This window comes from Wolbachia endosymbiont of Drosophila aff. chauvacae BK-2020 (assembly GCF_032848195.1).
In the GTDB taxonomy this organism is placed as follows: domain Bacteria; phylum Pseudomonadota; class Alphaproteobacteria; order Rickettsiales; family Anaplasmataceae; genus Wolbachia; species Wolbachia pipientis.
On the sequence record NZ_CP136586.1, the window covers coordinates 519,042 to 576,712 of the forward strand.

The 57,671-nt window shown below is 35.5% G+C and carries 44 protein-coding genes and 17 pseudogenes (2 of these 61 cut by a window edge); 29 read left to right on the forward strand and 32 right to left on the reverse strand.

Annotated elements, in window-relative coordinates; all coding sequences use genetic code 11:
* Positions 1-256, forward strand: partial view of a quinone oxidoreductase family protein gene (locus R0F62_RS02730; RefSeq protein WP_038199239.1) — the final stretch only. It extends 722 nt beyond the left edge of the window; the window shows 256 of its 978 coding nt (coding positions 723-978); the start codon falls outside the window, past its left edge; its stop codon occupies positions 254-256.
* 348 nt (positions 257-604) lie between these two features.
* Here the strand turns inward: R0F62_RS02730 and R0F62_RS06755 are convergent.
* Positions 605-1,455 (reverse strand): annotated as a pseudogene (locus tag R0F62_RS06755) (IS5 family transposase).
* On the opposite strand from R0F62_RS06755, the gene R0F62_RS02745 reads away from it, so the two are divergent.
* Entirely contained in the window at positions 1,351-1,740 is a 390-nt protein-coding gene (locus R0F62_RS02745; RefSeq protein ID WP_179943772.1) for a hypothetical protein, read from the forward strand. The pseudogene R0F62_RS06755 and the gene R0F62_RS02745 sit on opposite strands and share 105 nt — an antisense overlap.
* A 25-nt stretch (positions 1,741-1,765) precedes the next feature.
* Positions 1,766-2,748 (forward strand): annotated as a pseudogene (locus tag R0F62_RS02750) (IS4 family transposase); the annotation flags it as partial.
* 193 nt (positions 2,749-2,941) lie between these two features.
* On the opposite strand, the pseudogene R0F62_RS02755 reads toward R0F62_RS02750, so the two are convergent.
* A pseudogene (locus R0F62_RS02755) lies at positions 2,942-3,873 on the reverse strand (IS110 family RNA-guided transposase).
* 216 nt (positions 3,874-4,089) lie between these two features.
* Here R0F62_RS02755 and R0F62_RS02760 point away from each other — a divergent pair.
* From R0F62_RS02760 to R0F62_RS02775, 4 genes and pseudogenes are all read left to right on the forward strand, one after another.
* Positions 4,090-4,497 (forward strand): annotated as a pseudogene (locus R0F62_RS02760) (IS4 family transposase); the annotation flags it as partial.
* A 157-nt stretch (positions 4,498-4,654) separates the two neighbouring features.
* Positions 4,655-6,268, forward strand: a complete 1,614-nt coding sequence (locus R0F62_RS02765; RefSeq protein WP_274979004.1) for a hypothetical protein — start codon at positions 4,655-4,657, stop codon at positions 6,266-6,268.
* 177 nt (positions 6,269-6,445) lie between these two features.
* Positions 6,446-6,793 carry an IS630 transposase-related protein gene (locus tag R0F62_RS02770; RefSeq protein ID WP_022626382.1) on the forward strand — a complete coding sequence of 116 codons (348 nt, stop codon included), beginning with the start codon at positions 6,446-6,448 and terminating at the stop codon, positions 6,791-6,793.
* A gap of 167 nt (positions 6,794-6,960) precedes the next feature.
* Entirely contained in the window at positions 6,961-7,296 is a 336-nt protein-coding gene (locus R0F62_RS02775; RefSeq protein ID WP_049973597.1) for a transposase, read from the forward strand.
* 416 nt (positions 7,297-7,712) lie between these two features.
* Here R0F62_RS02775 and ubiB read toward each other — a convergent pair whose 3' ends face one another.
* Positions 7,713-9,143, reverse strand: coding sequence for a 2-polyprenylphenol 6-hydroxylase (gene ubiB / locus R0F62_RS02780; protein ID WP_274979005.1), 1,431 nt, complete (start codon positions 9,141-9,143; stop codon positions 7,713-7,715).
* Entirely contained in the window at positions 9,140-9,880 is a 741-nt protein-coding gene (locus tag R0F62_RS02785; protein WP_038199232.1) for a metal ABC transporter ATP-binding protein, read from the reverse strand. Before R0F62_RS02785 ends, ubiB begins: the two co-directional genes overlap by 4 nt.
* Between R0F62_RS02785 and R0F62_RS02790 the strand changes: the two genes are divergently transcribed.
* Positions 9,872-10,753, forward strand: a complete 882-nt coding sequence (locus R0F62_RS02790) for a zinc ABC transporter substrate-binding protein (protein WP_274979006.1) — start codon at positions 9,872-9,874, stop codon at positions 10,751-10,753. The genes R0F62_RS02785 and R0F62_RS02790 overlap by 9 nt on opposite strands.
* A gap of 224 nt (positions 10,754-10,977) precedes the next feature.
* Here R0F62_RS02790 and R0F62_RS06760 read toward each other — a convergent pair.
* Positions 10,978-11,821: pseudogene (locus R0F62_RS06760) on the reverse strand (IS5 family transposase).
* Here R0F62_RS06760 and R0F62_RS02805 point away from each other — a divergent pair.
* On the forward strand, positions 11,717-12,007 hold the full coding sequence (locus tag R0F62_RS02805) for a hypothetical protein (RefSeq protein ID WP_233641017.1): 291 nt from the start codon (positions 11,717-11,719) through the stop codon (positions 12,005-12,007). The pseudogene R0F62_RS06760 and the gene R0F62_RS02805 overlap by 105 nt on opposite strands.
* A 188-nt stretch (positions 12,008-12,195) precedes the next feature.
* Here R0F62_RS02805 and R0F62_RS02810 read toward each other — a convergent pair whose 3' ends face one another.
* Together R0F62_RS02810 and rpmG are read right to left on the reverse strand one after the other, a co-directional pair.
* Positions 12,196-12,471 carry a helix-turn-helix domain-containing protein gene (locus tag R0F62_RS02810; protein WP_274979058.1) on the reverse strand — a complete coding sequence of 92 codons (276 nt, stop codon included), beginning with the start codon at positions 12,469-12,471 and terminating at the stop codon, positions 12,196-12,198.
* 25 nt (positions 12,472-12,496) lie between these two features.
* Positions 12,497-12,697, reverse strand: a complete 201-nt coding sequence (gene rpmG / locus R0F62_RS02815) for a 50S ribosomal protein L33 (protein ID WP_010082633.1) — start codon at positions 12,695-12,697, stop codon at positions 12,497-12,499.
* Between the two features lie 149 nt (positions 12,698-12,846).
* Between rpmG and R0F62_RS02820 the strand changes: the two genes are divergently transcribed.
* From R0F62_RS02820 to murE, 5 genes and pseudogenes are all read left to right on the forward strand, one after another.
* On the forward strand, positions 12,847-14,610 hold the full coding sequence (locus R0F62_RS02820) for an Rne/Rng family ribonuclease (RefSeq protein WP_274979057.1): 1,764 nt from the start codon (positions 12,847-12,849) through the stop codon (positions 14,608-14,610).
* An 86-nt stretch (positions 14,611-14,696) separates the two neighbouring features.
* Entirely contained in the window at positions 14,697-16,619 is a 1,923-nt protein-coding gene (dnaK, locus tag R0F62_RS02825; RefSeq protein WP_010962930.1) for a molecular chaperone DnaK, read from the forward strand.
* A gap of 79 nt (positions 16,620-16,698) precedes the next feature.
* On the forward strand, positions 16,699-16,983 hold the full coding sequence (locus R0F62_RS02830) for a BolA family protein (protein ID WP_010962929.1): 285 nt from the start codon (positions 16,699-16,701) through the stop codon (positions 16,981-16,983).
* A gap of 7 nt (positions 16,984-16,990) precedes the next feature.
* Positions 16,991-18,224: pseudogene (gene metC / locus R0F62_RS02835) on the forward strand (cystathionine beta-lyase).
* On the forward strand, positions 18,199-19,773 hold the full coding sequence (murE, locus tag R0F62_RS02840; RefSeq protein ID WP_070356941.1) for a UDP-N-acetylmuramoyl-L-alanyl-D-glutamate--2,6-diaminopimelate ligase: 1,575 nt from the start codon (positions 18,199-18,201) through the stop codon (positions 19,771-19,773). Before metC ends, murE begins: the two are co-directional and overlap by 26 nt.
* A 1-nt stretch (position 19,774) precedes the next feature.
* Here murE and R0F62_RS02845 read toward each other — a convergent pair whose 3' ends face one another.
* Both R0F62_RS02845 and R0F62_RS02850 read right to left on the reverse strand, forming a co-directional pair.
* Positions 19,775-20,629, reverse strand: coding sequence for an ankyrin repeat domain-containing protein (locus tag R0F62_RS02845; RefSeq protein ID WP_316659893.1), 855 nt, complete (start codon positions 20,627-20,629; stop codon positions 19,775-19,777).
* Positions 20,630-20,696: 67 nt separating this feature from the next.
* Positions 20,697-21,164 (reverse strand): annotated as a pseudogene (locus R0F62_RS02850) (ComF family protein); the annotation flags it as partial.
* Between the two features lie 58 nt (positions 21,165-21,222).
* Between R0F62_RS02850 and R0F62_RS02855 the strand changes: the two are divergent.
* Positions 21,223-22,056, forward strand: a pseudogene (locus tag R0F62_RS02855) (IS5-like element ISWpi1 family transposase).
* Positions 22,057-22,142: 86 nt separating this feature from the next.
* Positions 22,143-22,975, forward strand: a protein-coding gene (locus tag R0F62_RS02860) for an IS5-like element ISWpi1 family transposase (RefSeq protein WP_317051323.1) whose coding sequence is annotated in 2 segments (ribosomal slippage) — positions 22,143-22,512 and positions 22,512-22,975 — 834 coding nt in all. Because the reading frame shifts where the segments join, the coding sequence is not laid out codon by codon here.
* A 25-nt stretch (positions 22,976-23,000) separates the two neighbouring features.
* Here the strand turns inward: R0F62_RS02860 and R0F62_RS02865 are convergent.
* From R0F62_RS02865 to R0F62_RS02890, 6 genes and pseudogenes are all read right to left on the reverse strand, one after another.
* A pseudogene (locus R0F62_RS02865) lies at positions 23,001-23,261 on the reverse strand (double zinc ribbon domain-containing protein); the annotation flags it as partial.
* A 227-nt stretch (positions 23,262-23,488) separates the two neighbouring features.
* A complete protein-coding gene (locus R0F62_RS02870; RefSeq protein WP_274978953.1) occupies positions 23,489-23,803 on the reverse strand; it encodes a hypothetical protein in 315 nt (104 codons plus the stop codon).
* 54 nt (positions 23,804-23,857) lie between these two features.
* Complete coding sequence (gene uvrA / locus R0F62_RS02875; RefSeq protein ID WP_274978954.1) at positions 23,858-26,653, reverse strand: excinuclease ABC subunit UvrA; 2,796 nt, start codon at positions 26,651-26,653, stop codon at positions 23,858-23,860.
* A 425-nt stretch (positions 26,654-27,078) separates the two neighbouring features.
* Positions 27,079-27,219 carry a hypothetical protein gene (locus tag R0F62_RS02880; protein WP_010962923.1) on the reverse strand — a complete coding sequence of 47 codons (141 nt, stop codon included), beginning with the start codon at positions 27,217-27,219 and terminating at the stop codon, positions 27,079-27,081.
* Positions 27,220-27,269: 50 nt separating this feature from the next.
* Positions 27,270-27,782, reverse strand: a complete 513-nt coding sequence (locus tag R0F62_RS02885; protein ID WP_022626376.1) for a hypothetical protein — start codon at positions 27,780-27,782, stop codon at positions 27,270-27,272.
* A 95-nt stretch (positions 27,783-27,877) separates the two neighbouring features.
* A complete protein-coding gene (locus R0F62_RS02890; RefSeq protein WP_316659841.1) occupies positions 27,878-30,976 on the reverse strand; it encodes a phosphoribosylformylglycinamidine synthase subunit PurL in 3,099 nt (1,032 codons plus the stop codon).
* Between the two features lie 99 nt (positions 30,977-31,075).
* On the opposite strand from R0F62_RS02890, the gene R0F62_RS02895 reads away from it, so the two are divergent.
* Both R0F62_RS02895 and R0F62_RS02900 read left to right on the forward strand, forming a co-directional pair.
* The gene (locus R0F62_RS02895) at positions 31,076-33,874 is read left to right on the forward strand and encodes a WPE palindromic element domain-containing protein (RefSeq protein ID WP_274978956.1); all 2,799 of its coding nucleotides are present in this window, start codon (positions 31,076-31,078) and stop codon (positions 33,872-33,874) included.
* A complete protein-coding gene (locus tag R0F62_RS02900) occupies positions 33,865-33,999 on the forward strand; it encodes a hypothetical protein (protein ID WP_256437677.1) in 135 nt (44 codons plus the stop codon). Before R0F62_RS02895 ends, R0F62_RS02900 begins: the two co-directional genes overlap by 10 nt.
* Here the strand turns inward: R0F62_RS02900 and R0F62_RS06765 are convergent.
* A pseudogene (locus R0F62_RS06765) lies at positions 33,992-34,591 on the reverse strand (transposase); the annotation flags it as partial. The gene R0F62_RS02900 and the pseudogene R0F62_RS06765 sit on opposite strands and share 8 nt — an antisense overlap.
* Positions 34,592-34,648: 57 nt before the next feature.
* Here R0F62_RS06765 and R0F62_RS02915 point away from each other — a divergent pair.
* Both R0F62_RS02915 and R0F62_RS02920 read left to right on the forward strand, forming a co-directional pair.
* A protein-coding gene (locus tag R0F62_RS02915; RefSeq protein ID WP_317051336.1) for an IS5 family transposase occupies positions 34,649-35,481 on the forward strand; the annotation gives its coding sequence in 2 pieces (ribosomal slippage) (positions 34,649-34,994 and positions 34,994-35,481; 834 coding nt in all).
* A gap of 89 nt (positions 35,482-35,570) precedes the next feature.
* Positions 35,571-36,422: pseudogene (locus R0F62_RS02920) on the forward strand (IS630 family transposase).
* 28 nt (positions 36,423-36,450) lie between these two features.
* Here R0F62_RS02920 and R0F62_RS02925 read toward each other — a convergent pair.
* The 5 genes and pseudogenes from R0F62_RS02925 to R0F62_RS06770 all read right to left on the reverse strand — a co-directional run.
* Positions 36,451-36,834, reverse strand: a pseudogene (locus R0F62_RS02925) (IS66 family transposase); the annotation flags it as partial.
* A 205-nt stretch (positions 36,835-37,039) separates the two neighbouring features.
* Entirely contained in the window at positions 37,040-39,307 is a 2,268-nt protein-coding gene (gene pnp, locus R0F62_RS02930) for a polyribonucleotide nucleotidyltransferase (RefSeq protein ID WP_274979217.1), read from the reverse strand.
* Positions 39,308-39,321: 14 nt separating this feature from the next.
* Positions 39,322-39,594: a 30S ribosomal protein S15 gene (rpsO, locus tag R0F62_RS02935; protein WP_006279944.1), complete on the reverse strand. Its 273-nt coding sequence runs from the start codon at positions 39,592-39,594 to the stop codon at positions 39,322-39,324.
* A 12-nt stretch (positions 39,595-39,606) separates the two neighbouring features.
* Positions 39,607-39,945: a hypothetical protein gene (locus tag R0F62_RS02940; RefSeq protein WP_274979216.1), complete on the reverse strand. Its 339-nt coding sequence runs from the start codon at positions 39,943-39,945 to the stop codon at positions 39,607-39,609.
* Positions 39,946-39,952: 7 nt separating this feature from the next.
* Positions 39,953-40,803 (reverse strand): annotated as a pseudogene (locus R0F62_RS06770) (IS5 family transposase).
* On the opposite strand from R0F62_RS06770, the gene R0F62_RS02955 reads away from it, so the two are divergent.
* Positions 40,699-41,088: a hypothetical protein gene (locus tag R0F62_RS02955; protein ID WP_179943772.1), complete on the forward strand. Its 390-nt coding sequence runs from the start codon at positions 40,699-40,701 to the stop codon at positions 41,086-41,088. The pseudogene R0F62_RS06770 and the gene R0F62_RS02955 sit on opposite strands and share 105 nt — an antisense overlap.
* Positions 41,089-41,113: 25 nt before the next feature.
* Positions 41,114-42,096 (forward strand): annotated as a pseudogene (locus R0F62_RS02960) (IS4 family transposase); the annotation flags it as partial.
* A gap of 193 nt (positions 42,097-42,289) precedes the next feature.
* Here the strand turns inward: R0F62_RS02960 and R0F62_RS02965 are convergent.
* Positions 42,290-43,220 (reverse strand): annotated as a pseudogene (locus R0F62_RS02965) (IS110 family transposase).
* A 216-nt stretch (positions 43,221-43,436) separates the two neighbouring features.
* On the opposite strand from R0F62_RS02965, the pseudogene R0F62_RS02970 reads away from it, so the two are divergent.
* Positions 43,437-43,844: pseudogene (locus tag R0F62_RS02970) on the forward strand (IS4 family transposase); the annotation flags it as partial.
* A gap of 7 nt (positions 43,845-43,851) precedes the next feature.
* Here the strand turns inward: R0F62_RS02970 and R0F62_RS02975 are convergent.
* Positions 43,852-44,395 (reverse strand): annotated as a pseudogene (locus R0F62_RS02975) (IS66 family transposase); the annotation flags it as partial.
* 497 nt (positions 44,396-44,892) lie between these two features.
* On the opposite strand from R0F62_RS02975, the gene R0F62_RS02980 reads away from it, so the two are divergent.
* The 5 genes from R0F62_RS02980 (at position 44,893) to lepB (ending at position 48,705) form a co-directional block, all read left to right on the forward strand.
* Positions 44,893-45,918, forward strand: coding sequence for an extracellular solute-binding protein (locus tag R0F62_RS02980; RefSeq protein WP_274979263.1), 1,026 nt, complete (start codon positions 44,893-44,895; stop codon positions 45,916-45,918).
* Between the two features lie 203 nt (positions 45,919-46,121).
* Positions 46,122-47,009 (forward strand): aspartate carbamoyltransferase catalytic subunit, encoded by an 888-nt coding sequence (locus tag R0F62_RS02985; protein WP_006280416.1) that lies wholly within the window; start codon positions 46,122-46,124, stop codon positions 47,007-47,009.
* Between the two features lie 45 nt (positions 47,010-47,054).
* Positions 47,055-47,186 (forward strand): hypothetical protein, encoded by a 132-nt coding sequence (locus R0F62_RS02990; RefSeq protein ID WP_255317428.1) that lies wholly within the window; start codon positions 47,055-47,057, stop codon positions 47,184-47,186.
* Positions 47,187-47,730: 544 nt separating this feature from the next.
* Positions 47,731-47,922, forward strand: coding sequence for a hypothetical protein (locus R0F62_RS02995; RefSeq protein ID WP_156518101.1), 192 nt, complete (start codon positions 47,731-47,733; stop codon positions 47,920-47,922).
* A gap of 36 nt (positions 47,923-47,958) precedes the next feature.
* Entirely contained in the window at positions 47,959-48,705 is a 747-nt protein-coding gene (lepB, locus tag R0F62_RS03000; RefSeq protein ID WP_010962911.1) for a signal peptidase I, read from the forward strand.
* Between the two features lie 7 nt (positions 48,706-48,712).
* Here lepB and hscA read toward each other — a convergent pair whose 3' ends face one another.
* From hscA to iscU, 4 genes are read right to left on the reverse strand one after another with little or no spacing between them, the layout of a single operon-like run.
* Positions 48,713-50,461, reverse strand: a complete 1,749-nt coding sequence (hscA, locus tag R0F62_RS03005) for a Fe-S protein assembly chaperone HscA (protein ID WP_010082333.1) — start codon at positions 50,459-50,461, stop codon at positions 48,713-48,715.
* Entirely contained in the window at positions 50,439-50,897 is a 459-nt protein-coding gene (locus tag R0F62_RS03010) for an iron-sulfur cluster co-chaperone HscB C-terminal domain-containing protein (protein WP_010962909.1), read from the reverse strand. The genes hscA and R0F62_RS03010 overlap by 23 nt, the downstream gene beginning before the upstream one ends.
* Positions 50,890-51,303: a HesB/IscA family protein gene (locus R0F62_RS03015; protein ID WP_038199190.1), complete on the reverse strand. Its 414-nt coding sequence runs from the start codon at positions 51,301-51,303 to the stop codon at positions 50,890-50,892. The genes R0F62_RS03010 and R0F62_RS03015 overlap by 8 nt, the downstream gene beginning before the upstream one ends.
* A gap of 12 nt (positions 51,304-51,315) precedes the next feature.
* Entirely contained in the window at positions 51,316-51,699 is a 384-nt protein-coding gene (gene iscU / locus R0F62_RS03020; RefSeq protein WP_007548853.1) for a Fe-S cluster assembly scaffold IscU, read from the reverse strand.
* Between the two features lie 191 nt (positions 51,700-51,890).
* Here iscU and ftsY point away from each other — a divergent pair, with 191 nt between their 5' ends.
* Complete coding sequence (gene ftsY / locus R0F62_RS03025; RefSeq protein ID WP_010962907.1) at positions 51,891-52,802, forward strand: signal recognition particle-docking protein FtsY; 912 nt, start codon at positions 51,891-51,893, stop codon at positions 52,800-52,802.
* On the opposite strand, the gene radA is transcribed toward ftsY, so the two are convergent.
* From radA to R0F62_RS03050, 5 genes are all read right to left on the reverse strand, one after another.
* Positions 52,789-54,132: a DNA repair protein RadA gene (radA, locus tag R0F62_RS03030; RefSeq protein WP_274979262.1), complete on the reverse strand. Its 1,344-nt coding sequence runs from the start codon at positions 54,130-54,132 to the stop codon at positions 52,789-52,791. The genes ftsY and radA overlap by 14 nt on opposite strands.
* Positions 54,133-54,966: 834 nt before the next feature.
* Positions 54,967-55,704: a putative folate metabolism gamma-glutamate ligase gene (locus tag R0F62_RS03035; protein ID WP_274979261.1), complete on the reverse strand. Its 738-nt coding sequence runs from the start codon at positions 55,702-55,704 to the stop codon at positions 54,967-54,969.
* A gap of 1 nt (position 55,705) precedes the next feature.
* Entirely contained in the window at positions 55,706-56,185 is a 480-nt protein-coding gene (locus tag R0F62_RS03040; protein ID WP_038199174.1) for a dihydrofolate reductase, read from the reverse strand.
* The gene (gene folP, locus R0F62_RS03045; RefSeq protein ID WP_138317886.1) at positions 56,182-57,462 is read right to left on the reverse strand and encodes a dihydropteroate synthase; all 1,281 of its coding nucleotides are present in this window, start codon (positions 57,460-57,462) and stop codon (positions 56,182-56,184) included. Before folP ends, R0F62_RS03040 begins: the two co-directional genes overlap by 4 nt.
* Positions 57,459-57,671, reverse strand: partial view of a dihydroneopterin aldolase gene (locus R0F62_RS03050; RefSeq protein WP_022626368.1) — the 3' portion only. Its footprint extends 6 nt past the window's final position; the window shows 213 of its 219 coding nt (coding positions 7-219); its start codon lies beyond the right edge, outside the window; the stop codon is at positions 57,459-57,461. Before R0F62_RS03050 ends, folP begins: the two co-directional genes overlap by 4 nt.

A 57,671-nucleotide genomic window follows, 5' to 3' on the forward strand; every position in this document is an offset into this window, starting at 1 on the left:
GATATCAGGTAACGCTCCTATTAGTTTTTCTTTACTTAGTTCACGTTCGTTATTTGCAACTGGAACCTCAATATACCATTATAAGCATGATAGATTCACATTAGTGCTTACCACAATGGAAATCTTCGAGATGATAAGAAAAAAACTTTTAACTGTACGGATCAATAAAAAATATAAATTTGATGAAATAATTCAAGCACATCGTGATATGGAAAATAGAAAAGCGAGTGGGTTAAATATTATCAAAATCTCTTAAATAAATTAGTAATTTAAACTAACCATTCATTAAGTCATATCAACTAGAACTTCACATATTTAATTCTCCTTTTGGGGGAATTAAAAGCATATAGCTAAACTGACTTAGATTTACCGACAACCGTCATCCCGCCACGTGTTAGCGGAATCTATACCGCGAATAGACTTCTTGCATAACCCAAATTAAGTAGAAAAAGGTATCATCCGAGTAACTGACACTGGTTCCTTTATGACGGTAGTAGCCCCCCTTCTCCTGTCATTCCAGTGCTCCCTTTCTTGTCATCCAAGTAGCTGACACTGGGATGGCTTTGTTGCATCACACTTTATGAGATGGTGATTTATGGTAAATTCATGTAACTATCTCAAATTTAGCCATACCAATATCAGTGAACTTATTGAGCAAATAGCATTTAACAAGTAGTTCCTTCTCTCTATTTGTCTCAGATTTATTCCTAAAACTAAACCCGAATGTTTGTTTCAGTTGCGAGAAAAAACTTTCTATATAAGATCTTTTTCCATAACTCATCTCTTTTTTCCACTTCTTTATACCATCTTCATCATATGACTTTATGAGCTTGACTGCAGAATTTCTCTCAGCCATATAGTCTAACTTTGGATGCTCTGCTGCGTTGTTTTTCGGAGGAATTTTCGTTTTTATACCATATTGATTACACAGCTTATAGAGCTTTTCTCTGTCATATGCCCTATCTGCATATAGTACTTTTATGACATACTGAAAATCGACTTCTTTTAGCAAATCACAAGCTCCATAGTGATCAGCCGTTACTGTATTTTACAGCTATGGCTTTTTTGTTGTTTATATTCAACATTACGTGCAATTTTCTCGTTTGCTCATAGCCACGATATTTTCTGTCAGTACTATTTTCCTTGCTGTGTGTTGTTGTATATACTAATTCCTGTACTGTCTATAGCAATTTCGATATCTTCCATATTATTTTCTGCAATCATTTATCTTAATATTAAGTTTCTTTTGATGCTTGTGAATAGCTGCAAATCTCTTCCTATTTGTTGCAAATACCCTTTTATAAACCCGACTGTTTGTCTTAAACCAATTCTAAAGAAACTGACGATTATATGCACCAAAATCACAACTTTATCACTATAAATATAGTTGCCGCCCTGCATTTTTGGACAATTCTCGTACCAATTTTCTATGGCGTCATTGATATAACAAAAAATGCTTCCTCTTTCTTGGAGAAATTTGTTATATTCATGGCAGTTACTGACTCTCATTTTTTGTGGCATATTTTTTCTTCAACAGTTAAATGGCTATTTATAATGAATTTTGTCAGTAACTGCCAGTTCTTTTCGCTTGAGCGATGCAACAAAGCCCACTGGGATCCAGTTTCACCTTGTGATGGTGTCATGAAAGTAGCTGACACTGGTTTCCATCCAAGACGGTGTCATTCCTTACTATTACCCACAAATATAAATGGACTAAAAAGTAAAATATTACAATATTAAAGTTTGCAAATATTGAGGGTGTAAAATGGCAAGTAAAAGTAGTGAATGGGCTAAAAATGAATTTGGAGATAAAAGGTTAACTGAGCGATTAGTAAAGATTGCTGATATGTTTGACAAAATTACCTGAAAGTTAGATTAATCAAGCATGTGAAAGTTGGTCAGAAGCAAAAACAGCATAACGTTTTTTTCAAAATGAGAATGTAAAAGAAAGTGATATTTTAGCTACACATATTAATAAGACGGTTGAGAGAACAAAAGCTCACAAGAGGGTTCTTGTCATTCAAGATACCAGTTACATTGTATATAATAACCATAAAAAAACAAGCGGATTAGCAAATTTGTCCAGTTATGATACTGCAAAAGGTATTATAATGCATACAGCTCTTGCCGTTAGTATAGAAGGTTTGGTACTAGGGATACTAGATCAAAAAGTTTATTCAAGACCTGAAGAAACTGAGCACCTTAAAAAAAAGAGCGATCGCATTGAAGATAAAGAAAGCGTAAAGTGGTTGGAAACTTTAAGAAAAACAAATAATATTATTGATCCAACTCAAACTGAGACTATAACTGTATGCGATAGAGAAGCAGATATATATGACTTTTTTGAGCTTGCACATAATCTTAATTCGGCAGTGCTAGTTAGAGCATGCAGAGATAGAGCAGTAAATAGAAAATCTCGATATCCTGAAAAAGGTGAGCAGAAGTTATGGGCATTTATTAAATCCTCTCATTGTGCAGGTACGGTAGAAGTTGAAGTTCCTGTAAAAGATAATAAGCCAAAAAGAACAGCACGTTTGGAAGTTAGATTTGGAAAGTTTATGATGAATCCATCTAAGAATAATATTAGGCATAAGACGGAAGAACTACCTAAATTACCACTTTATGCAGTTTATGTTGTTGAGAAAACTCCCCTTCCCTTAAAAAAAACCGCTAGAATGGATGCTATTAACGAATCTTTCAGTTAATACTTTCGATGAAGCTGTTGAAAAAATTAGTTGGTATCAACTATGTTTTTTAAAAATTTTTTTATTTGTGTAATTTTGCAAATTATATGGGCAATAAAAACCCGTTTGTCATAGAAATAGAATTTTATATCAAACAGCTACCACAGCAATTTCTGCTTAAGCTAATGAATATGTGCTTTAAGTCTGTGTGGACGCACATATTCATTAGCCAAATTCAGTTACCGTTGTGAAGATTTTTAAGTATGCAAATTAATTGCTTCTTTAAGTCTTGTATTAGCAATTACTATAATTTTACGCATTAGGGCTGTTATAGCCACCATCTTCTTCTTACCACTTTCAACAAGCTTAGAATAAAAGGCGCCAAGTATAGATTTTGACCTTGTAGCAGCCATAGCGGCTGTAAAGAGCTTTGAACGAACGTTACTTCTACCACCTGTAATCCTTCGGTAACCAACAGCTTTACCACTTTCTTTTGGATGCAGTGCAACTCCGGCAAGACTTGCTACTTCTTTTCTATTTAAGTAACCAAGCTCTGGCATTAAACACAAAAAATCTTGTGATAACTTTTCCAGGAACTGTTTTAAGAATTTTTTGGCGTTGTTGTAATTCGCGGCTTTCATCAATAATCTTTTGTATAGTATCATTGAGTTCGTTTATTTGACTATCGAAAAACTCAATGGTCTTTTGACAGCTTTCTTTTATATGATCATTTTCCGGTGCTTCAAGTCTGCATTTTTCTTGAGTTCTCATTTGCGTAATATCATCACGACGTTGACAAAGTGCAGCCAAAGTTGATTGTTCTGTAGAGGTAGGTACAAATAGAGAGATAGTTCTATGGCGTTCAAATCCATATTGAGCAAGAGCTCTTGCATCTAGACTTTGCTAAAGTTCCGTGAGATAAAATAAAGCTTTTTACTTTACGAGTATTAGCTCGATGCACGGCAATATTTTTGTCGGTAAGAAAATGTGATAAGCCAAGCTCATATTTCCCTGTATTTTCTAAAGTCACTAAAGCATTAGGTAGAATATCTGAAAACTCTTGAAATAATTGTTGCCAACCAGAAGCATTATTATCAAATTCGACAGCATTCTTCTGTTTGTGAATTGCAACGATATTTTTAAATTTTCCGATGTCAATGCCAATAAAATTTTGATAAGATGTAACCATAATAAACCTCGATAGTTTTAGTTAATTTAAGATTGTAAACGGGTGCATATATATGTCCCAAGCAACTATTCAAGCGTATCGAGAGATAGGGCTAGCGTACCTTGATACCAACGGTTGTAATACCAATTTCCTTTCAGTCGCGCACGCCCGCTATTCCTAGTGAGCAGGGTTATCTTTCTCTCTTATCTCTTTTATACCACGTTTTTAACTTACAATTGCCTTAGATGGAAAATAGAGATATTACATAAAATTTTAAATCCGGTCTCAAAGTTGAAGAATGTAGGCTTGGAATAGCAGAAAGACTAATGAGATATCTAACAGTTATGAGTATTATTGCTTGGAGGATCTTCTTTATTACATCAATTGCAAGAGCTAACCCAACATTACCATGTACTACCTTATTAGCTGAAGAAGAATGGAAAGTTTTATACGTTAAAATACACAGAAAACCATGTCCAAGTGTAGTTCCCAACATAAAAGAAGCTGTTTCATGAACTTGGAGGCCATTTAGCAAGAAAAAATGACCCAAAACCAGGACCAATTACTCTTTGGAAAGGATATAAACGTCTCTTTGATTTAGCAGAAGGATGGCGACTTGCTCACGAACTTTATATTTGTGGGTAATAGTAAGTTGTTAGGGGGATCTGGAGATACCGCGGCGGTATGACGTAGGGAAATCTTACTTATTATAGCTATAGTTCTACATGAATTACAAAAGTAATATTTACTAGATCTTAATATTTTAGATCTATATTTTAATAAATAATGAGCTGTAATTAGTATGAATAATCCATTTAAAAGTGAGAACTATAAAAAAAATCTCGATTCTCTGATCAAAGCTGTAAAGCTAGGAAATGCAGAGAAACAATATAACAAAACGTTAAGGGATTTATCTCATGCATTAGAAGGTTTTACAGGTGAGGCAAAAGGTATAGCTGAGTTTGTTATATATACTGACTTGAACAATTATGTAGAACAGCCATTAGGTCTTTTTAAAACATTAATGAATAGAATTTTGGGAAAAAATTTTCCAACCAAGAACAGTAGTATAAGTAATTTTGTAAATGATGAGTTGTCAAGTTTCACTTTAGAAACAGCAGCTAAGTATACAAGAATTTTAAAAAAAATTGATCTCTTGGAACAATTAGAAAAAGATTTCAGAAAAAATAATATTTTAAAAGATTCTTTAAATTTAGAACAAAGTGAAAAGAGTCAAGGAAAAGATAGATCACACGAAGTGAGTTTGGAAGGTAGAAAGCAAAAGGAAGGTACTTTTGAGCTGCGAAAAGAAGAACAGCCGAAAGAAAAATTAGGTGGTAATCGCATGAGGCAAATAAAGCGACCAACAACAGCACCTCCGGCTGCTCCAGATTCGAGGAAGGTACGCTTTAAATCAGAAATATCCTCAGATGGAGAAAGCAAGGCAAAGTCTACATCTTCTTTACTAAAAGGAGCTAATAGTTTTAGTATGCCTGATGCTAAGGAAAATCCTTCTGAGGATTCAGGCTATGAAAGTTCATTAGATCAGGGGTCTGAATATGAAGACATATCAAATTATCAAGAGAAAAAGCAAAAGGAAAATCCTTTATATGAGCAGAGAGAAGATTCAGGCTATGGAAGTTCATTAAATGAAGAGTCTGTATACAAAGAGATATCAAATTATCAAGAGAAGAAGAGTAAAATTTTAATAGAAAATTCGCAGAGTTCAAAATCGCCCAAAGAAGAGCCAATTTATGCAACAGTTCCTAAAGAACATATAGAAGCAAAAAGAGAACGTAAGCAGAAACAACAACCTCAATCCCTCGTACCACCAAAACCACCGCAAGTGCCAAAAAAAATGTTTACTACTGGTCAAGAAGTTAGACAAGAATCGAAAGTGGTAATCAAAGATAAACCTGCAGTACCGCCAAAGCCTAAAAATCTAAGCCGTGCTAATCAAAAAGTAAGCACAGAGCCAAAAGTAGTAGGAGTAATTCTTAAAAAATCAGCTGAAAGAGTACCACTAAAATCTGAAAATCAAGACAATAGGAAATCAGCACAAAAAGCTGCTGGTAAGGCGATACCAAAAATAGCAGCAGCTACTATGAAAGGAGGAGCTAATCGCGAGATGGGCAGTAAAGTAAAGGCATTAAAAGAAAAATTTGAGCAAAATCAAGCAAAAGGAAATGCTAATGTACAGCTTGCTGAAAGCAAAACCACTCCAGCAGCACAAGCGGATATCGGTGTGAAGAAAAAACAATCTCATTCATTTCTAACAGAGAATAAAAGATCTGCAACGAAACACGTAACAGCAAAATCTGATCCAAAATCTCATGTCAGCAAAAATTCCCTTCTCACGCATGCAAATGTAAAGGAAATGGTTGCACAAATTGAGAAAGGAAAAGGAGGAAGATAGTAACATTTGGGAAAAAAACATATGTGTCAAGTCAAGAGATTGTGAGCAAATTTAGGAAATTATAGCTAAACTGACTTAGATTTACCGACAATTTGAAAAACCGTCATTCCGCTAACTATAGTATTTTCAAAAGCGAATGATAAAGGTATAATATGTTTTTTTAAAGTAGGGAAAGCGATGGTATATAGTGTAGATTTAAGGGAAAAAGCAGTGTCTTTGGTAGAAAAAGGAAAGTCAAAGGTTGAAGTTGCAGAGGTTTTTGAGATAGGGATAGCAACACTATATAGATGGCTAAAAAAGAAAGCTACTGGCCAAGGTCTCAAAGCGGTAAAAAGTACTGGTTTTATTCGAAAAATAGATCCAGAAATACTCAAAGAATATGTCAAAAAACACCCAGATCACACACTAGCAGAAATGAAACAAAACCTTGGCTTTGGGATAAGTGCAATTTGGTATAGATTAAGACAGCTAAAAATAACCTTTAAAAAAAGTCACATTCTATCAAGAGCGCAATCAAGAAGATAGGCAGCAATTTATCGATAAAGTCTCAAAAATAGACCACTGTAGCATTTTATATATAGATGAAGCAGGAGTTGATAATAGACTATACCGAGAATATGCACGAGCTCCAAGAGGAGAAAAAATATATGCTGATGTTCCAGGAAAAAAGCGGGAAAGAGTGAGTATAATAGGTGGATGAGAAGTTTATTGCACCAATGACCTTCACAGGAGGGTGTAATAAAGATATATTTAATGTATGGTTAGAGCGAAGATTACTTCCACAATTACAGCGTGATACAACCATAGTTATGGATAATGCTACATTCCATAAAACTCCCAAAACAAAGTCATTAATAGAGTCTTTTGGCTGTCATTTGCTTTATCTTCCAACATATTCACCTGATCTAAATCCGATAGAGCATTGTTGGCACACCATCAAAAGTTGCCTCAGACCTCTAATGCATCAATGTACAGACTTACACCTTTTAGTTGGTAATACCATTTTAGACGTTTATCATTCGTTTTAGAAAATACTATAGTTGAAATAGCGCAGTTACTCACCCCATAAATTTGGTGCTCTCTTTCAATCAAAGGTGTCTTGCTGCTCGAAATGTTTTCTTTGTAAAAATTTGGCTTATCTTTATATCATCTCATTCAAACAGCATTAACATAACTTATGCCTTTTTTGGATGTAGAAATTTTCTAGGAATTGTCTTTTTGAATTCTATGGTATTTTGTTTAACATTGAAACAAGAGGCCAGTGTCACGCACTGGCATGACACCCATTTGTTCCTATAGTTGTCTTTTCTCGTCTACCTTATTTTGCCACTCTGCTGAACAGATACATAAAGAAAGTGGAAAATTGGACATTCTCAACTCGGCTCCTGCAGATTAAAAATTAAGTTGAATAAAAATTGGATTTGACGCAGTTTTTTCCCATAGTTTAAGAAATTAAAAGTTTAACGATTAGAATTATAATTACAAACCACAATAAAAAATAGACTTTTCCATTTGATTTATTTTTAATTTGGATGTTTTCTAATTTTTTATCAGCTATTAGGTTTAATTTTTCTATAAGGCTAAATATCCCTTGGATTGTTTTTACAGGATAAGAACTTCTAATTTTTTCCCTATACCCTATTTTATTTTCATGTTGACTGCTTATCCACGCTTCAACTACTTTCCACATATTGATTTCTGAGTAGATCTTTCTACATGTCCCTTCCAGTAAAATCATAGTTTTCTGCAGCAATAACAATTGTGTTTGAACTTTCATATCAAAATCACCAGTTATTTTTAATAGCTGAGCAAGTAAACTAGCAAATGAAATCTTCTGTATAGGCTGCCCAATAATGGGTTCACCTATTGCCCTGCAAGCTGTGACAAAATTTCTATGCTGTGATGAAACATAACCAGCCCTAAAGTGCATTTTTGCAACGTGATCATAATCCCGATTTAAAAAGCCTTTGAGTATCTCTATAACGTAATAGCATGTCTCACGATCTATTCTACCCATGATTCCACAATCCAGGGCAATAATATTGTTATTACTATCAACCATTAGATTTCCAGGATGCATATCAGCATGAAAAAAACAATCCCTGTATACTTGATTGCAAAACGATTCTATAAGATTGATAGCTATTTGCTTACGATTATTCAGTTTTTCAACTTCGTATATTGGCGTTGCTTCTATCCATTCTAATGTTAAAACCTTTTTCGAAGTTCTATTCCAATCTATTTCAGGTACGTAAAAACCTCTGTCATTTTTTGTGTTTTCCTTTAGTTCCGAAGAGTGAGCAGCTTCAAAACGTAGATCTAACTCTAATCGGCAAATTTCAGCAAAAGTTTTGACTAATTCAATTGGCCTCAGCCTTTTTGATTGTTCGCTAAATTTTTCTGCAATTTCTGCAAGCCAAGAAAGCATTTTTATATCCCTTGAGAATGTTTTCTCAATATTTGGCCTTAAAACCTTCACAGCAACTTCCTTACCCTCAGTTGTAACCGCTCTATGCACCTGAGAAATCGATGCTGCTGCAATTGGCTTTTCAGAAAAGCTTGAAAAAATGTCGCTCAATTTACAATTAAACTCACTTTCTATAGTTTTAACTGCTATTTTATGTGAAAATGATGGCAATCTATCACATATCAATAACAAGTGATTTGTTATATCCTCATTTAAAACATCAGTACGTGATGAGATAGACTGCCCAAACTTAATGAACACCGGACCTAATTTTTCAAGAGCACACTTTAGCTTGTGGCCTTGTATTTTATTTATTGATTTTTTTGATGGTGGAAGTAAATAAGGTAATATATTGTAACGCGTCAGCACCGTAGTTATGTGCAGAAGACGCAAAATATTTTGAATCATTTCGCTGCGTAACTGCTAAATATTTCATTTAGGGTTCTATTTTTCATAATCTCATCAGGCTTGCCTTGGCAATAGATAGTATTATTTATACAAATTATGTAATCTGAGGATGGTAGAGCAGAGTTAAGATCATGAGAAGTCATAAGAATCGATACCAATCGTTTTTTTGCTATTTTATTTATAATATCATAAAATTTAGCCCGCGCGTTAATATCCATTGCACTAACTGGTTCATCTAGAATGATCAAGTCAGGCTCTGCAATTAAACAACGTGCAAGCAGTAATAATTGTGTTTGCCCTGCAGAAATTTCTAACACTTGATTTTTCAAAATGTTACCGATACCAGCCAACTCTATCGTTTCTGTAATAATGGATTGATTTTTCTTTAGTCTTTTCAAGGAGCTATTTAAAAGAAAATATTCAACTGTTATTGGCATCAAATTACTAATACTAAAATTTTGCGGCATGTAGCTAATTTTTGTGTTCTCAGCTAACACAATATTTCCAGTATAATTTTTATTTATACCAGCAATTGCTTTCACTAAAGAGGTTTTACCTCCACCATTTGGACCAAGTATTGTAATTATGTCTCCTCTTTCCATGAACATATTGATATTGTCAAGGATTCTTTTACCATCATATGCGAGAGCAAGATTTTCTATTTTTAGAACACGATTATTGACATTATTCAATTTATTGACAAAATTTAACTTCTTCTCAACGTTTATATGGGACATTTACTGGCTTTTTTTCTATTACTTTCACTTACACTATACTATAATATTGCCTTTTCATCCAATTTAAAAGTTGTAGCTACAATCAAACCTATCCACTCACTTGTAGCTTCTGTTACAGAAGGGATTTTAGAACCGGAATTGCTTGGCTATGCAACATCTGCACATAATTATATATTAAAGCCATCTGATGCGAGTAATTTAGAATCAAGTGACGTTATATTTTATGTTGACGATAACTTAGAGACGTTTGTTCAAACTTTCGCCAAAAATAATAAAGAACTAGTGCAATTGTCAAAGGCAATCAACCTACTTCCTACTCGGCCACATTCATTTTCTAGAAAAATCACTCACATTCAAGATGAAAAAGATTTACACATGTGGCTGAGTCCCGAAAATGCAAAGAGCATGATACTTTCTATAAGTGCAACATTGTCTGACATAGATAAAGGAAATTCCCATCGATACAGTTCTAATGCAACAAAAGCTATAAAAAAAATAGACCAAGAAGTAAAAGAAATCATGAAAGAACTGAATGATTTTAAAAATCAAAAATACATCGTTACTCATGATGCTTATCAATATTTTGAAAAATATTTCGGTCTAAATCATCCAAGCGCTATTCTTTCCATAGAAGAGGATTCTTACATAGGTATGAAGAGTTTAATGAAGCTAAAAAAGATAATGAAGGAAGAAAACGTTAAATGTATATTTGCTCATTCACAGGAAGATAGCATAAAGCCTAACGCCCTTTCTAATGACGCAAAAATGGTAGTTCTTGATCCTATTGGATCAGACATAGAGCCTGGAAAAGATGCATATCTAGCTATAATCAATAGCATTGCACAAAATTTTAAGTCTTGTTTTGTTGAGTAATAAGTTCCCTTTTAGCTTACTGTTTTATTGTTCTACAAATCAAGAAGAAGTGAGTTTACAACAAATGGTGTCATTCCAGTCTGGAATCCAGCTTTTTCATAATCATCAAAACGTTGTATTTTAACATAAAATGGCTGCTTTTATGCTTACTAACTTAATAAAATTCCTGGATCCCAGTGGGCTTTGTTGCATCACACTTTATGAGATGGTGATTTATGGTAAATTCATGTAACTATCTCAAATTTAGCCATACCAATATCAGTGAATTTATTAAGCAAATAGCATTTAGTTCTTTTTCTCGATTTATCTCAGATTTATTCCTAAAACTAAATCCGAATATTTGCTTTAATCTTGACAAAAACCCTTCAATATAAGATCTTTTCCCATAATTTACTTCTTTTTTCCATTCTTTCATGCCATCTTCACCGTATAATTTTATTAACCTAATAGCAGCATTCCTGTCAGACATATAATCTATTTCTGGATGTTCTGCCGCATTGTTTATTGGTGGAATTTTTGTCTTTATATCATATTCGTTACACAACTTATAAAACTTGTGCCTATCACATGCTCTATCTGCATATAGTGCTTTTATGGCATGCTGAAAATCAACTTCTTTTAGCAAATCACAAGCTCCATAGTGATCAGCCGTTACTGTATTTTACAGCTATGGCTTTTTTGTTGTTTATATTCAACATTACGTGCAATTTTCTCGTTTGCTCATAGCCACGATATTTTCTGTCAGTGCTATTTTCCTTGCTGTGTGTTGTTGTATATACTAATTCCTGTACTGTCTATAGCAATTTCGATATCTTCCATATTATTTTCTGCAATCATTTATCTTAATATTAAGTTTCTTTTGATGCTTGTGAATAGCTGCAAATCTCTTCCTATTTGTTGCAAATACCCTTTTATAAACCCGACTGTTTGTCTTAAACCAATTCTAAAGAAACTGACGATTATATGCACCAAAATCACAACTTTATCACTATAAATATAGTTGCCGCCCTGCATTTTTGGACAATTCTCGTACCAATTTTCTATGGCGTCATTGATATAACAAAAAATGCTTCCTCTTTCTTGGAGAAATTTGTTATATTCATGGCAGTTACTGACTCTCATTTTTTGTGGCATATTTTTTCTTCAACAGTTAAATGGCTATTTATAATGAATTTTGTCAGTAACTGCCAGTTTTTTTCACTTGAGCGATGCAACAAAGCCATCCCAGTGTCAAGCACTGGGATGACATCGTAGGGGTGCTGGCCTGATAACCGTCATCCCGCTACTTGTTAGCGGGATCTAGAGATACCGCGAATGAATCGCGGTATGACGGTTCGCGGCGGCATGACGATAAGGTTTATACCTTGTCATCCCAGTGCTTGACACCGAGATTGATTTATCTTGTCTACCTTATTTTGCCACTCCGCTGAACGGATACCATATTATGCAGGTTTAGAATTATGCTTTATTCTTACGTTTATGTCTTGGCCCAATACAATCAATAAGTTAAGCAAGTATCCTAAGGAGAACCCTTCGATTTTTGACCTATTGATTTGAGATACTTTAGGTTGATCAATCTTTAGAGCGTTTGCTGCTTTTTTCTGTGTTGTGTACTTCTTACTTATTAATTGTGCAATGACCTTTATTAATTTCAGTTTTGTATCTTTCACATCCCCCAACTCTACTATTATAGGATAACTTAATTGTAAATTTTGCATAATAATAAAATTCCTTATAAAAAAATTACTTTAGTTTTTCTTCTTTAAATAACACATGCCTTCTGACTACTGGGTCATACTTCCTAAACTCCAGTTTTTTGGTGAGCTTTTTTGGATTACGCTTTTTTACATAAAAATAGCCAGTTGATTTTTCTTCACCAGTTTTTGTTATCTTGATTGCAGTGCTGACTAACTTAACGAGCAAAGAAGCATTTTTTTTCGCCATACTTATAATGATATAATAAATTCTATGCGAGTTTATTACGCAAAATACTAAAAGTCAATCGAATAATGCAGATTGCAAAATCCTTGACAATCAACAGTGCATTAAGTAGCATAAAGTTAACTTCAGAATAAAAAGCAAACGGTAAATAAGTGACAAATAGTGGTAAAAGGGTATTATTGATAGAAAATTCTATCTGCTCTAATGAGGTAAGAGTTGCCTTGTCAATTAATAACAAGGTTGTAGAATTTGAACAAGAATTCAAGGAAAAAAAACAATTAAGAGGTAATATATACGTTGCTTATATAAAGCGTATAGAGCCTTCTTTGCAAGCCGTATTTATTGAATATGGGAAAAATAAGCAAGGTTTTTTGTCTTTTTCCGAGATATCTCTAGATTACTTCAACATTCCAGAAAAAGAAAAGGAAACTATCTTTGAGGGCTACTCAAATGACGATTGTATAGAAGAAGCCTCAGCAAATGTTTCTTCAGATTCTGCAGCTAGTAAGAATGTCAACGGATCAGGTAGTGGTTTTGTAAGAGAGGTACCTTTATATAAAAAATACAAATTACAAGATGTTATTTCAGTAAATCAAAAAGTATTGGTCCAGCTAACTAAAGAGGAACGAGGCAATAAAGGAGCTTCATTTACAACATACATAACTTTAGTGGGTAGATACTGTGTTTTCATGCCAAATTCCATGAGCAAAGGTGGAGTGTCCCGCAGAATTGAAGATGCTAATGTCAGAAAGCAGTTAAAGGAGATACTGAGTTCAATAAACTTGCCAAAAAGATCAGGTTTAATAGTAAGAACTGTTGGTTCAGGAAAAAATAAGAAAGAAATTGAGCAGGATTACAATTACTTATCCTCATTATGGCAGAGCATTCAAAAAAATGCCTTCTCTGTAAACGTTCCATCATTAATTTACAATGAAGCAGATGTAATTATGAGATCTGTTCGTGATTTTTGTAGCGATGGTATAGAAGTTATAGTGTCTGGAAAGGAAGCTTTTGAGGCAGTTAGGCAATATGCTAACAATGCACTAAAAGGTAGTAAGTTGCGCTATAGATTGTATAGAGGTTATGCTCCGATCTTTACTTACTACGGAATCGAAGATCAAATTTCTGAGTTATATAGCAATAGAGTAGAATTGCCATCTGGTGGGTCTTTGATAATAACTTTAACTGAGGCGTTTGTTTCAATAGACGTAAATTCAGGAAAGATGACAGGAGAAGATAGCATAGAAGAAACAGCTTATAGAACCAACATGGAAGCAGTACCTGAAATATCAAGACAGGTGAATCTTAGGGGCCTATCAGGATTAATAGTAGTCGATTTTATTGATATGTTGAAATATCAGTATTGCAGAGCTGTTGAGTCTGCTATAAAGCAAGCGTTTAAAGATGATAAAGCTAAAGTTCAATTTAGCTACATAAATGACTTTGGTTTAATGGTATTTTCAAGGCAAAGAATTAAACCAAACATACAAGAAATTAATACTACAGAGTGTTTACACTGCAAAGGTATTGGAAGAGTAAAATCAAACGAAGTAATTGTTTCATCAATACTAAGGGATTTACAACATATTGCTAACAAGAATCGAAATAAGTCTTTTGATTTAGTAGCACACAGTGCAGTTATAGCGCACATTTTTAATAACAAACGCAATACAGTTTCTACAATCGAAAAAGAGTTTAATATTACATTGAACGTTAGTATTGATAACAGTTTAGATGTAAATACATTTGTTTTAAAACAAGGAGATGATGTTAATTTAAACGGTTATAAGCCATTACAGAACTCTGGATACCAAATTGGGGATAGCAGCAATGAAGAAGCTGATAATTCAAATAAACTACGAGGCAATTTTTGGCTGACTAAGTGGCTTTCGCGCCTTTTAAGTTCTAATAACTAATTAGAAACCTAAATTGGGCTTGTAATTAATGAGCCCTATACTTATATATTCTTATATCAGATAATATTTACAATGGGGTACTCATTATGGGAAGAGCAATAGGCATAGATCTCGGAACAACAAATTCTTGTGTTGCAATAATGCAGGGCAAGGATACAAAGGTAATAGAAAATAAAGAAGGGGCAAGAACTACTCCATCTATAGTTGCATTGACTTCTTCAGGAGAAAGGTTGATTGGTGCTCCAGCAAAAAGGCAAGCAACCACCAATGCAAGTAATACCTTTTTTGCTACTAAGAGATTAATAGGCCGTCAATATAGTGATCCTGAGATGAAAAATCTAAGTGTACCATACAAAGTATTTGCAGCAAAAAGTGGTGATGCATGGGTTAAAACAACTGATAATAAAGAATATTCTCCTAGTCAAATTGGTGCATTTATACTACAAAACATGAAAGAGGCAGCAGAAGCTTATCTTGGAGAGGAAGTAAAAGATGCTGTGATAACAGTGCCAGCATACTTCAACGACTCTCAGCGTCAAGCAACAAAAGATGCAGGAAAAATTGCCGGATTAAATGTACTCAGAATAGTAAATGAACCGACTGCTGCAGCACTTGCTTATGGTCTTGATAAGAAACATGGGCACACAATAGTAGTATATGACCTTGGTGGTGGTACATTTGACGTTTCAATACTTGAAATAGGTGATGGAGTTTTCGAAGTGAAAGCAACAAACGGTGATACCCATCTTGGAGGTGAAGACTTTGATAATGGAGTAGTGAGTTATTTACTAGATGAATTCAAGAAAAGTAATGGCATTGATTTGAAAAATGATCCAATGGCTATGCAAAGAATCAAAGAAGCTGCTGAAAAAGCGAAAATTGAATTATCAAGTGCAATGGAAACGGAAATAAATCTACCGTTTATTACAGCTGATGCAAGTGGTCCAAAACACTTAAATATGAAATTAACGAGAGCAAAACTTGAAAGCTTAGTGAATGATTTAATCGAAAGAACTATGGCTCCTTGTAAAAAAGCTCTTGAGGATGCTGGTTTATCTGCTAGTCAAATTGGCGAAGTGGTTCTTGTTGGTGGCATGACTCGTATGCCAAAAGTCATAGAGAAAGTTAAAGAATTCTTTGGCAAAGATCCACATAGAGGAGTTAACCCTGATGAAGTTGTAGCAATTGGAGCTGCAATACAGGCGGGGATCATTCAAGGTGATGTAAGAGATGTGTTACTACTTGATGTGACCCCACTTTCTCTTGGCATTGAAACTCTAGGAGGAGTATTCACTCCACTTATTGAGCGTAATACTACAATTCCTACTAAAAAATCTCAGGTGTTTTCAACTGCAGAAGATAACCAAACAGCTGTTACAATTAAGGTGCATCAGGGTGAAAGAAAACTGGCAGTTGATAATAAGCTACTCGGTCAGTTTAGTTTGGAAGGGATACCTCCTGCTCCGCGCGGAAGGCCACAAATTGAAGTGACATTTGATATAGATGCAAATGGAATAGCACACGTTTCTGCAAAAGATAAAGCTACTGGAAAAGAGCAAAAAATACGCATTCAATCTTCAGGTGGTTTATCTGATAATGAAATAAATCGCATGGTAAAAGAAGCTGAAGAAAAAGCGCAAGAAGATGAAAAGCGCAAAAAGTTTATTGAAGTGAAGAATCAAGCGGATAGCTTAGTCCATTCTACAGAAAAGTCTCTGACAGAGTATGGTGATAAAGTTTCACCAGAAGATAGATCTGCTATTGAAAATGCAGTTAACGAATTAAAAGAAGTTAGTAAATCTGATAACATTGATGACGCTGATTCAATACAGCAGAAAGTTACTAATCTTTCTCAATTATCTATGAAACTTGGAGAAGCTATGTATCAAACATCTCAACAAAATAGTGCTGAAAATGGCTTTTCATCAGAAGGAAATCCAAATGATAAAGAGGAAAAAGTAGTAGATTCTGATTATCAAGACATAGATAATAAAGAAGAGAATAAATAATTGTGATCACTTTTCCTGTCATCCGAGTAGCTGACACTGAGATGACAGGAGGAGCATATTGTTGCTTAAAGAAACCATTATGGACATTATTAAGGCAATAGAAGAAAAGATACGCGATTCGATAGATGTAATTGATATCAACATTATCGATGAATCAGCAAAGCATGCTGATCATTATTTTGCTTCATCTTCAACATTACCTTCGCACATTAAATTAATATTAATATCTGACGGCTTTATTGGAATGAGCGTTCTAAAAAGACACAAGTTGATTTATGAGTTATTGAAGGGTGAGATAGAGCTAATACATGCAATTTCTCTTCACTTGTATACGCAAGATGAGTACAATTTAAAAAATAAATAATAAAAATGTGAAGGAAGAGTCTATATTAGTTAAAGCAGGAAGAAAATTTAATGACTATAAAGGTTCCATGAACCCGCCAGTTTATCATTCTTCTACCATATTATTCCCTACTTACAAGGACTACTTAAATGCAGCAAATGGAGAAAGTATATACGATGTAATCAATGATGGTGTTGCAAGGGATTATAGCTACAGTAATGTTGGTACTCCTACTGTTCATTATCTTTCAAATGCACTGGCTGAAATTGAAGGGAGTGGACAAGCGCTTATTTATCCTTCCGGACTATTTGCACTTACTTTTGCTATTCTAACTTTCGCTAAAGCAGGCTCGCACGTTTTAATTCAAGATAATAGTTATTATAGGCTTAGGAGGTTTGCAGAAAATGAGCTACCAAAAAGAGGAACAGAAGTAACTTTTTATGATCCAACACAGGATATAACTGATTTAATTCAGAGTAATACTTCATTGATAATGATCGAGACTCCTGGTTCTGTAACGTTTGAGATTTCGAATATAGAGCATATAGTAAAAGTTGCTAAGGAACATAAAATTGTGACCGTTTGTGACAATTCATGGGCCACTCCTTTGTTATTTAAGCCGCTTGATTATGGAGTTGATGTTGCACTATATGCGGTGACAAAGTATCTAGCCGGTCACTCAGATTTAGTGATGGGGGCTATTATTGCTGAAGGTGAAATTTTTAAATTGCTTTATGAGAGCTATAAAAATTATGGGGTAACCATTCAATCGCACGACTGCTACCTTGCACATAGGGGACTTAGAACATTGTACACACGTATGAAAAGGCACCAAAATACAGCAATGGAAGTGGCAAAGTGGCTAGAAAAACATTCAAAAATCAAAAAAGTTTTGTATCCAGCACTTCCCTCCCATCCTCAACACGAATTATGGAAAAGTTACTTCAAAGGAGCAAGCGGCACATTCAGTATAGCACTAGATAGAGAATATTCATGTGAAGAACTAAGCTGCATGGTTGATCACATGAAAATTTTTGGTATCGGTGCTTCTTGGGGAGGATGCGACAGTTTGATATTACCAATAGATCGTAGATCTATGTCAAGATCTGTAATGAATTCAGATTATGGTGGAAGTTTTATACGGATATTTTGTGGACTGGAAGATCCTGAAGATTTAATCTCTGATTTAAATGCTGCACTAGCAAGGTTGCCATGTTTGAACACTAAAACTGGCAGATGAAACTGAGAGAATTACTGCATAACATTATTGATGTTAACTTTGATATTGAAATCAAGGGCGTTACATGTAATCCCAATAGAGTAAAGGAAGGTTATCTTTTTGTTTGTGTGTCTGCGGTGTCATTCCAGCGCGTGACGCTGGAATCTAGAAAACCAGCATGTATCCAGATTTTTCCTACTGAATCCCAGTATCACGCACACGACTGTGTAGACGTTGTCATACAAGGAACCAAAAAAGATGTCATCCCAGTGCTTGACTACTTGGATCCAGAAAATTTAATTGCAAATGAACACACTAAGCAATTGCATAATAAAAACTGGATTCCAGTGTCAGCTACTTGCATGACAAATACTCCGAGTTTTGCAGTGCTTGACCACCCAAACCCTCAAGAAATATACAGAGAAATAGTCAGCAGGTTTTATCAATTCAAACAGCCCAAATATGTTGCTGCTGTAACTGGTACAAATGGTAAAACTTCAGTAGTAGAATTTTGCCGCCAGATCTGGCAAAACTCTGGCTATAATGCTGCGTCTATTGGAACACTTGGAACATGCATCAATAATGACAGAGAAGATAATAGCGATAATCTTACCACTCCAGGCGCAGATGACCTTTATTCCACATTATGTGGTATAAATAGTAAGAACGTAGAACAATTAGCATTAGAGGCTTCAAGCCATGGAATTGACCAATACAGAATTCATGGACTTAGGTTCACTGCTGCAGCTTTTACTAATTTCTCGCAAGATCATTTGGACTATCATAAGAGTATCGATGAGTATTTTGAGGCTAAGAAAAGGTTATTTTATGAGGTACTACCAGAGGGAGAAACAGTAATTTTAAATGCGGATATAAATGAGTACCATGCATTGCTTAAAATAGCTGAAAAACGCAGCAACAAAGTTATCACCTATGGAAAAACAGGTTCTGATATTACTTTATTAGAGCAAACACCAACCCCTAATGGTCAATACCTTACAATTAAAATTGGCGATGAAATTTATAACATGTTTTTTCCAGTTTTGGGGCAATTTCAAGCATATAATCTGTTGTGTGCAATTGGTATAGTTACCTCGTCTGGACTGAATTACAGAGAAATATCTATAGGTAAACTCGTTTCTCCACCAGGAAGAATGGAAAAAGTTAAACCTTTTGCATTCGTGGATTACGCACACACTCCAAGTGCGCTTAAACAAGCCCTGTTGTCTTTAAAATGGCACTTCAACAAAAAAATAGTCCTAGTTTTTGGATGCGGTGGCAATCGTGATCGGAAGAAGCGTTCAGAAATGGGTAAAATAGCACAAATGTATGCAGACAAAGTAATAATCACAGATGACAATCCGCGTGATGAAGATCCTGCAAAAATTCGCCACGATATTTTGCTATATTGTCCTAGTGCACTGGAGATAGGGGACAGGAAAGAAGCCATAGAAAAAGGCATAGATATTGCCTATAACGAGGGTATGATTCTGCTGGTTGCAGGAAAAGGACATGAGAAATTTCAAATCATAGGGAATCAAACCTTTGAGTTTAGTGATGTTGAGGTTATTAAAAGTAAAGTTTTATCTTGACCTATATACTCTGACCAATTTCCTGTACAGAGCTCTCTGTTCCTTCCATTTTAGTGTTAGGTTTTGACATTACGTACGCAATGCAAACAGATACTAATGCAATGGATACAGATATACCAATAGTTACTAGTATAGGTAATTCAACAATGTATCCAATACCCGCCACTATCAATGCAGTTGCAATACCACCTACAGCAATCATTTTTGCTTGCCTTTTTTTCTTACATTCCATTTCTCTCTCATGTTTTTCTTCTTCTGCTTTCTTTAAAGCAGCAGCATTTTCCTTATGCTTCTCTTCTTCTGCTTTCTCCAAGACAGCAATCACCTCTTTGTCTGTAGCAAACATACTGGGAATGGAGTTATTATTATCTAGTGCTAAAGGACTAGCTCCTTTATTTAACAGGCACCTCACTGCATTTATATGATTATTAGTAGCAGCAAAATGCAGCGGTGTTGAGCCAAGTTTAGAACATGAGTGAATATGTGCTCCTTGCTCCAGTAGTAATTCTATTATTTCCGTATTACCGCTGCTAGCGGCACAATGCAGAGCAGTGTGTCCACCACCATCGCGTGTACTAACCTCTGCACCTTTCTCCAGTAGACGTCTTACTGTTTTTACTAAGCCTTTATGAGCAGCAATGTTTAACGCAGTAGTATAATACCTAGAAGCATGGGTAATCTCTTGCCGTATTTCAAATAAATGATCTATGTGAAAATTAAGTCTTTTCCACTGATTGTATGTATCTTGGTTACATGCGAGCAGCTTTTGCTTAATTTCTTCAATTATGTCACTTTCTTTTGATTCTTGCTCTATTTCTTGGAATATAGCATCAATTTCTTGCTCTTTTATACTCATACGCTCCCCAACAACTATTCAACTATAAATTATAATTTTATGGATATAGTAAAAGCAAGCCAAGATTTTATGTAATAGCCTCACAATCATTCACCGTTCTTGCAAGTGATAGCACTCTCACTTCTTTTGCACCGGAGTTTAAAATTTCCTGAGAGCAAGATCTTACAGTTGCTCCGGTTGTTACCACATCATCAACTAATATCACGATTTTATTTTCGATAATTTTCTTGTTGCTTGTTTTAAAAGCCTTCTTTAAATTTTTTTCACGCTGTTTAAGTGAAAGACCAGCTTGAGGCGCAGTATGGCGAAGGCGTTTTATTGCAAATGGCGTATAGGATAAATTGGACAACTTACTCAATTCTTTTGCAAGCAGTGCTGCTTGATTATATTTACGTTTAAACAAGCGCATTTTATGTAACGGTATAGGGATTATGATCTCTGCGTTCTGAAATGTATCCTGATTAGCTTGGTGTATCCACTTTGCATAGATTTTTACGTAATTCAAATTATCAAAAAATTTGAAATTTATAATCAGAGGTTGTCCGGAAACAAGTAAAAGGCTATAATATCTGAAATTTTAGTACGGGGTAAAGATGAGAAAAAAGTATCCAACAGATCTAAGCGAAAGGGAATGGGCAAGAATAGAAAAACACTTCAGAGTATCATACAAGAAAGGAGGAAGGCCGCCAAAGTATAGCAAAAGAGAAATATTAGAAGCAATTTTCTATGTATTGCGTACAGGGTGTCAATGGCGGTATTTACCAAATGATTTTCCGCTATGGAAGACTGTGTATGAGCAGTTCAGGCAATGGAAGAAGCAGGGAATTTTTTGAGAAAATGAATTATGAAATTACAAAATATAGTAGAAGAAAAATAGGAAGGAATGAGCAGCCGAGTGCCTGTATAGTAGATAGTCAATCTGTAAAGACTACAGAAAAGGGGGGATCAAAGGCTATGATGGAAGTAAAAAAGTAAAGGGTAGAAAAAGGCATATAATTACAGACACTCAGGGTTTTATACTAGGTTGTTACGTAGGCGCTGCTAACGAAAATGATAGAGATGGTATGAAAATAGCATTAAACAATATGAGAACAAAATATACTAAAGTTAAAAAAATGTGGGCTGACATGGGATACCAAGGAAGAAATTTAAAGAATCACATAAAGGAAGAATATGACATAGATATTGAAATTGTTAAAAGGCCTCCATGTAGATTTTGGGTGCACAAAGATACGCCACCTGAGCTACTACCAACAAGAGAACAAGGGTTTAAAGTACAGCCAAGAAGATGGGTTGTAGAAAGGACTTTTGCTTGGGTTAATAGGAATAGAAGGCTATCGAAGGAGTATGATTTACTCACAACATCCACTGAGAATTTCATATACCTAGCTATGAGTAGGGTTATGTTAAAGAGGGAATATGCTTGAATTTACTAGTTTCCGGACAACCTCTCAGAGGTTGTCCGGAAACAAGTAAAAGGCTATAATATCTGAAATTTTAGTACGGGGTAAAGATGAGAAAAAAGTATCCAACAGATCTAAGCGAAAGGGAATGGGCAAGAATAGAAAAACACTTCAGAGTATCATACAAGAAAGGAGGAAGGCCGCCAAAGTATAGCAAAAGAGAAATATTAGAAGCAATTTTCTATGTATTGCGTACAGGGTGTCAATGGTGGTATTTACCAAATGATTTTCCGCTATGGAAGACTGTGTATGAGCAGTTCAGGCAATGGAAGAAGCAGGGAATTTTTGAGAAAATGAATTATGAAATTACAAAATATAGTAGAAGAAAAATAGGAAGGAATGAGCAGCCGAGTGCCTGTATAGTAGATAGTCAATCTGTAAAGACTACAGAAAAGGGGGGATCAAAGGCTATGATGGAAGTAAAAAAGTAAAGGGTAGAAAAAGGCATATAATTACAGACACTCAGGGTTTTATACTAGGTTGTTACGTAGGCGCTGCTAACGAAAATGATAGAGATGGTATGAAAATAGCATTAAACAATATGAGAACAAAATATACTAAAGTTAAAAAAATGTGGGCTGACATGGGATACCAAGGAAGAAATTTAAAGAATCACATAAAGGAAGAATATGACATAGATATTGAAATTGTTAAAAGGCCTCCATGTAGATTTTGGGTGCACAAAGATACGCCACCTGAGCTACTACCAACAAGAGAACAAGGGTTTAAAGTACAGCCAAGAAGATGGGTTGTAGAAAGGACTTTTGCTTGGGTTAATAGGAATAGAAGGCTATCGAAGGAGTATGATTTACTCACAACATCCACTGAGAATTTCATATACCTAGCTATGAGTAGGGTTATGTTAAAGAGGGAATATGCTTGAATTTACTAGTTTCCGGACAACCTCTCATGTTTCTACTATGTTGATCATAAGCAAAAACTGATCTTAATACTTTAAACGGTGGAGGATTGATGATGCACTTACCACACGTATAAATATTGTCTGAGATTACTACGCCACAAACATTGCAGTAATGCTTAGTTAGAAAATTGATTTTTTTGTTGCATTCACTACACAGATTAAGATTTTCATCAATGATACATTCGCAACTTACGCATACGCTTGGAAATATGAGATTTGTAGCTTTTTTTAGTAAGAGAAGGTTCACAACTCATTAAATATATTATAAAATAATTTATATAGTATAGCTAAAGTAACTTAAGCTTACACTCTTTCACTTTTTATTCCATTTCAATATAGTTCAAACTGAGCCACTGCTGGGTGCTGTAGCTAGTGCAAGTCAGGTTTTCCTACGTCATACCGCCGCGGTATCTCTAGATCCCGCTAACAAGCAGCGGGATGACGAATTTGTCGTTTATCAAATCGTCGGTAAACCTAAGTCACTTTAGTTATAGTATCAAACATAAAGGTTGCAATATTATGTTGGCTGCTAAAATAGCACCAAGTGCACACAATGAATGCACTTTCTCTGCCCTGTGACCCACGTTTATCATTATCTTGATAATACTTGTTATAATTGTCTTTACTCTCAACTCCACAAATTACATCTTTCACAGGTCCTAGCACATTATCAACGTAACGTACAGATTTATAGAAACTATTTTCTGGAACTAGTGTGTTATCTTCTGCTTTCTTAGCAGGTACAACTCCATATTCAACGTACCTTCTAAAGTATCGATATACTGACATTCTTATCTCCAAATCATAAATATGCAACCTAGCCTAATATAATTAAGAAATAGTTTATAATAAATACGTTTTAAGATACCTGCCTGTAACACTTTCTGGAATTTTTACCACTTCTTCTGGAGTTCCAGTAGCAATCACTTCTCCGCCTTTTATTCCGCCCTCTGGTCCGATGTCTATTATATAATCTGCAGTTTTTATAACGTGCAAATTGTGCTCGATAACTATAACAGTGTTTCCCAGATTGACTAATCTATGGAGTATTTTTAGTAAGTTATTTATATCTTCAAAGTGTAATCCAGTTGTTGGCTCATCAAGAATATACAATGTTCTTCCGGTAAATCGTTTTGATAGCTCTTTGGACAGCTTTATTCGTTGTGCTTCACCCCCAGACAACGTTGTTGACGACTGTCCGAGTTTTATATAGCCAAGCCCTACTTCCTGCAAAGAAACCAACTTTTCTTTTACCATTGGAAGGTTTTCAAAAAAATCACAAGCCTGATCTATCGTCATATCAAGCACATCAGAGATTGATTTTTCTTTATAAGTAACTTCCAATGTTTCCCGATTATACCTTCGCCCTTTACATTGCTCACACTTCACATAAACGTCCGGTAGAAAATGCATCTCTATCTTTAAGTGCCCATCACCTTTACAAGCCTCACACCTTCCCCCTCTGGTATTAAATGAAAACCGGCCTATATTATATCCCCTTGCTTTTGACTCCGAAAGACCTGCAAACCAATTTCTTATATGAGTGAACATACCAACATATGTTGCTGGATTTGACGCAGGAGTTCTACCAATTGGCGACTGATCAACTTCTATAACTTTATCTATATATTCAAGGCCTTCTATTCTATCACACTGACCATACCTTGCAGACGAATGATGTATCTTATGTGCTGAATATTTATATAACGTTTCTATGACTAAACTTGATTTTCCCCCTCCTGATATTCCAGTAACACAAATAAGATTCCCTATAGGAAATTTAACGTTTACATTTTTTAAGTTATTTTCACATGCATTTATTACTTTTATGAACTGAGTTGCTGGCTTTCTTCTCCTTGGAATTAAAATTTTTTTCTCTCCACTCAAATATTGCCCTGTTATGCTCCCTGAATTTCTTTGCACCTGGTCTGGTGTTCCTTCTGCAACAACTTTTCCACCATTTACGCCAGCTCCAGGACCAATATCAATCGCATAATCAGCAGCCATTATTGTATCTTCATCATGCTCAACAACGATTACAGTGTTACCCATGTCTCTTAAGTTTTTTAGTGTGGCAATTAACCGATCATTATCACATTGATGAAGGCCAATCGAGGGTTCATCAAGAACATATAAAACCCCCGTTAATCCTGAGCCAATTTGCGAAGCAAGTCTGATCCTCTGACTCTCACCGCCAGAGAGAGTGCTAGATTCTCGATCAAGCGTTAGGTAATTCAACCCTACATTCTTTAAAAATGTTAGCCTCTTGATTATTTCACTTAGTATTTTATTTGAGATTTGCTTCTGTTGTTCTGTGAGCTTGTCTGGCAAATTTTCAAACCACTTAAGGGATTCATCGATACTAAGCCCTGATATTTCACCTATATGTTTGCTATCAATTTTTACTGTAAGCGCTTCTTTTCTCAATCTATAGCCAGTGCATTCTCTGCAGTGAGTGACAGAGCAATATCGCTCAACAAGTGTTTCATCATAATCCATCTGGTTCTCCAAGATACTGATCAAACCTTGAAATTTATTAGAGCCAAAGAGTATCATATCTTTTACTTCTTGATCTATGTTCTTCCACGGAATATCAAGGTTAAATTTGTAGTTTTCAGCCAGTGATAGAATTGCACTTTTTAGAAATCCATAACCTGTGTGCACTTGGCGGAACATTGATCCCACTGGCTTTAAAGCACCCTCAGATATTGAAAGAGTTTCATCCGGTACTATTAGCTTTATATCAACACTTAGTTTTTTACCAAGCCCATTACACGAACCACATGCACCGTAAGGGCTGTTAAAAGAAAATAATCTTGGTTCTATTTCCTCAAGAGTGAAACCAGACTCGGGGCATGCAAAATTCTCTGAAAAAGTCAGAATTTGACCATTTTTATACTCGGAATTATGGTTGTCAGGTAGGTTTACTATTTCTACATACATTAGACCATTACCAAGTTTTAGTGCGGATTCTATACTACTTGGCAGTCGATTTCCTATATCGCCCAATATTGATATTCTATCTGCAACCACAAAAACGTCGTGTTTCTTGTTCTTATCGAGTTTAGGCAAGTCATCTACATTGTACACTTCACCATCTATTTTGAACCTTACGTAACCTTGTCTTTTAATTTCCAATATCTCTTTAAGATGTTCTCCCTTTCTACCACGCACAACAGGGGCAAGTATATATATCTTAGTTTCTAAAGGTAACGCAATTATAGTGTCTACAATTTGAGACACCGTTTGTTTTGTTATTGGTAATCCAGTTGCAGGTGAATAAGGAACTCCTATTCGTGCATATACTAAGCGCAAGTAATCGTAAATTTCGGTAACAGTTCCAACTGTTGACCTTGGATTTTTTGAGATCGATTTCTGGTTGATAGATATTGCAGGAGAGAGACCTGTAATCGACTCAACATCTGGTTTATCCTGAATGTTGAGAAATTGACGCGCGTAAGCTGACAGGCTTTCAACGTACCGGCGTTGGCCTTCTGCATAAATCGTATCAAATGCAAGGCTAGACTTGCCAGAACCACTTAGCCCAGTTATAACAACTAGCTTATTTTTCGGTATATTGACGTCTACACCTTGCAGATTATGTTCCCTTGCGCCCTTAACTCTGATAAAATCGTCCATATTATACCATATAACGTATTAACCATTATAGCCTCAAAATACGTGAATTTATAGTGATATATTGATTTTCTATTGATTTTTTCAACTGTTACGGAAAATTAGGCAGCGTTTGATAAATCGTCATTCCGCTACTTGTTAGCGGCTGAGATACCGCGACGGTATGACGGTTAAGTAGGCCAGTGCCCCTATGATGTCATCCCAGTGTCAAGCACATAGCTGTACGAACGTTGTAGTTTAGGAGCAATTCCCACCAGTGGGCCAGTGCCCAGACACTGGTTCTATGCAACTTAATTAAAAACGTTTGTTTTAGCGTAAGACAACTACCTTTAGCTCATCAGCTCAGTTATAAGCAAAATTTCTGGATTCCAGACTGGAATGACACCATTTGCTGTGCAATTTACCTTCAAAAATGAATGTTCGTACAGCTATGTGTCAAGCACTGGGATGACACCATTCTTTTTTCTGGATTCCAGACTGGAATGACACCCCCCTGATAGGCTCAAATCATAATGTTTGTACAGTTGTGGGTTTAGGCTACCTATAAATTCTAAACTGTTGTTACGCACCAAATACACCCCTAGGACCCAAAGTCAGTTTAGCTATATCAGAAAACAGGTTATGTGGAAATCTTAAAATACTTCTTGTTTGCCAAGCAAAATAAATACATTCCTACAAACAAACAGATGCTCAATACTGACGCATAAGAAAACTTAAAAATTAAGTCTCTAGTATATATTGATAGGCATTTACCTGCAGAAAATTTGTATAGTAATCCAACACATACAACGGCACTATCAACCACTGATGCTATAATTAAAGTAATGAAATTTGCCATATGAAAATTCAACTTGGACTTCAATTTTTCAAAAATAATTATGCTTGAGAGAAGAGATACTAAAATTGCAGTATATGAAATCAATATCATCAAATTAAAACTTTGCCATTTAAAAACACAACATAGCGCTGTACACACTATTAAGTTATACGTAGCTTTGCTTCTGCCATAAAATTCAACCATTGAATTTACAACTAAAGCAGCTCCCACAAATAAGGCAGCACATATCATCAATTTATTTGAAGTGTTGAGTAAAGAAAGACTGATAAACAGGAGTATCGATAAAATAGACATAATTACCTACCCAAAATTAATAACATACATTCATTCTAAATAAACATTACATATAGTAAAAGAGTTATTTAGCATAATAAGAAAAATATTTTATATTAGCATGCCACATCTTTCAGATCTACTTTTAAAACATCCTTTATGTTTAGCACCTTTTTCTCTGTTACTTTGCCAATACATGAATAAACTGCACCTTCAAACAATTCTTCAAACCTCTTCTGATTTTGTGGTGCAATAGTAACCAAAATTCTACTTTGCGATTCAGAAAACATTATTATCTTGTTTATTATGTCTGTATTTTGTATTTTTCCTATTGGCACTAGTGAAAGATCGATTTCAGCACCAAGGTCTCCTGCAATTAGCGATTTTGCCAGAGCAATAACTAATCCACCTAAGTTTGGTGCAATTGCAGAGGCAATTATGCCATCTTTTATTGCCTGGTTGTAACGCTCATACAACTTCCTAGCGCTCTTTGCATCAACTTTTGGTACGTTGTTATTACCTATTCCACTATATAACTGATATTCAGATCTACCAAGTTCATCAAGTGTTTCTCCAAGCACATATATCAAGTCCCCTGGCATTTTTACATCAAGCGATACCGCATTTTCAATATTTTCTATAATTCCAATTGCTGAGATGAGTAATGAAGGTGGTGCAGAGATTATCACTTTCTCGCCATTTTCATCATATCCCTTGAAGTCATTGAACATACTGTCTTTTCCGGATATGAATGGTGTTTTAAATGCAGTTGCGAAGTCGTAACAAGCCTCTGCAGCTTTCTTTAGTTGCCACAACCTTTCTGGATTATAAGCATCACACCAACAAAAATTGTCGAGCAACGCTAGATGATTTATATTTCCTCCTGCGGCTACATAGTTGCGTATCGCGGTGTCAATTGCACATGCTGCCATGTGGTAGGTGTCAATTTCTCCATAACTTGAGCCAAATCCTTGCGATTTTACAACACCTTTATTTGAAGAAAGGATTGGCCTTGAAACAATAGCTTCACTGCACACTCTTCCCTTGCCCTGCAGTGGTTTCAGCACTGACGACCCTTGAACCTCATGGTCATATTGCACCACTATGAACTCTTTGCTGCAAATGTTTGGTCTGCTCAGCATTTCTTTTAGTTCAATTGCTAAAGAAGGCGAACTTGTTGTCATTCCAGCGCATAGCGCTGGAAGCCCCTTAGACCACGGTTTCGTCTGTAAATGCACTTTGGGATTACCATCATGCAGAAATTCAGTTTCGATGCCCATTATTACTGTCCCTTCAGGACATTTAACAACAGCTTTACCACTCTCATTAAACTCTCCAATCACACAAACCTCCACATCATGTTTTTTCATGATTTGCTTAAACATAGGGAGATTTTCTTCTGGCACTGCTAAGGTCATTCTCTCTTGTGATTCTGATATCCATATTTCCCACTGAGCCATACCATCGTTTTTAAGGAGAACCTTGCTCAAATCAACTTCAAATCCGTCTTTTCCCATTTCACCAATAGACGACGACAGCCCACCTGCTCCGTTATCCGTTATTGCATTATAAAGATCAAGATCTCTTGCTTTTATGACGGCATTGGATAATTTTTTTTGTGTTATAGGGTCACCAATTTGCACAATTGTTGAAGGGCTATTTCCCGATAAAGCCTCTGAAGAGAACGTTGCACCGTGAATTCCATCTCTTCCAACTCTTCCGCCAATAATTACAATCTTATCGCCATTTTTTGGTCCTTTAATGTGTGAAGGTGCATTATTTATATTGCGTGGAATAATTCCAATGCTTCCGACAAAAACTAATGGCTTGCCACAAAATCTATCGTCGAAATATACCGATCCAAGTTGTGTTGGAATACCAGAGCAATTACCAGCAACATTAACACCGTGAATCACTTCTTTCATTATATATTTTGGCGGTAAGATCTCATCAGTGCGCTCTTTATCCCTATAAAATTTGCCTTTTGCTTCTTTGGCAAAGCAAAAGTAATAGGTATTCATTATAGGCTCTGCGCCTTTCCCGAAACCCACTATATCGCGATTAACTCCAAGCACTCCGGTCATTGCTCCACCAAATGGATCAAGAGCTGAAGGGCTATTGTGAGTTTCAACTTTATCTACAATCAAGTAATCGTCATCAAAAATTATTCCTCCTGCGTTGTCGGAGAAAACTGACACGCATATGTCAGAATTTATCTCACGCGTTGCACGCTTAATATAATGAGCATATAGACCGTCTTTTATTTCATCAATAGGGGAGCAAAAAATATTGTGTTTACAATGTTCAGACCAAGTCTGTGCCAGAGACTCAAGTTCAATATCATATGGATTTCTACCAAGTTTTTTAAAGTAATCCTTTATAGCTTTCATTGCTGCCAGCGAGAGCCCTAAAGTGCCATTACCATCGATTCCATCTCTGCTGATTTTCTCAAGTTCTTGGTCACTTACATTTAAATCAACAGATTTAGCCCCATTACTACTTGATATCACTCCAGTGCTCTCTTTTGTCATCCCAGCCTTTTTTTCTGTCATCCCAGTGCTTGACACTGGGATCCATTCTTTTTTTTCCTGGTCACGCGCTGGAATGACACCGGAGTGGGTATTTAATGACTTATATTTACCATAATATTTCCAGCTATAGTTATTATTTTCTTTACAGATAAGTGTGCAATACTCAGTGATGGGGTTGAACTCTTGTTTTATATCATCTTCGGTTGGTAAATCTCCTTGACTTAGAATCAATTTTGAACTTCTTGCTTTGATCTCAATTGGTGTCATTCCAGCGCGTGACGCTGGAATCTGCGTTTTCTCTTTCTGGATCCCAGTGTCAAGCACTGGGATGACAAAAGAAGGGGCTGGGATGACAGGCTGGTCGATATAGCCTTTGCTTATTAAATACTCTCTAACAATTTGTTTCACTGTGTTGCCTACATTATCGGTCATGCCAGGTAGGAAGCTTATTTCCAAGCCCCACTTTGCTTGTGGTTCTATGAAATCATACGGAACTTCTTCAAGGTTTTCATTGTAGGAATAATAACGGCAGTCTTGTATGACTTTATTATAAAATAGCCCGCAAATTTCTTCATATAATTTGGATGGTAATTCTTTGCGTATGTAAATCGAGTAAACGTTGACTAACCATCTGCAGCCAATTTGCTCGCATTTATTTAAAACTTCTATTCTAATGTTTGCCATGTAATGTTATAAAAAATTTTAATATATAATAGCATACAAGCACGTTTATATTTTGAATAATTTCTATACAATAAAATATTGTATTAATTGTTACTGTTAGTGGGAAGAGTTTTTACCGTTAATGTGGATGAATCTCTTTTTGATGTGCTGGTTCAGCACATATTTTCTGAATATGAAAGAGAAAAAATTCCTGAAGTAAAAATCATACTTCCTTGCAAGAGGGATGTGATAGCGCTGCTGAGTGCATTCAAGAATCATAACGCTAAAAAATGCATAATTTTGCCAGAGATAGTTTCGCTAGAGAATATTGATGAGGAAGATTTAATATTAAATCTTGATAGGGTTAAAGTTATCAAGCCAACAAAAAGGACACTGCTACTCATTCAATTCATATTGGAGTGGAATAGAAAAAATAATGATAATTTTCCAATTGATTTAGCTTATAGCCTGCCATCACTGCTTGATAAAATTCAATCTACCCAAACAACGGATTGTTATCAATTTGATGAACATTCAAAAAAAATAGAGAATTTCATAAGCTTACTCACTGAGACTTGGAGTAAAACTTTAAAAGATTTAGAAGTAGTAGATATATTAAAACATAAGAGTGATTACATAAACAATATGATAATTTCTTTACAAAAAGACCAATATATAATCTTTGTTGGAATTGGAAAGGATAAGTCGTTAATTAGGGCTATATATGATCTGCCATTTGGAAAAATAATTTTGCCTAACTTGAATTTGAAAATTAAAGAGAAAGACTGGAAATCGCTTGATAAAAAACATTATCAATATTGCCTGAAAGATCTGCTCGATTATTTAAAAGTGGATAGAAGGGATGTGAGTTTTCTGCCAGAAGCGTGTTCTCCAGTGCCCAGACACTGGGATCCAGAAAACTTAACTTTAAATGAGCGCACCAGGTGGCTGTATAATGAAAACTGGATCCCAGTGTCAGCTACTTGGATGACAGAAGAAAGGGCTGGGATAACAGGAAGTCCTGAGGAATATCTAGATTACGTCTTTGATACAACTGCCGATCTAAGCAAAGTTAGTAGTGGACATGTTGGCAATATTGAAGTCATCACTTGTGATTCCAGAGAGGAAGAAGCACAAGTGACATCATTAATTATAGAAAATGAAGGTTATGAAAACATTTCTTTGGTCGTCTTTGATAAATTACTTGCAGCTCGTATAGCATGTTTATCAAGGCAACACAGTGCCATACCGGAAAATTACCCTTATATAACGCTTCTGCTTTATAGTATCGAAGTTTTGACCTCAAATTGGAGCAGTGTGTCATTACTTTCGCTCCTTAAACATAGGCTAGTGACTTTTGGTTACACTCAAGAAGAGTACACTCGGATTTTATCTGAATTTGAAATAGAGATATTACGCAACTTTAGTACAAATGGTCTGAGCGATATTATAAATGCTATCAATGCCCATAAAAAGCTAAAATACAAAGAAGATATATTACTTATTATCAGTAAGTTAGAGGTGATATTTAATCCTTTACTTCGTTCTATAAATTGCTCTATTTTCGATGTGGTAGCAACTCATTTGCAGTATATTAATATATTATCTGGTATAAATTTTTCAGAGCTAAATAGTGAAATAGGTAATTTTACCTGTAATTTCTCAAATGCATGTGAGGGTGTAGGAATTAAATGCTCCTTAGAGTTATATAGCCAAATTCTGACCTTATTTTTAGAGAAAGAGTTTTTCTTTGTAGCAAGTGACTTGAATAAATTCAGCTTATATCACAACAAAGTTGTAATACTTGCTGGATTTAATGAAGCGCCAAGCTTTCAAAGTCCGCTTTTGAATGCACTTACGAGAGAAAAATTTAATCTTCCTTCTGCACAAGAAGAGCAGGGGTATTTTTTTTATACTTTACACAATTTGTTTTGTGCAAGTAAGGTTTATATTACAAGATCGCTAAGCCATAGAAAGCCAATTCTATTGCAGCGTTTGGAAATTCTACTCAAGGAGGGGAAGCAGCCGTATCGTGATTGGCTAAGGATATTAAATACGCCTGAATGTACTGTTCCATGTACTCAGCCTATGCCAAAACCTCAAACCGAAGTTAGAAAAGAAAAAATGCAGGTGATGTCTTGCAGTGCAATAGAAAAGCTAATTCGTAATCCTTATTCATTTTACGTTGAATATATACTGGGTCTTAAACAATTAAGAGACTTGAATTTCAAGCCATCGATATTGGCATTTGGCACTATGGTACACAACATTCTTGCAAGATATTTACGCAACAAAAAATCTCCAATGAGCGTTGCACGAGAAGCATTCTCGACTAGTCAGTTTAATTTTTCAAATATGTGGTGGGTAAGACTACAAAAGATAATTCAATCTTTTGTCGAATTTGATGAAACTCGAAGCAATTATGTTGAGTTGGAAAAGAACTTTTCCTGTCCGATATTTCATATTCCAGCGCGTGACACTGGTTCTTGTGATCAGTATGAAACTGCTTGGATGACAAATAAGCCACAAGAAATTTCACTGATAGCAAGATGTGATAGAGTTGAGTATCTACCAAGTGGGCAAGTGGCAATTATAGACTATAAGCTTGGTACACCACCTTCCAATGAAGAAGTAATGTCGGGATTTTTTCCGCAATTAATTTTACAAGCCTTAGCGGTAGAACATATAACAAAAAGAGAAGTCTCAGAACTTGCTTATTGGAAACTTGATTATGATAAAATAAAAGTTATTTCTATACAAAATTATAGATACAAAATGCAAGAATTAAAAAATGATCTGCCTGGTTTTTTATCTAACTATTTAAGTAATTCCACACCCTTTATTGCCTCTCCATATTTTGATAAATTCCTGAGATTTAACAGCTATAAACAGCTAGAAAGGGTAGGAGAGTGGTTGTAAATGGTGTCATCCGAGTACCTGACACTGGTTTCCATCCAAAAGGGTGTCATCCCAGTGCCCAGACACTGGGATGGCTTTGTTGCATCACACTTTATGAGATGGTGATTTATGGTAAATTCATGTAACTATCTCAAATTTAGCCATACCAATATCAGTGAATTTATTAAGCAAATAGCATTTAGTTCTTTTTCTCGATTTATCTCAGATTTATTCCTAAAACTAAATCCGAATATTTGCTTTAATCTTGACAAAAACCCTTCAATATAAGATCTTTTCCCATAATTTACTTCTTTTTCCATTCTTTCATGCCATCTTCACCGTATAATTTTATTAACCTAATAGCAGCATTCCTGTCAGACATATAATCTATTTCTGGATGTTCTGCCGCATTGTTTATTGGTGGAATTTTTGTCTTTATATCATATTCGTTACACAACTTATAAAACTTGTGCCTATCACATGCTCTATCTGCATATAGTGCTTTTATGGCATGCTGAAAATCAACTTCTTTTAGCAAATCACAAGCTCCATAGTGATCAGCCGTTACTGTATTTTACAGCTATGGCTTTTTTGTTGTTTATATTCAACATTACGTGCAATTTTCTCGTTTGCTCATAGCCACGATATTTTCTGTCAGTGCTATTTTCCTTCAGGAGTGTTGTTGTATATACTAATTCCTGTACTGTCTATAGCAATTTCGATATCTTCCATATTAGAGGTTGTCCGGAAACAAGTAAAAGGCTATAATATCTGAAATTTTAGTACGGGGTAAAGATGAGAAAAAAGTATCCAACAGATCTAAGCGAAAGGGAATGGGCAAGAATAGAAAAACACTTCAGAGTATCATACAAGAAAGGAGGAAGGCCGCCAAAGTATAGCAAAAGAGAAATATTAGAAGCAATTTTCTATGTATTGCGTACAGGGTGTCAATGGCGGTATTTACCAAATGATTTTCCGCTATGGAAGACTGTGTATGAGCAGTTCAGGCAATGGAAGAAGCAGGGAATTTTTGAGAAAATGAATTATGAAATTACAAAATATAGTAGAAGAAAAATAGGAAGGAATGAGCAGCCGAGTGCCTGTATAGTAGATAGTCAATCTGTAAAGACTACAGAAAAGGGGGGATCAAAGGCTATGATGGAAGTAAAAAAGTAAAGGGTAGAAAAAGGCATATAATTACAGACACTCAGGGTTTTATACTAGGTTGTTACGTAGGCGCTGCTAACGAAAATGATAGAGATGGTATGAAAATAGCATTAAACAATATGAGAACAAAATATACTAAAGTTAAAAAAATGTGGGCTGACATGGGATACCAAGGAAGAAATTTAAAGAATCACATAAAGGAAGAATATGACATAGATATTGAAATTGTTAAAAGGCCTCCATGTAGATTTTGGGTGCACAAAGATACGCCACCTGAGCTACTACCAACAAGAGAACAAGGGTTTAAAGTACAGCCAAGAAGATGGGTTGTAGAAAGGACTTTTGCTTGGGTTAATAGGAATAGAAGGCTATCGAAGGAGTATGATTTACTCACAACATCCACTGAGAATTTCATATACCTAGCTATGAGTAGGGTTATGTTAAAGAGGGAATATGCTTGAATTTACTAGTTTCCGGACAACCTCTTATAGCTCTTTCCATAAAAGTCCGGATGTGATAGGATAAGGGTAGATGATGATAAGGAGGTTGAATGCCAGCAGCATATAGTTATGATTTAAGAAAAAAAGCAATGGAAGCGCTAGACGAAGGAGAAAGCAGAGAAACAGTGGCAGCAAGATTTAAGATTGGACGAACTACTTTATGGGAGTGGCAGCAAAGAAGAAAAGAAACAGGAGACTTTCAATCAAAAAAACTTGGAAATGGGGGTTACAATCACAAAATTACCGACTGGGATACCTTTGCCAAATTTGCCAGAGAACACAGAGGAAAGACTCTATCGGAAATGGCTAAACTTTGGAACAACGTTAGTATCCAAACGATCTATCGAGCCCTTAAAAAAATTGGATTTACGCGCAAAAAAAGACATATGGATACAAGGAAAGAAACGAAGAAAAACGTGCTGAATTTTTGAAAATTATAGCGACAAAAGAACCTAAAAACTTAGTGTATATAGATGAGTCTGGCATTGATAACACCGAACTACGGATATTGCCAGAAAGGACAGCGGTTTTATGCCTTAAAATCTGGAAAGAAAACTCAACGAATCAGTATGGTTGCAGCCTTAAGTGGAAGAAAGATAGTTGTTCCGTTAACCTTTGAAGGCCACTGTAATATGGATGTTTTTAATGGATGGTTTGAGCAATTTTTGACACCGATCTTGGAACCTGGACAGACTGTCATTCTTGACAATGCTACTTTTCATAAGTCTGATAAGATTATCGAGCTTGCTAAAGGGGTTGGTGCAGAAATTTTGTATCTGCCGCCTTATTCTCCAGATTTCAACAAAATTGAGCATCATTGGTTTGCTATAAAAAACAGAGCCAGGAAAAACATTCCTCTATTCGAATCCTTTCGTCGTGCTGTTGATTCTGCCTTCCTATGACCTGTCCGGACTATTATGAGAAATGCTATACTACATAAGGCCTAATTTCCGGAAGATCAACTTTTTGGTGAACATAAGGTTTTTCGCATATTACAAGCTCTCCTCCGCATTCGCAAATATTAGGCAACTCTATTTTTACTACTTTATCCGCTTCCATTGTAGCATGAAAATTTCCTTTATGCCCAACCTGATCGCCAACATTCCTTTCGCTTTTTGGCTTGTCCTTTTTTGTTTTGTACAATTCTTTAGAGCTCGGTAGAGATGAATTTTTCGAGTTTAAACCAAGCCTTTCCTTTAATTCAGCGTTCTCTATCTTTAAAGCTTTATTTTCTGCTTTTAAGTTTTCTATCTCTGCTTTCAGTTTTTCTATTTTTTGCTGTAAATTTTTGCAAAGTTCTAAAAGGTTTACCACATTACCTCACTTTTGCTCTATGATTATCTTTTTAGATCACTTTGTCTACCTTATTCTACCACTCCGCTGAACGGATACCTTGGGTTAGCTATAGCTAACACCACAATTGTACTAACATTGTGATTTGAGAACAACCTTCACCAGAAAGGGTGTCATTCCAGTGTTAAGCACTGGAATGACGAGAGGTAACGCAAGAAGTTTACTCTTAATAAAAACCTGATGATGAATCATTATTACCAAATTTCGGCCTATTTCTGTTGCTGAAACCAGAACGAGGAGGCCTCTTATGGTGACTTCCTCCAGGTTTTCTACTAAATGAATTATTGTAATAATTATCCCTGTCATTTGGACCATCTTTCCTTTCCTCGTTGTAAAGCTCACCTTCAAAAAACTCTCCCGTCTCTTGATCAACCCGACGTCTTGACAACTTTGGACACCCACCTTTTTCGAAGTCAATTACTAGTGCTTTGAAAGTATCATCTTGTTTAAGTACGCTCTCTATAGAATCTATATGTTCATTAGCTACTTCACTTATGTGCATTTTTCCTTTTCTGCCATTAAGAAATTCAAGCTCTACAATAGACTTCTCTATTCTTACAACCTTGACATCAACTATAGAACCTTGTTCTAGTTCTGTTATTGAATCAATCATCATACTCTTTGCAATTTCAGCTTCAGTGCCACTCGTAGCAAAAACAGAAACTTTACCATCATCTCCTATTTCAATTTTTGCATTACTTCTTTCACACACACTGCGTATATTTTTCCCCTTAGAACCTATAGCAGCAGAAATTTTGTCTTTATCTATGTAAAATGATAACATCCTTGGTGCATGGTCTTTGACATCATCACTGTGTTCTGAAATCACTGCATTCATTTTTTCTAAAATATGTAATCTTCCAGCTTTTGCCTGTTCTAAAGATTTTTCAACAATTTCAAAGCTTATACCAGAAATTTTCATGTCCATTTGTAGCGCCGTAACCCCTTCACTAGTTCCTGCTACTTTAAAGTCCATATCACCAAGATAATCTTCATCACCAAGTATATCGGAAAGTATTACATACTCGTCTTTATCTTTGATGAGACCCATAGCAATTCCAGCAACAGGGGCCTTTATTGGCACACCCGTATCCATTAAAGCAAGAGAAGTCCCACAAACTGTTGCCATAGAAGAAGAACCATCAGACTCCAAAATTTCGGACACTACTCTTATTGTATAAGGAAATTCAGACTTATCGGGTAAAACAGGATGAATTGCTTTCCAAGCAAGTTTGCCATGACCGATTTCTCTTCTTCCTGGTGCACGCGCAGCAGAAGTTTCTCCAACAGCAAATGAGGGAAAGTTATAATGCAACATGAAATGCTCACGTCTATCCCCTTCAATATCATCCACAATTTGCTCATCTTGAGTGGTGCCAAGAGCAGTAACAACCAGTGCCTGAGTATTGCCTCTTGTAAATAGTGCAGAACCGTGAGTTTTGGACAGAATATCAACTTCAACTTCTATCTGACGTATCTCATCATGCTTACGACCGTCTATCCTTACACTTTTCTTCCTAATTATTTCACGTACTAAAGATCTTTCAAAGTTTTTTACTGCATACGTAATTAACTTTTCGTCTTTTCCAGTTTCTTTAAGAGTATTCAATATATTCTCTCTGATCGCTTCTAGAGCTTGAACTCGCTCTTGTTTTACTATTTGCGAATATGCTTTTTCAAAATCTTTACCGTATTTTTCGAGCTCTTGTGTTATATCTGATGCATCAATAGGGGCAAAGCTCTCAGGTTTATTGCCAATTGTATCAGCAAACTCTTTTATGAGCTTAATGACAGGCTTAAGGTGTTCATGGCCAAATTTTATTGCATTAAAAACATTTTCTTCAGAGAGCTCTTTCACTTCTGATTCAACCATTAAAATTGAATTTTCATCACCAGACAAAAACAGATCTAAGCTGCTTGCTTTCATCTCTTGAACAGAAGGGTTGAGTATATAGTTATTATTTTCATCACAACCAACCATCACTCCAGCTATAGTAAAGTGAAAGGGAACACCAGAAATTGCAAGAGCTGCAACAGCACCAATCAATGCTGGCACTTCAGGAGGATTGACTGTATCATAAGTTAATAGATTGCACACCACACTAATTTCATCATGAAATCCTTCTGGGAATAGTGGTCTTATACTTCTATCTATTACTCTTGAGATTAAAGTTTCTCTATCAGATGGCTTGCCTTCTCTTTTAAAAAACCCGCCAGGGATCTTACCCATGGCATAGCTTTTTGCGATAAACTGCACATTTAAAGGTAGGAAATCAACGCTTTCTTCCTTCTTTTTACGTACAACAGTTACTAAAACAGAAGTATCACCGTAATTTACAACTACTGAACCATGAGCTTGGCGTGCTATTTTTCCTGTTTCTAAAGATAAGGCACGACCACCCCACTCTATAGATTTTTTTATAATTTTAAACATATTAAATTCCTCGATTATTTTCTAATGCCTAACTTCTCTATTAATTCCTGATAGGCTTCATTACCAAATTTACGCTTTATATAATTTAAGTGCTTGCGTCTTCTACCTATCAATATAAGTAAACCACGCTTAGAGTGATGGTCATGCTTGTGCACTTTAAAATGCTCAGTTAAGTTACTGATCCTCTCGGTCAAAATTGCACATTGTACAAAAGATGAGCCTGTATCATCTTCTTTAATTGCATATATATTTATCAAACTCTTTTTCTTTTCGGATGTTATCGACATCTAAACCTCATTTTAAATATTAAAAACACGAATAGGTTTCACACAACCATAAATAAAACTGCAGATTGCAATAGGTACACTACCCACCACCGCACAACAAATATCATGATTCTTTAAATTACGCAAGTTATTTAATACAACTTCCTGACCTTTTCTGATTTTCCCCGCATCTTCTAGGGAAATTTCAACTTTGAACATCGATTTTAAAGCCGATTCAATGGGGATGACGAAACTTTTTGTATTACTCCCTGTCACTCCATCATCTTCTGTCATCCCACCCCCCTCTGTCATCCAAGTAGCTGACACTGGGATGGCTTTGTTGCATCGCTCTTCGGATAGTAGGTAACGCACAATAAATTTATGAAGCTATCTCAAATTTAGCCATACCAATATCAGTGAACTTATTGAGCAAATAGCATTTAACAAGTAGTTCCTTCTCTCTATTTGTCTCAGATTTATTCCTAAAACTAAACCCGAATGTTTGTTTCAGTTGCGAGAAAAAACTTTCTATATAAGATCTTTTTCCATAACTCATCTCTTTTTTCCACTTCTTTATACCATCTTCATCATATGACTTTATGAGCTTGACTGCAGAATTTCTCTCAGCCATATAGTCTAACTTTGGATGCTCTGCTGCGTTGTTTTTCGGAGGAATTTTCGTTTTTATACCATATTGATTACACAGCTTATAGAGCTTTTCTCTGTCATATGCCCTATCTGCATATAGTACTTTTATGACATACTGAAAATCGACTTCTTTTAGCAAATCACAAGCTCCATAGTGATCAGCCGTTACTGTATTTTACAGCTATGGCTTTTTTGTTGTTTATATTCAACATTACGTGCAATTTTCTCGTTTGCTCATAGCCACGATATTTTCTGTCAGTACTATTTTCCTTGCTGTGTGTTGTTGTATATACTAATTCCTGTACTGTCTATAGCAATTTCGATATCTTCCATATTATTTTCTGCAATCATTTATCTTAATATTAAGTTTCTTTTGATGCTTGTGAATAGCTGCAAATCTCTTCCTATTTGTTGCAAATACCCTTTTATAAACCCGACTGTTTGTCTTAAACCAATTCTAAAGAAACTGACGATTATATGCACCAAAATCACAACTTTATCACTATAAATATAGTTGCCGCCCTGCATTTTTGGACAATTCTCGTACCAATTTTCTATGGCGTCATTGATATAACAAAAAATGCTTCCTCTTTCTTGGAGAAATTTGTTATATTCATGGCAGTTACTGACTCTCATTTTTTGTGGCATATTTTTTCTTCAACAGTTAAATGGCTATTTATAATGAATTTTGTCAGTAACTGCCAGTTCTTTTCGCTTGAGCGATGCAACAAAGCCCACTGGGATCCAGTTTCACCTTGTGATGGTGTCATGAAAGTAGCTGACACTGGTTTCCATCCAAGACGGTGTCATTCCTTACTATTACCCACAAATATAAATGGACTAAAAAGTAAAATATTACAATATTAAAGTTTGCAAATATTGAGGGTGTAAAATGGCAAGTAAAAGTAGTGAATGGGCTAAAAATGAATTTGGAGATAAAAGGTTAACTGAGCGATTAGTAAAGATTGCTGATATGTTTGACAAAATTACCTGAAAGTTAGATTAATCAAGCATGTGAAAGTTGGTCAGAAGCAAAAACAGCATAACGTTTTTTTCAAAATGAGAATGTAAAAGAAAGTGATATTTTAGCTACACATATTAATAAGACGGTTGAGAGAACAAAAGCTCACAAGAGGGTTCTTGTCATTCAAGATACCAGTTACATTGTATATAATAACCATAAAAAAACAAGCGGATTAGCAAATTTGTCCAGTTATGATACTGCAAAAGGTATTATAATGCATACAGCTCTTGCCGTTAGTATAGAAGGTTTGGTACTAGGGATACTAGATCAAAAAGTTTATTCAAGACCTGAAGAAACTGAGCACCTTAAAAAAAAGAGCGATCGCATTGAAGATAAAGAAAGCGTAAAGTGGTTGGAAACTTTAAGAAAAACAAATAATATTATTGATCCAACTCAAACTGAGACTATAACTGTATGCGATAGAGAAGCAGATATATATGACTTTTTTGAGCTTGCACATAATCTTAATTCGGCAGTGCTAGTTAGAGCATGCAGAGATAGAGCAGTAAATAGAAAATCTCGATATCCTGAAAAAGGTGAGCAGAAGTTATGGGCATTTATTAAATCCTCTCATTGTGCAGGTACGGTAGAAGTTGAAGTTCCTGTAAAAGATAATAAGCCAAAAAGAACAGCACGTTTGGAAGTTAGATTTGGAAAGTTTATGATGAATCCATCTAAGAATAATATTAGGCATAAGACGGAAGAACTACCTAAATTACCACTTTATGCAGTTTATGTTGTTGAGAAAACTCCCCTTCCCTTAAAAAAAACCGCTAGAATGGATGCTATTAACGAATCTTTCAGTTAATACTTTCGATGAAGCTGTTGAAAAAATTAGTTGGTATCAACTATGTTTTTTAAAAATTTTTTTATTTGTGTAATTTTGCAAATTATATGGGCAATAAAAACCCGTTTGTCATAGAAATAGAATTTTATATCAAACAGCTACCACAGCAATTTCTGCTTAAGCTAATGAATATGTGCTTTAAGTCTGTGTGGACGCACATATTCATTAGCCAAATTCAGTTACCGTTGTGAAGATTTTTAAGTATGCAAATTAATTGCTTCTTTAAGTCTTGTATTAGCAATTACTATAATTTTACGCATTAGGGCTGTTATAGCCACCATCTTCTTCTTACCACTTTCAACAAGCTTAGAATAAAAGGCGCCAAGTATAGATTTTGACCTTGTAGCAGCCATAGCGGCTGTAAAGAGCTTTGAACGAACGTTACTTCTACCACCTGTAATCCTTCGGTAACCAACAGCTTTACCACTTTCTTTTGGATGCAGTGCAACTCCGGCAAGACTTGCTACTTCTTTTCTATTTAAGTAACCAAGCTCTGGCATTAAACACAAAAAATCTTGTGATAACTTTTCCAGGAACTGTTTTAAGAATTTTTGGCGTTGTTGTAATTCGCGGCTTTCATCAATAATCTTTTGTATAGTATCATTGAGTTCGTTTATTTGACTATCGAAAAACTCAATGGTCTTTTGACAGCTTTCTTTTATATGATCATTTTCCGGTGCTTCAAGTCTGCATTTTTCTTGAGTTCTCATTTGCGTAATATCATCACGACGTTGACAAAGTGCAGCCAAAGTTGATTGTTCTGTAGAGGTAGGTACAAATAGAGAGATAGTTCTATGGCGTTCAAATCCATATTGAGCAAGAGCTCTTGCATCTAGACTTTGCTAAAGTTCCGTGAGATAAAATAAAGCTTTTTACTTTACGAGTATTAGCTCGATGCACGGCAATATTTTTGTCGGTAAGAAAATGTGATAAGCCAAGCTCATATTTCCCTGTATTTTCTAAAGTCACTAAAGCATTAGGTAGAATATCTGAAAACTCTTGAAATAATTGTTGCCAACCAGAAGCATTATTATCAAATTCGACAGCATTCTTCTGTTTGTGAATTGCAACGATATTTTTAAATTTTCCGATGTCAATGCCAATAAAATTTTGATAAGATGTAACCATAATAAACCTCGATAGTTTTAGTTAATTTAAGATTGTAAACGGGTGCATATATATGTCCCAAGCAACTATTCAAGCGTATCGAGAGATAGGGCTAGCGTACCTTGATACCAACGGTTGTAATACCAATTTCCTTTCAGTCGCGCACGCCCGCTATTCCTAGTGAGCAGGGTTATCTTTCTCTCTTATCTCTTTTATACCACGTTTTTAACTTACAATTGCCTTAGATGGAAAATAGAGATATTACATAAAATTTTAAATCCGGTCTCAAAGTTGAAGAATGTAGGCTTGGAATAGCAGAAAGACTAATGAGATATCTAACAGTTATGAGTATTATTGCTTGGAGGATCTTCTTTATTACATCAATTGCAAGAGCTAACCCAACATTACCATGTACTACCTTATTAGCTGAAGAAGAATGGAAAGTTTTATACGTTAAAATACACAGAAAACCATGTCCAAGTGTAGTTCCCAACATAAAAGAAGCTGTTTCATGAACTTGGAGGCCATTTAGCAAGAAAAAATGACCCAAAACCAGGACCAATTACTCTTTGGAAAGGATATAAACGTCTCTTTGATTTAGCAGAAGGATGGCGACTTGCTCACGAACCTCATATTTGTGGGTAATAGTAAGATTTGATATGCTGCCAACACTTATGTTCAAATTAAAAATGTCATTTATGATACTAGCCACTTCACGCTTTGAGTTTTTGTAAAATTCGCTGAGTGCTGCAATTATAGACTTAACCCTTGGACCAAATGTATCTGGCGTAACACCTTCTGGTAACTTGCTACTTTTTCTTTTTCTGCATCTCCAACAACGACCATGTTCCAATTACTACATAAGGCCTAATTTCCGGAAGATCAACTTTTTGGTGAACATAAGGTTTTTCGCATATTACAAGCTCTCCTCCGCATTCGCAAATATTAGGCAACTCTATTTTTACTACTTTATCCGCTTCCATTGTGGCATGAAAATTTCCTTTATGCCCAACCTGATCGCCAACATTCCTTTCACTTTTTGGCTTGTCCTTTTTTATTTTGTATAGCTCTTTTGAGCTGTGCAGGGATGAGTTTTTTGAATTTAAACCGAGCCTTTCCTTTAATTCAGCGTTCTCTATCTTTAAAGCTTTATTTTCTGCTTTTAAGTTTTCTATCTCTGCTTTCAGTTTTTCTATTTTTTGCTGTAAATTTTTGCAAAGTTCTCAAAGGTTTACCACATTACCTCACTTTTGCTCTATGATTATCTTTATTATCTTGCTTTGTCTACCTTATTCTACCACTCCGCTGAACGGATACAATTTACTAAACAGAAAAAAAGGCAAAAGAAACCCTAGGGTAGCTAGTTATTCACTATCCATTTTTTAAGTTGGCGTTTTTTAATGTTTTAAATAGCGCATTTCAGCTTATATTAGGTAAAAACCTAGAAATTTTATAAAGAAATAAGGTGCACATAGTGCAAAAAATTAAGCATGATTTACGCCAAATACATTAAGTTTTTTGTCATTAATCCACTGCAGAGATTGCGAAGATAAATAAATAGCTTCAGTGTTATAATAAGGGGGCTGGCGAAGCTTGTCAAGGAAGTTTTTATGATTTATCTAACGAACTTTACACTTGCTAAAGTTGTACCATCTTGGTAACTTTAACTGAAAGAAGTTATTTTTTATCCAATATGAAAAAAGCCTTTATATTCACATCCTTAATAGCAATTATATTGATAGTTATTACTTATTTATACAGAAACGACGGAACTAATGACTCACAAGTGGTAAATGTTTATTCATCGCGCAAAGAAGAATTAGTACGTACTTTGTTTGATGAATTCACGAAAAATACAGGTATTAAAGTACGTTACATCATTGATGATTATTCTCAGCTACTTTCACGAATGGAAAACGGTGGTGAAGCTGACTTATTTTTGACTGCTGATGCAATCAACTTAATTCTAGCAAAAAAAAGAGGACTTTTATCTCAAGTAGATTCAGAGGTTTTAAAAAGTGTTATACCTGCAAGATTGAGAGACAGTGAAGATTATTGGTTTGGTCTTACAAAAAGAGCTAGGATATTGGTTTACAATAAAGAGTCAGTAGACCCTAAGGACTTAAGTACTTATGAAGATTTAGCAAATGAAAAATGGAAAGGAAAAATATTAGTGCGTTCTTCTACAAGTCCATATAACAGATCGTTAATTGCTTTTATGATTGCAAATAATGGTTTTGAAAAGACGAAAGAATGGGTAAGCGGAATTGTGAGCAATATGGCAAGAAAACCAAGTGGTGGTGATACTGATCAAATTTACGCCGTAGCAGCGGGTGAGGGAGATGTTGCAATAGTAAACAGCTACTACTTTGCGAGAATTCTTTCATCAGAAAATAAAAAGAATGTTGCAGACAAGCTAGGGGCTTTTTTTCCTCATCGCAACGATCACGGTGTAATGGTAAACATCAGTGGTGCAGCAGTAACAAAAAACGCAAAAAACAGGGAAAATGCTATAGTCTTATTGGAATTTTTAGTAAGCAAGCAGGCTCAAGAGTTATACGCTAAAAAAAACCAAGAATATCCTATTATTGAAGGCGTTGAAACTTCCGATATACTAAAATCTTGGGGAAATTATTCACAAAGTGATTTGCCTCTAAGTGAACTTGAGAAGCATCTTTTTGAGGCTGTTATGATAGCGGATGAGTGTAAGTGGAAGTAATCCCCAGCGCCACTAAACATTGGGATGAAAGATTTATGCTAATATAACTTACTCTTGACTCGCTGAACTTTTTCTTCCTTCTAACTTAATTTTGACTTTACTATCTTTTTCCGTTCTTTCACCAAAACAATTGCTGCACAAGAAGTCTATTGAAAAAAGGTAATAAGAAAGTAGAATAGGTTCAAGTAGTTGAAAAGGAAACTATGAACAAGAGAAGGAATTTGTTAAACATCTCAGACCTTACAGTCGATGATGTAGAAAATATAACTAAGTTGGCCAACCAGTACCTTAAAAAAGAAGTTGCAAATAGTCATATCTTGGAAAATAAGACAGTAATAAATTTATTCTTTGAAGATTCAACGCGTACACTTGCGTCTTTTGAAATAGCAGCAAAAAGCCTTGGAGCAAATGTTGTAACTTTGCCAATAAGATCTTCTTCTATTAACAAGGGAGAAGATCTAAAAGACATGATCAAAACATTAAATGCAATGAATCCTGATTACATAATAATCAGGCATAAAAGTAGTGGTATCATTAATACACTGGCAAAGTATGTTAACTGCTCGCTAATCAATGCAGGCGATGGAAGTAGTGAACATCCAACTCAAGCTCTTGCAGACTATCTTGTAATCAGCAATCACAAAAAGCAAATAAAGGACCTCAAAGTTGTGATATGTGGAGATATTCTGCACAGTAGAGTTGCAAGATCAAATATAAGATTGCTAAAAATGTTTGGAGCAGAGATAAACTTGGTCGCACCACCAACTTTGATTTGTAAGCATTTTCCTGAAGTAGATTCAGTCCATTATTCATTAATTGAAGGTATAAAGGATGCTGACGTAATTATGCTTTTGAGATTGCAGAAAGAGCGCATGAATAATAGTTCTTCAGAGAAAGAATATTTTTATTTGTATGGACTTGATTCACAAAAGCTATCATACGCAAAACCAGATGCGATTGTTATGCACCCAGGGCCAATAAACAGAGGGATTGAGATTAGCAGCGATGTAGCAGATTGTGTTATTTTACAGCAAGTAGAATTTGGATTGGCAATACGTAAGGCAGTGTTGCACTATTATAGGCCTTGCTAATATTAAAAGATGCTACACAACTAATGCAAAAAGGGGGGGCATGAAATGACAAGGCTTGTAAATGGTTTGAGAATGGCCATTAAGATGTTAAGGCCGAGGATATGGTGTGGAAGTTTTTACGAAAGCCTGAAGTCAATCAACAACCTTGCAGAACGGCAAATTAGACGGCTATCGTAAAAACAGCTTTTTCACCTGGTCGGAACATGGAGAAAGATTTGTGGAAAGAATGTTGTCGATATTTTTGACATCACGTCTCAATGGCCAAAATCCCTTCCAAAAGTTACGACTGCTTAGTTCTTTATTCATTCTCACAATCCGTGAACGGTTACAACCTAGATTCCAGTGGGCTTTGTTGCATCGCTAGCTATGATGGATTAAAGATAAAAAAGATAGGGAATATCAGTAGCTTATTATTCTGGTATTTATAACAAGAACGGTCAATGAATACCTAAATTTGAGTAAAAGAAATTTCACTACCATTTACCAATTCGGCTAAAATTCAAGAATTTCAATGCTTTAGCTATTTTCAATAGAATTAAATTTATTAATATAAATAACAAATTACTATTCTTAAATTTGATCAGATTGATTGCAAAAAAACAAGATTTTCAATAGGTTGCTTATAATCCTAACTATAGTTAGCCTTTCATAAGTAGCGATGCAACAAAGCCATTCCAGTGTCAGCTACTTTCATAACACCATATTACCTTAACAAAAGCAAATGTTCGTACAGATGTGCATCAGCTACTTTCATCTGCCACCTGCAAATTGCAATGTTCGTACAGTTATGTGTCACGCTACTTGGATGACACCGTTGAAAGAAATGAACCGCCTTTTCAAAATTGTTTTGAATAGAGGAATAACATTCACAAGTAAAATTTCATATTACCATTTTTTAATTTATGTATTATAATAAGCTTAATCTATAAGAAAAACAAAGTTGGAAAAGTTGGAAGAACTAAGCAAAAACTGGGTGATAAGAACGGGAAGATTTTTATCTTCATTGTTTTTTTTACTGTTGATTGCGCTATCAATACGTAGTTTTTTATTCGAGCCATTTCATATACCTTCTGGTTCAATGAAAAGCACCCTACTTGAAGGGGATTACATTTTTACTAGTAAATATTCATACGGTTACAGTAAACACTCCTTTCCATTTTCTCCAAACATTTTTAGCGGCAGGATTTTTTATACCCCTCCAAAGCGTGGCGACATAGTAGTTTTCAAACCCACAAGAAATGACAGCATCAGGTTTGTTAAGCGAGTAATAGGAACACCAGGTGACAAAGTGCAAATGATAGAGGGAGAATTATACCTAAATGATCAGAAAGTAGAGCGAAGGCAAATTGAAAGTTTTTTTGATTATGAGTCAAATCGTAACATACCAAGATATATAGAAACGCTTTTAAGTGGCAAGGAACATGAGATTTTGGTAGATGACATTTCTAATAAGCTATCATATAACACTCCGGTTTATTATGTACCTAACGATCAATTTTTCGTTATGGGAGACAATAGAAATAATTCTTTAGATAGTAGGTTTCCTGAAGTTGGTTTTGTACCAATGGAAAATATCATTGGGCGTGTAAGCATAGTTGGTTTATCATTTAAATTAGGAAAGGTCGATTGGTTACCATTTAATTTCAGGTTACCTGTTGCTTTGAGATTAAATAGGGTATTGCACAAGGTTGTGTAAGCTTTTTCTACCTATTTGTTAATTCACACAACTCTAAAGAAGAATTTTCTAACTCGGCGATAGTGTTGTTAATTTCATTCAAGTCATTGCCTTGTAAAGCGTTTTTTGCATTTTGTAATAGGTTTTTCAACTTTTGATCAGTGGAAAGGTTATTATTGTTTTCAACCAAGTGTATGAGTTTATTTCCATTAATTTTAGCACCTGCAAGGGAACGAGCCTTCATATCTTCGTCAAAACTGTTTATTGACTGGTTAACCATATTTTGAACATCAGCTTCACTCAAGCCAAAACTTGAATTTACTTTAACTGTCTGCTCAATTCCAGTAGTTTTTTCTCTTGCAGTAACAGTCAAGATTCCGTCAACGTTAACTGTAAATTCTATTTCAACTCTTGCAGAACCTGCAGGCAGTGGCGGTATACCTTTTAGTTCAAACTGCGCTAGAGATTTGTTATCCTCTATCATTTCACGTTCTCCCTGACAAACATGAATTTTCATTGCTGTTTGCCCATCAATATAAGTTGTAAACTCTTTTGTTTCTGAAACTGGCAGTGGCGTATTTCTTGGTATGATTTTTTCAACTATGCCTCCCATAGTTTCTATGCCAAGTGATAGAGGTAAAACATCCAGGAGAATATTCCTATCTTTTGAGCTCGAAGTTAAATCATGAGCCTGCAGAGCTGCCCCAATGGCAACTGCTTTATCTGGATCCACGTCATTTAGTACTTTATTTCCAAAGAGTTTGACTAGTGAATTTTGAACCAATGGTGTTCTAGTTGCACCACCAACTAAAATTACTCCTTTTATATCATCAATTTTAAGATCTATATCACTTATAGTACGAGTGACTATATTGATAGTCTTATTGACCAAAGAACTGATTGCCTGCTCGAATTCTTCTCTGGTAATTTCGCACTCAAATGGCTTGCCGTTAACATTAAATTCGAAGATACCTATAGTGTGATTGCTTAGGTACTCTTTCACAGAGCGTGATTCGATAAGTAAGGAATTTAGTTGCTTAGCCGTCTTTTCTCTATACTTATCAATCACAATTGAACTCAGCAAATGATCAAAATCATCACCGCCGAGTTTGGTATCACCACCAACTGCAAGAACTTGAAACACTCCTTGATGCAATTTCAATATCGAAATATCAAATGTTCCACCACCAAGGTCATAAACTGCATATATTCCACTGTTATTGTTCTTTTCAATGGAGTAAGAAAGCGCTGCAGCGGTTGGCTCGTTAACGAGGCGCAGAACTTCTATGCCAGCTAATTTTGCTGCATATTTAGTTGCGTTACGTGCTGAATCGTCAAAGTAAGCTGGCACAGTAATTACTGCTTTTTTTACTTCCAGCCCCTTAGACTTTTTTACCCTCTCACATAAAGCTTTTAATATCTCAGCAGAAATCTCAACAGGAGTAAGATACTTTTCCTCCGAACATTTTACTCTAATAACTTTTTCACTTTCGTTATCTATTTCAAAATAAACACCCATCTTGTTCAAATCTTTAACACTTTTACCCATTAAACGTTTTATTGAGTGGATTGCATTTGAGCCAACATCATAGCCAGTTTTCAATGTATTATTTTCACATGAAATGATAGAAGGTAATAGCTCTCTTCCCTGTTCATCTTTAAATATCTCCACGTTGCCAGCTTTATTTACCATAGCAATTAAAGAGTTGGTAGTGCCAAGATCTATACCAAAAACTACTTCATTTGAATTTGGTTCAGAAATTTGAATTGGTTGCATTTTTCTTCATCTCCTCAAATGACTTGTATAAATATTTCAATCTTAAGACTTGTGTAGCAGCTCTATCAAAATTCTTTACAGCAAAAGTGTTAATTAGATTTTTAATGCAACCTTTTATTTTTTCATCGATCATCCTACTTGCAAATTGTAGATCGTCGCAGTCTAGTAAGTACTCTCTTATTTCCATTGATTCACTTAATATTTCAGAATTTAAGTGGTCCTTTTGGCTTTTCACATTAAAAAAATCCAGCAAATGCTCAGCACGTTTTAGCGGTGACTTTAGTATCTGATAAGCTCTGTTAATATTTTCCATGTTTTGGGACTGTCTTTCATTTATATCAGTCCTGCTTAGCTCAATATATTTTTTCTCTAACTCATCAAAGCTGATATTGAAAGCTGGTTCAATTTCAAACAATGCAAAATAGTTGCTAGACATGAAAACTCTCTCCACAACCACATTTTCCTTTCTCATTAGGATTTTTGAAAACAAAACCCGATGAAAATTTTTCTTCTACATAATCCATTTCAGAGCCAAGAATAAACATGACGGATTTTGGGTCGATCAACACTTTAACTTTTTGGCCATCACTACAGTTTTCTTCAATTACCGACTCTAAAGGACGAGTATCATATGCATATTCAATATCATATTTTAAACCAGAACATCCTTTTTGCTTAATTAGCACTCTTATTCCTATTGCTTCTTCCGGTTTCTCAAGGTTAGTATGCTTCTTTTGGTCCAATAAATACCTTATCCTTTCTACTGCTTCCGCAGTTATAGTGATAAGTTTTTTATTCTTTTTTACAGTTTCACCTCCGCCTACTTCTTGATATTCACCCATGTTCGTAGCTTCTTAATTCTTTTGTTTACTTTGATAGTCATGAATAGCAGCCTTTATAGCATCTTCAGCAAGTACCGAACAGTGTATCTTCACTGGAGGTAAAGACAACTCTTCCACTATTTGAGTATTCTTTATCTGTGTAACGTCACTGATGGTTCTTCCCTTTATCATCTCTGTTAACAAGGAACTTGAAGCAATGGCAGAACCACAACCAAAAGTTTTAAATTTTGCATCTTCAATAACACCTTTGTCATTGACCTTTATCTGCAATTTCATTACATCACCGCACGATGGTGCACCAACTAGGCCAGTACCAACATTTGGATCATTTTTATCCAGAGAGCCAACATTCCTTGGATTTTCGTAATGATCTAAAATTTTCTCATTATAACTCATAAAATTACCTGTGAACCGCTATTCTACATTATAACATATTTAGGTTAAAAACTAAAGTAAAATACACTCAAAAAGTGTAATTTTTGTAAGGTAAAATTGTAGTTTTTGAGTGCATTTTACTTTACAAATTCGCGTAGTGCATGTCATTCTTTATATTGTAATTAAGTTTATAATTTAAAAAGGAGTATCCCTTGAGTTTGTTTAGTAACCTTTATCAGGGCCTGTTAAAAACTTCTTCTCGCTTTAGCGACGGGGTGAAAAGTATTTTTTCTGGCAAAAAAAAATTAGATCAGTCGCTTTTAGATGAATTAGAAGAATTGCTAATTAGCATGGATATTGGTCATAAAACTTCCAAGTTGATTATCGATAGGCTCACAAGCATCAAATTTGACAAGGAAGTTGAGTATAATACCATCACACAGCAGCTAATGAGCGAAATAGAATCGATATTGAACCCTGCTGTGCAACCGCTAATTTTAAACAAAAAACCACATATAATAATGGTATGCGGAGTAAATGGTAACGGTAAAACCACGACTATAGGTAAGCTCGCATATAAATATAAGGAAATGGGAAAATCCGTTATGCTTGTTGCATGCGACACATTTAGAGCTGCTGCTAGTGAACAATTAAACATTTGGGCAGAACGTTCTGATTGCTTGATTGTTACTGGAGAGTACGGTAGCGACTCTGCAAGTGTGGCATATAGAGCTGTAAGTCAAGCTATAAAAGATAACGTTGATGTTGTTCTAATTGACACAGCAGGAAGGCTGCAAAATAATGTGAACCTTATGGAGGAGTTATCAAAAATATATAGAACGATAAAGAAATTGGATGACACTGCCCCTCATGACGTTATTTTAGTTCTTGACGCAACTACCGGCCAAAATGCTTATAGCCAATTAGAAGCATTTAGCAAAATGGTTAATGTTACCGGGCTAATCGTAACAAAGTTAGATGGCACTGCTAAGGGCGGAGTGGTAATTGGACTTGCAGAAGCTTATAAGATAAAGTTACATGCTATAGGAATTGGCGAAAATATAGAGGACTTAAGGGAGTTTACTAGCAAAGAATTTGCTGAAGCGTTATTTAATTGTAATTAAAGACTTCTCTTAATTCCCTTACGTGACCAAGCTTGATTATTTCAATATCATGAGAAGAATAGTTACCATTTTTAGGCATAATTGCTTTTTTGAATCCTAACTTTTGTGCTTCTTTTAGTCTGAGATCAGCATGCGAGATGTTCCTAATTTCTCCTGAAAGTGCAACTTCACCGCAGATTATTGAAGAAGTTGGTAGCGGTAAATTTACTATACTTGAAATAAGGGAAGCAGCAACAGCAAGATCAGCCGATGGTTCCTGTATTTTGAGTCCCCCTGCAATGTTTAGGTATACCTCTTTATCATGCAAAAACATTTTGCAACGAGCATTTAGCACCGCGATGATCATAGCCAATCTATTAATATCCCACCCAACTACTGCCCTTCTTGGGGTTGCCATATTAGTCCCTGCTATTAATGCTTGCACTTCCATTAAAATTGGTCTTGAACCTTCAATTCCTGCAAATACGGCGCTGCCAACTACTTCTCTGTCATGGGCCATCAGAAACAATGATGATGGATTATCAACAGGCACAAGTCCTGCTTCAGACATCTCAAAAACACCAATTTCATTTGCAGGGCCAAATCTATTTTTAATAGTACGCAAAATGCGATATTGATTGCTATTTTCACCTTCAAAATATAATACCGTATCCACCATATGCTCCAGAGTTTTGGGTCCAGCTATTTGTCCATCCTTAGTTATATGACCAACTATTAAAAGAGAAACACCATATTGTTTCGCAAGAATAGTTAATTCATGTGCGCAAGTACGAACCTGAGTTACAGTTCCTGGTGCCGATGTAATTCTGCTATCATACATTGTTTGTATAGAGTCAATTACTAAGAATTTAATACTTTTGTTTTCCTTTATTGTTGCTACTACATCAGTTAAAGACACTGTAGATAAAAGCTTAATTTTAGGTTCATTTATCTTAAGACGCTTTGCTCTGAGACTCACCTGCTCTAAAGACTCCTCGCCGGATACATAAAGACATTCAAAAGAGGAAAGTTGCACAACATTAGCTGCAATTCTAAGCAAAAGGGTGGATTTTCCAATACCAGGTTCGCCACCAATTAAAATGCTAGCACCTTGAACGATACCCCCACCAAAAACTCTATCTAATTCTTCTATTCCTGTTAAAAAACGACTTGGAGTGATAATTTCGCTACCCGATAACGTCTTTATTAAAATTGGTGCAGATATACTTCTTTTGCCCGTTTTTACTGCTATTTCCTCAACAATTATATCCCAATTGTCACATGCGATGCACTTCCCTACCCACCTACCAGTGCTGTGACCACAGGATTGACATACATATACAGTTTTCATCAAAGCCAAAATTATTTTGTTGTAATTGTAATAAAAATTAGCTGAATATGCGAAGTAAATCTATAGCTAACCCAAGAAAGGGTTCCCTATGTCATACCGCGATTCATTCGCGGTATCTCTAGATCCCGCTAACAAGTAGCGGGATGACGAGGTCATGCCACCGCGCGAACCGTCATACCGTCACGGTATCTCTAGATCCCGCTAACAAGTAGCGGGATGACGAGGTCATGCCACCGCAAACCGTCATACCGCCGCGGTATCTCTTAGCCGCTAACACGTAGCGGGATGACGGTTGTCGTTTAGCTACAAACGTTAAGAAATTTACCAAATGAAAAAAAAGGCAAAAGAAGCCCTGGGGTTATTATCCGCTTTAAAATATTGACGTTTTTTATGTTTTAAACGCTTGACAAGCAAGATTAAGCTGCTTTTAATTGCAACTAACTTACGCTGCAAATGTTTAAGAAGTTTACTAAGCAGAAAAAAAGACAAAGAATCCCCGAGTTAGCTAGTCTTTTACTATCTCTGTCGAGTATTGGCATTTTTTGATGTCTTGTAACGCTTTATAAGCGCGTTCAGCTTATTTAGATAAAAATCTAGATGTAGATGAAGTTTTGTAAAGACATACAGTATCTATGTACTGCAAAAAATTAAACATAAGACGCCGATACATTAAGTAATCCTTACCTTTTAATCTGCAGATTGGCGAAAGCAAATACAATAGCTTCACTATCATGATAAGGGCGCTGGCGAAGGGTGTCAAGTAAGTTTTTTGTTTCTATTCCCAATGTTATATGGTTATGTAAGAAGTCTAATAGCAAATTTTTAAGTTCCTCTTTAACTCTTTAACCAGCGGGCTCGCATGAGGAGAGGAGAGTAAAGGTCCTCTTCCATAGATATCTTCACACTTTTTTCTTCTTCTGTAGTTGGCGGACGAGTAAGAAAGTGAATCTTTGGTGCGCCACTAATTATTGCCATTGGTGTTTGCTCCGCCCCTTCTCCCATAACTAAAACAGCAGACGTTGCCAGCGCATCAAGAAGATTGACTTGTGTTACTTGCAGTGGTTGATCATAAAGATCTGGCTTGCCTATATAGGAATAAAATGGTTCAAATCCACACCAACCAAGAGCAACGCCCGTAACCCCAAGGCGCATAGGTGTTATGTTACTATCTGTAATCAAAATACCAAGATGTTTTATGCAGTGTTTTGTCTTGAGATAGTTCCATATTGATAGAGCTGTTTTCTGAACATCCTTTGGGTATAAAATATACACTTCATTACCATTTGATTCATCAATACCAGCAGATGGAATTAAGATATTGTCTTTGATTGTTAAATAGATGCCGTAAGAATTATGGTCTACATCAACAATTGCATCAGCTTCTCTTTTGATTAGCTCTTCTTTAGAACAAGCAGTTTTGCAAACCACTTGTTTTTGACAAATAGAAATGATTTTTGATGTGATAGCAAGAACAACTTCCTCTCTTAGCAACTCTGAAACATAGCGATCAAGAACCTGCTCTAATACTTCTCCACATTCAATGCGGTGGGTATAAATTGCTTCAACATGCATATTAACGTGTCAGCTTGCATATAGTATAATCTTTCGTTTTGGTGAGAATAGTTTTATGCCATCCATCAAGAAGTGTTAAGTTGAAATATACATCACCTTTATAGGGTTTGTGAATTTCTGTTATGATAAATTCTGAGATTAGATCATACTCCAAAAAAAGATGCGCTATTTGTGCTCCACCAATCATGAAGACTTTAGAATTACTTTGGATTGACAAAAACTCTTGCATAGAAGAAATAATAGTGCATTTTACTCCTCTGTTAAAACAAGAATTTAATTTGTCACGAGAAAAAACAACAGGGATACGATTCCCTAATATGTCTTGAGGCATAGTTTCAAATGTCTTTCTCCCCATAACAATAACTTGTTTTTCAGTCACCTGACGAAAATGATCTAACTCACTTGGATAATGCCAGGGCAATCCATTATTTATTCCAATTACCCCCTTGGGATCAACAGCCATAATTCCGATAACTATCATCCCTGTAAAGCAGCTTGAGCTACAAAAAATCGCATGTGATCACGCACATTATGCACTCGAAGGAAATCAACCTTGTTGTGTAATACAGATGATGTAGCAATTGTTTCTAAATCTCGGTTAAAGACAGGTTCTGTAGAAAAAGAAGAAATAAATGACTTTCTAGAATGGCCAACCAGAACTTTGCAGCCAAAATTTTGTAACGTTTCTATACTGCGTAAAATCTGGATATTCTGGTACATAGATTTGCCAAAACCAATACCAGGATCAATAATGATCGAGCTTTGATCAAAACCTAGAGCTAGTAATCTATTAATGTTCCTTTCTGCCCAATTATTTATGGTATCAATTGGATCAATGTCACTTGGGATAATGTTGTCACTATGTGGTGGTATGGAGAGTGAATGCATAATAACGATACTACATCCACTGCTAGCAATCGCTTTTAAGGTATTATCATCTAGATCTCCCTTCTGATCGTTTACCCAGGCAATGTTGTAGTGCTCCAAAACATTCAAAATAACATCTGGCCAGAAACTATCAATGCTGACTTTAATGTCACCAACTTTCATATACTGATTGAGATTATCAAGCACTGGTTTTAAGCGTGCATATTCTGCTTTTGGAGTTTGTATTGAGGAGCCAGGTCTTGTTGATTGAGCACCAAGTTCAACTATGCTTGCACCATCTGATAACAGCCGCAGTGCCTGCTTGGTTGCTTGATCTGCATCATAATAAAGACCACCATCTGAAAATGAATCAGGAGTAATATTGACAATACCTACAAGCTCTGGTGAAAGCGTAAAACTCCTTAAAAAGCAATCCTTAATGTTAGGGTTAACAGTACCAAACGTTTTGTTAACTACTGCCATAGGGTTCAGCATTGTCATCAAGTGAAGCAAAAATGGTCTGTTTATCAATTCTGGGTGAGGAATCTTAAGGTAGGGTGTATCAAGTGTCAGGTCATCCCATAACAAAATATCCAAATCAATAACGCGAGGTGCCCATTTTTCATAGACCTGCAGACGGCCAATGTCACATTCAATTTGTTTAAGGCCCTTTAACAGCTCTTCAGGAGAAGAAGAACAACTTCCATACACAACCATATTTAGAAATGGCCTGTCCCACCCAGGTGAAGCATCATTTGGTAAAATAGCCTTAGTTTCCAGAATAATTGAAGATTTTAAATTTTTAAAATAGCGCTCCTGCAGTAACTGAGCAGCCTTTTGTAAATGGGAAAAGCGATTTCCTATATTTGAGCCAACAGAAATGTAAATCATTCTTGCAACGCATTACGATAAGTAAAGAAAACACCTCCATGCACACTGGGGACAGGTGGTGCAACTTTGTGAATAGTTACGCCTATAGAAGAAATAATAAGCTTTTTTTGCATCACAAGGTTATTAATGGTCCTGTATATATCATGAGTTAAATGCTCGATTAAGTTGAATTGCTTGCTTTGAACGAGAGATTGAATACTCTGAACTAC

Bases quoted from the DNA above. Each gene is read 5' to 3' on its own strand.
- R0F62_RS02745 (WP_179943772.1), top strand. From the start codon at position 1,351: ATGCACCAAAATCACAACTTTATCACTATAAATATAGTTGCCGCCCTG.
- R0F62_RS02765 (WP_274979004.1), top strand. From the start codon at position 4,655: ATGAATAATCCATTTAAAAGTGAGAACTATAAAAAAAATCTCGATTCT.
- R0F62_RS02770 (WP_022626382.1), top strand. From the start codon at position 6,446: ATGGTATATAGTGTAGATTTAAGGGAAAAAGCAGTGTCTTTGGTAGAA.
- ubiB (WP_274979005.1), bottom strand. From the start codon at position 9,143: ATGATTCAAAATATTTTGCGTCTTCTGCACATAACTACGGTGCTGACG.
- R0F62_RS02790 (WP_274979006.1), top strand. From the start codon at position 9,872: ATGGGACATTTACTGGCTTTTTTTCTATTACTTTCACTTACACTATAC.
- R0F62_RS02785 (WP_038199232.1), bottom strand. From the start codon at position 9,880: ATGTCCCATATAAACGTTGAGAAGAAGTTAAATTTTGTCAATAAATTG.
- R0F62_RS02805 (WP_233641017.1), top strand. From the start codon at position 11,717: ATGCACCAAAATCACAACTTTATCACTATAAATATAGTTGCCGCCCTG.
- R0F62_RS02810 (WP_274979058.1), bottom strand. From the start codon at position 12,471: ATGCAAAATTTACAATTAAGTTATCCTATAATAGTAGAGTTGGGGGAT.
- rpmG (WP_010082633.1), bottom strand. From the start codon at position 12,697: ATGGCGAAAAAAAATGCTTCTTTGCTCGTTAAGTTAGTCAGCACTGCA.
- dnaK (WP_010962930.1), top strand. From the start codon at position 14,697: ATGGGAAGAGCAATAGGCATAGATCTCGGAACAACAAATTCTTGTGTT.
- R0F62_RS02830 (WP_010962929.1), top strand. From the start codon at position 16,699: ATGGACATTATTAAGGCAATAGAAGAAAAGATACGCGATTCGATAGAT.
- murE (WP_070356941.1), top strand. From the start codon at position 18,199: ATGAAACTGAGAGAATTACTGCATAACATTATTGATGTTAACTTTGAT.
- R0F62_RS02845 (WP_316659893.1), bottom strand. From the start codon at position 20,629: ATGAGTATAAAAGAGCAAGAAATTGATGCTATATTCCAAGAAATAGAG.
- R0F62_RS02870 (WP_274978953.1), bottom strand. From the start codon at position 23,803: ATGTCAGTATATCGATACTTTAGAAGGTACGTTGAATATGGAGTTGTA.
- uvrA (WP_274978954.1), bottom strand. From the start codon at position 26,653: ATGGACGATTTTATCAGAGTTAAGGGCGCAAGGGAACATAATCTGCAA.
- R0F62_RS02885 (WP_022626376.1), bottom strand. From the start codon at position 27,782: ATGTCTATTTTATCGATACTCCTGTTTATCAGTCTTTCTTTACTCAAC.
- R0F62_RS02890 (WP_316659841.1), bottom strand. From the start codon at position 30,976: ATGGCAAACATTAGAATAGAAGTTTTAAATAAATGCGAGCAAATTGGC.
- pnp (WP_274979217.1), bottom strand. From the start codon at position 39,307: ATGTTTAAAATTATAAAAAAATCTATAGAGTGGGGTGGTCGTGCCTTA.
- rpsO (WP_006279944.1), bottom strand. From the start codon at position 39,594: ATGTCGATAACATCCGAAAAGAAAAAGAGTTTGATAAATATATATGCA.
- R0F62_RS02955 (WP_179943772.1), top strand. From the start codon at position 40,699: ATGCACCAAAATCACAACTTTATCACTATAAATATAGTTGCCGCCCTG.
- R0F62_RS02980 (WP_274979263.1), top strand. From the start codon at position 44,893: ATGAAAAAAGCCTTTATATTCACATCCTTAATAGCAATTATATTGATA.
- R0F62_RS02985 (WP_006280416.1), top strand. From the start codon at position 46,122: ATGAACAAGAGAAGGAATTTGTTAAACATCTCAGACCTTACAGTCGAT.
- R0F62_RS02990 (WP_255317428.1), top strand. From the start codon at position 47,055: ATGACAAGGCTTGTAAATGGTTTGAGAATGGCCATTAAGATGTTAAGG.
- R0F62_RS02995 (WP_156518101.1), top strand. From the start codon at position 47,731: ATGTTCGTACAGATGTGCATCAGCTACTTTCATCTGCCACCTGCAAAT.
- hscA (WP_010082333.1), bottom strand. From the start codon at position 50,461: ATGCAACCAATTCAAATTTCTGAACCAAATTCAAATGAAGTAGTTTTT.
- R0F62_RS03010 (WP_010962909.1), bottom strand. From the start codon at position 50,897: ATGTCTAGCAACTATTTTGCATTGTTTGAAATTGAACCAGCTTTCAAT.
- R0F62_RS03015 (WP_038199190.1), bottom strand. From the start codon at position 51,303: ATGGGTGAATATCAAGAAGTAGGCGGAGGTGAAACTGTAAAAAAGAAT.
- iscU (WP_007548853.1), bottom strand. From the start codon at position 51,699: ATGAGTTATAATGAGAAAATTTTAGATCATTACGAAAATCCAAGGAAT.
- radA (WP_274979262.1), bottom strand. From the start codon at position 54,132: ATGAAAACTGTATATGTATGTCAATCCTGTGGTCACAGCACTGGTAGG.
- R0F62_RS03035 (WP_274979261.1), bottom strand. From the start codon at position 55,704: ATGCATGTTGAAGCAATTTATACCCACCGCATTGAATGTGGAGAAGTA.
- R0F62_RS03040 (WP_038199174.1), bottom strand. From the start codon at position 56,185: ATGATAGTTATCGGAATTATGGCTGTTGATCCCAAGGGGGTAATTGGA.
- folP (WP_138317886.1), bottom strand. From the start codon at position 57,462: ATGATTTACATTTCTGTTGGCTCAAATATAGGAAATCGCTTTTCCCAT.